Origin of the sequence: Kineococcus deserti (assembly GCF_050871945.1) — a bacterium.
Lineage (GTDB): Bacteria > Actinomycetota > Actinomycetes > Actinomycetales > Kineococcaceae > Kineococcus.
The window spans coordinates 1-57,671 of sequence record NZ_JBJLSI010000024.1 but is presented as its reverse complement, the minus strand read 5'-3'; the positions used below and the strand labels follow the sequence as shown (position 1 = coordinate 57,671).

Annotated in this window: 49 protein-coding genes and 1 tRNA gene (1 of these 50 running past the window's edge); 13 read left to right on the top strand and 37 right to left on the bottom strand. The window is 74.0% G+C overall.

Annotation, left to right across the window (positions count from 1 at the left end):
* The 3 genes from ACRYR2_RS17340 to ACRYR2_RS17330 form a co-directional block, all read right to left on the bottom strand.
* Positions 1-1,374 carry the 5' portion of a hypothetical protein gene (locus ACRYR2_RS17340; protein ID WP_432564145.1) on the bottom strand. Its footprint begins 201 nt before the window's first position, so 1,374 of the gene's 1,575 nt are visible here — the first part of the coding sequence; its start codon is at positions 1,372-1,374; the stop codon falls past the left edge of the window.
* Positions 1,375-1,377: 3 nt separating this feature from the next.
* Positions 1,378-2,376 (bottom strand): hypothetical protein, encoded by a 999-nt coding sequence (locus tag ACRYR2_RS17335; RefSeq protein WP_432564144.1) that lies wholly within the window; start codon positions 2,374-2,376, stop codon positions 1,378-1,380.
* A 187-nt stretch (positions 2,377-2,563) separates the two neighbouring features.
* Complete coding sequence (locus ACRYR2_RS17330; protein ID WP_432564143.1) at positions 2,564-3,688, bottom strand: M15 family metallopeptidase; 1,125 nt, start codon at positions 3,686-3,688, stop codon at positions 2,564-2,566.
* 168 nt (positions 3,689-3,856) lie between these two features.
* Here ACRYR2_RS17330 and mprF point away from each other — a divergent pair, with 168 nt between their 5' ends.
* The 3 genes from mprF (at position 3,857) to ACRYR2_RS17315 (ending at position 9,421) form a co-directional block, all read left to right on the top strand.
* The gene (gene mprF, locus ACRYR2_RS17325; RefSeq protein WP_432564142.1) at positions 3,857-6,361 is read left to right on the top strand and encodes a bifunctional lysylphosphatidylglycerol flippase/synthetase MprF; all 2,505 of its coding nucleotides are present in this window, start codon (positions 3,857-3,859) and stop codon (positions 6,359-6,361) included.
* A gap of 316 nt (positions 6,362-6,677) precedes the next feature.
* Positions 6,678-7,775, top strand: coding sequence for a glycosyltransferase family 2 protein (locus ACRYR2_RS17320; protein ID WP_432564141.1), 1,098 nt, complete (start codon positions 6,678-6,680; stop codon positions 7,773-7,775).
* Positions 7,772-9,421, top strand: coding sequence for a GMC oxidoreductase (locus ACRYR2_RS17315; RefSeq protein WP_432564140.1), 1,650 nt, complete (start codon positions 7,772-7,774; stop codon positions 9,419-9,421). Before ACRYR2_RS17320 ends, ACRYR2_RS17315 begins: the two co-directional genes overlap by 4 nt.
* 289 nt (positions 9,422-9,710) lie before the next feature.
* Here ACRYR2_RS17315 and ACRYR2_RS17310 read toward each other — a convergent pair whose 3' ends face one another.
* Both ACRYR2_RS17310 and ACRYR2_RS17305 read right to left on the bottom strand, forming a co-directional pair.
* A complete protein-coding gene (locus ACRYR2_RS17310; RefSeq protein WP_432564139.1) occupies positions 9,711-10,172 on the bottom strand; it encodes a hypothetical protein in 462 nt (153 codons plus the stop codon).
* A 465-nt stretch (positions 10,173-10,637) separates the two neighbouring features.
* Positions 10,638-10,722: transfer RNA gene (locus ACRYR2_RS17305), tRNA-Leu, on the bottom strand.
* 184 nt (positions 10,723-10,906) lie between these two features.
* Here ACRYR2_RS17305 and ACRYR2_RS17300 point away from each other — a divergent pair.
* The 7 genes from ACRYR2_RS17300 to ACRYR2_RS17270 all read left to right on the top strand — a co-directional run bounded on the left by ACRYR2_RS17300 (position 10,907) and on the right by ACRYR2_RS17270 (position 21,075).
* A complete protein-coding gene (locus tag ACRYR2_RS17300; protein ID WP_432564138.1) occupies positions 10,907-11,887 on the top strand; it encodes an AAA family ATPase in 981 nt (326 codons plus the stop codon).
* Entirely contained in the window at positions 11,884-12,888 is a 1,005-nt protein-coding gene (locus tag ACRYR2_RS17295; RefSeq protein WP_432564137.1) for a DUF58 domain-containing protein, read from the top strand. The genes ACRYR2_RS17300 and ACRYR2_RS17295 overlap by 4 nt, the downstream gene beginning before the upstream one ends.
* Positions 12,885-14,966, top strand: a complete 2,082-nt coding sequence (locus ACRYR2_RS17290) for a transglutaminase family protein (RefSeq protein WP_432564136.1) — start codon at positions 12,885-12,887, stop codon at positions 14,964-14,966. Before ACRYR2_RS17295 ends, ACRYR2_RS17290 begins: the two co-directional genes overlap by 4 nt.
* A gap of 105 nt (positions 14,967-15,071) precedes the next feature.
* Positions 15,072-16,157, top strand: coding sequence for a 3-oxoacyl-ACP synthase III (locus ACRYR2_RS17285; protein WP_432564135.1), 1,086 nt, complete (start codon positions 15,072-15,074; stop codon positions 16,155-16,157).
* Positions 16,154-18,847 (top strand): alpha/beta fold hydrolase, encoded by a 2,694-nt coding sequence (locus tag ACRYR2_RS17280; RefSeq protein WP_432564134.1) that lies wholly within the window; start codon positions 16,154-16,156, stop codon positions 18,845-18,847. The genes ACRYR2_RS17285 and ACRYR2_RS17280 overlap by 4 nt, the downstream gene beginning before the upstream one ends.
* A gap of 10 nt (positions 18,848-18,857) precedes the next feature.
* A complete protein-coding gene (locus ACRYR2_RS17275; protein ID WP_432564133.1) occupies positions 18,858-19,835 on the top strand; it encodes an NAD-dependent epimerase/dehydratase family protein in 978 nt (325 codons plus the stop codon).
* Between the two features lie 130 nt (positions 19,836-19,965).
* Entirely contained in the window at positions 19,966-21,075 is a 1,110-nt protein-coding gene (locus ACRYR2_RS17270; protein WP_432564171.1) for an App1 family protein, read from the top strand.
* A 330-nt stretch (positions 21,076-21,405) separates the two neighbouring features.
* On the opposite strand, the gene ACRYR2_RS17265 is transcribed toward ACRYR2_RS17270, so the two are convergent.
* The 16 genes from ACRYR2_RS17265 to ACRYR2_RS17190 all read right to left on the bottom strand — a co-directional run bounded on the left by ACRYR2_RS17265 (position 21,406) and on the right by ACRYR2_RS17190 (position 39,342).
* Positions 21,406-23,199: a diguanylate cyclase domain-containing protein gene (locus ACRYR2_RS17265; protein WP_432564132.1), complete on the bottom strand. Its 1,794-nt coding sequence runs from the start codon at positions 23,197-23,199 to the stop codon at positions 21,406-21,408.
* 174 nt (positions 23,200-23,373) lie between these two features.
* Positions 23,374-23,610, bottom strand: a complete 237-nt coding sequence (gene csrA, locus ACRYR2_RS17260) for a carbon storage regulator CsrA (RefSeq protein ID WP_432564131.1) — start codon at positions 23,608-23,610, stop codon at positions 23,374-23,376.
* Between the two features lie 135 nt (positions 23,611-23,745).
* Positions 23,746-23,991 carry a hypothetical protein gene (locus ACRYR2_RS17255; protein ID WP_432564130.1) on the bottom strand — a complete coding sequence of 82 codons (246 nt, stop codon included), beginning with the start codon at positions 23,989-23,991 and terminating at the stop codon, positions 23,746-23,748.
* Positions 23,988-24,716 (bottom strand): PilZ domain-containing protein, encoded by a 729-nt coding sequence (locus tag ACRYR2_RS17250; protein WP_432564129.1) that lies wholly within the window; start codon positions 24,714-24,716, stop codon positions 23,988-23,990. The genes ACRYR2_RS17255 and ACRYR2_RS17250 overlap by 4 nt, the downstream gene beginning before the upstream one ends.
* 44 nt (positions 24,717-24,760) lie before the next feature.
* On the bottom strand, positions 24,761-27,199 hold the full coding sequence (locus ACRYR2_RS17245) for a hypothetical protein (RefSeq protein ID WP_432564128.1): 2,439 nt from the start codon (positions 27,197-27,199) through the stop codon (positions 24,761-24,763).
* Positions 27,183-29,237 carry a flagellar biosynthesis protein FlhA gene (flhA, locus tag ACRYR2_RS17240; RefSeq protein WP_432564127.1) on the bottom strand — a complete coding sequence of 685 codons (2,055 nt, stop codon included), beginning with the start codon at positions 29,235-29,237 and terminating at the stop codon, positions 27,183-27,185. The genes ACRYR2_RS17245 and flhA overlap by 17 nt, the downstream gene beginning before the upstream one ends.
* Before the next feature lie 200 nt (positions 29,238-29,437).
* Entirely contained in the window at positions 29,438-29,827 is a 390-nt protein-coding gene (locus ACRYR2_RS17235) for a response regulator (protein WP_432564126.1), read from the bottom strand.
* Between the two features lie 121 nt (positions 29,828-29,948).
* Positions 29,949-31,727 (bottom strand): sensor histidine kinase, encoded by a 1,779-nt coding sequence (locus tag ACRYR2_RS17230; protein ID WP_432564125.1) that lies wholly within the window; start codon positions 31,725-31,727, stop codon positions 29,949-29,951.
* The gene (locus tag ACRYR2_RS17225) at positions 31,724-33,820 is read right to left on the bottom strand and encodes an ATP-binding protein (RefSeq protein ID WP_432564124.1); all 2,097 of its coding nucleotides are present in this window, start codon (positions 33,818-33,820) and stop codon (positions 31,724-31,726) included. Before ACRYR2_RS17225 ends, ACRYR2_RS17230 begins: the two co-directional genes overlap by 4 nt.
* Positions 33,821-34,008: 188 nt before the next feature.
* The gene (locus ACRYR2_RS17220) at positions 34,009-35,091 is read right to left on the bottom strand and encodes an EscU/YscU/HrcU family type III secretion system export apparatus switch protein (RefSeq protein WP_432564123.1); all 1,083 of its coding nucleotides are present in this window, start codon (positions 35,089-35,091) and stop codon (positions 34,009-34,011) included.
* Positions 35,088-35,873, bottom strand: coding sequence for a flagellar biosynthetic protein FliR (locus tag ACRYR2_RS17215; protein ID WP_432564122.1), 786 nt, complete (start codon positions 35,871-35,873; stop codon positions 35,088-35,090). The genes ACRYR2_RS17220 and ACRYR2_RS17215 overlap by 4 nt, the downstream gene beginning before the upstream one ends.
* 11 nt (positions 35,874-35,884) lie before the next feature.
* Positions 35,885-36,163 carry a flagellar biosynthetic protein FliQ gene (locus tag ACRYR2_RS17210; RefSeq protein ID WP_432564121.1) on the bottom strand — a complete coding sequence of 93 codons (279 nt, stop codon included), beginning with the start codon at positions 36,161-36,163 and terminating at the stop codon, positions 35,885-35,887.
* A gap of 167 nt (positions 36,164-36,330) precedes the next feature.
* Complete coding sequence (gene fliP, locus ACRYR2_RS17205) at positions 36,331-37,185, bottom strand: flagellar type III secretion system pore protein FliP (protein WP_432564120.1); 855 nt, start codon at positions 37,183-37,185, stop codon at positions 36,331-36,333.
* Complete coding sequence (locus ACRYR2_RS17200; RefSeq protein WP_432564119.1) at positions 37,182-37,712, bottom strand: FliO/MopB family protein; 531 nt, start codon at positions 37,710-37,712, stop codon at positions 37,182-37,184. Before ACRYR2_RS17200 ends, fliP begins: the two co-directional genes overlap by 4 nt.
* Entirely contained in the window at positions 37,712-38,464 is a 753-nt protein-coding gene (gene fliN, locus ACRYR2_RS17195) for a flagellar motor switch protein FliN (RefSeq protein ID WP_432564118.1), read from the bottom strand. The genes ACRYR2_RS17200 and fliN overlap by 1 nt, the downstream gene beginning before the upstream one ends.
* Positions 38,461-39,342, bottom strand: a complete 882-nt coding sequence (locus tag ACRYR2_RS17190; protein ID WP_432564117.1) for a flagellar motor switch protein FliM — start codon at positions 39,340-39,342, stop codon at positions 38,461-38,463. The genes fliN and ACRYR2_RS17190 overlap by 4 nt, the downstream gene beginning before the upstream one ends.
* Before the next feature lie 179 nt (positions 39,343-39,521).
* Between ACRYR2_RS17190 and ACRYR2_RS17185 the strand changes: the two genes are divergently transcribed.
* Complete coding sequence (locus ACRYR2_RS17185; RefSeq protein ID WP_432564116.1) at positions 39,522-40,190, top strand: PDDEXK family nuclease; 669 nt, start codon at positions 39,522-39,524, stop codon at positions 40,188-40,190.
* On the opposite strand, the gene ACRYR2_RS17180 is transcribed toward ACRYR2_RS17185, so the two are convergent.
* From ACRYR2_RS17180 to flgB, 16 genes are all read right to left on the bottom strand, one after another.
* Entirely contained in the window at positions 40,163-40,660 is a 498-nt protein-coding gene (locus ACRYR2_RS17180; protein ID WP_432564115.1) for a flagellar basal body-associated FliL family protein, read from the bottom strand. The genes ACRYR2_RS17185 and ACRYR2_RS17180 overlap by 28 nt on opposite strands.
* Positions 40,661-40,707: 47 nt before the next feature.
* Positions 40,708-41,709, bottom strand: a complete 1,002-nt coding sequence (locus ACRYR2_RS17175) for an OmpA/MotB family protein (protein ID WP_432564114.1) — start codon at positions 41,707-41,709, stop codon at positions 40,708-40,710.
* Positions 41,709-42,482: a motility protein A gene (locus ACRYR2_RS17170; protein WP_432564113.1), complete on the bottom strand. Its 774-nt coding sequence runs from the start codon at positions 42,480-42,482 to the stop codon at positions 41,709-41,711. Before ACRYR2_RS17170 ends, ACRYR2_RS17175 begins: the two co-directional genes overlap by 1 nt.
* Before the next feature lie 3 nt (positions 42,483-42,485).
* Positions 42,486-42,800 (bottom strand): flagellar FlbD family protein, encoded by a 315-nt coding sequence (locus ACRYR2_RS17165; protein WP_432564112.1) that lies wholly within the window; start codon positions 42,798-42,800, stop codon positions 42,486-42,488.
* Between the two features lie 251 nt (positions 42,801-43,051).
* Positions 43,052-44,281 carry a flagellar basal-body rod protein FlgF gene (gene flgF, locus ACRYR2_RS17160; RefSeq protein WP_432564111.1) on the bottom strand — a complete coding sequence of 410 codons (1,230 nt, stop codon included), beginning with the start codon at positions 44,279-44,281 and terminating at the stop codon, positions 43,052-43,054.
* A gap of 53 nt (positions 44,282-44,334) precedes the next feature.
* Positions 44,335-44,871: a flagellar hook capping FlgD N-terminal domain-containing protein gene (locus ACRYR2_RS17155; RefSeq protein WP_432564110.1), complete on the bottom strand. Its 537-nt coding sequence runs from the start codon at positions 44,869-44,871 to the stop codon at positions 44,335-44,337.
* A gap of 89 nt (positions 44,872-44,960) precedes the next feature.
* On the bottom strand, positions 44,961-46,895 hold the full coding sequence (gene fliK, locus ACRYR2_RS17150) for a flagellar hook-length control protein FliK (protein ID WP_432564109.1): 1,935 nt from the start codon (positions 46,893-46,895) through the stop codon (positions 44,961-44,963).
* Positions 46,892-47,965 carry a transglycosylase SLT domain-containing protein gene (locus tag ACRYR2_RS17145; RefSeq protein ID WP_432564108.1) on the bottom strand — a complete coding sequence of 358 codons (1,074 nt, stop codon included), beginning with the start codon at positions 47,963-47,965 and terminating at the stop codon, positions 46,892-46,894. Before ACRYR2_RS17145 ends, fliK begins: the two co-directional genes overlap by 4 nt.
* The gene (locus ACRYR2_RS17140; RefSeq protein WP_432564107.1) at positions 47,962-48,414 is read right to left on the bottom strand and encodes a hypothetical protein; all 453 of its coding nucleotides are present in this window, start codon (positions 48,412-48,414) and stop codon (positions 47,962-47,964) included. Before ACRYR2_RS17140 ends, ACRYR2_RS17145 begins: the two co-directional genes overlap by 4 nt.
* On the bottom strand, positions 48,411-49,769 hold the full coding sequence (locus ACRYR2_RS17135; protein WP_432564106.1) for a FliI/YscN family ATPase: 1,359 nt from the start codon (positions 49,767-49,769) through the stop codon (positions 48,411-48,413). Before ACRYR2_RS17135 ends, ACRYR2_RS17140 begins: the two co-directional genes overlap by 4 nt.
* Positions 49,766-50,602 (bottom strand): FliH/SctL family protein, encoded by an 837-nt coding sequence (locus ACRYR2_RS17130; protein WP_432564105.1) that lies wholly within the window; start codon positions 50,600-50,602, stop codon positions 49,766-49,768. Before ACRYR2_RS17130 ends, ACRYR2_RS17135 begins: the two co-directional genes overlap by 4 nt.
* The gene (gene fliG / locus ACRYR2_RS17125; protein ID WP_432564104.1) at positions 50,586-51,611 is read right to left on the bottom strand and encodes a flagellar motor switch protein FliG; all 1,026 of its coding nucleotides are present in this window, start codon (positions 51,609-51,611) and stop codon (positions 50,586-50,588) included. The genes ACRYR2_RS17130 and fliG overlap by 17 nt, the downstream gene beginning before the upstream one ends.
* 3 nt (positions 51,612-51,614) lie before the next feature.
* Positions 51,615-53,231 carry a flagellar basal-body MS-ring/collar protein FliF gene (fliF, locus tag ACRYR2_RS17120; RefSeq protein WP_432564103.1) on the bottom strand — a complete coding sequence of 539 codons (1,617 nt, stop codon included), beginning with the start codon at positions 53,229-53,231 and terminating at the stop codon, positions 51,615-51,617.
* A complete protein-coding gene (gene fliE / locus ACRYR2_RS17115) occupies positions 53,231-53,653 on the bottom strand; it encodes a flagellar hook-basal body complex protein FliE (protein ID WP_432564102.1) in 423 nt (140 codons plus the stop codon). Before fliE ends, fliF begins: the two co-directional genes overlap by 1 nt.
* A gap of 5 nt (positions 53,654-53,658) precedes the next feature.
* A complete protein-coding gene (flgC, locus tag ACRYR2_RS17110; protein ID WP_432564101.1) occupies positions 53,659-54,054 on the bottom strand; it encodes a flagellar basal body rod protein FlgC in 396 nt (131 codons plus the stop codon).
* 54 nt (positions 54,055-54,108) lie between these two features.
* Entirely contained in the window at positions 54,109-54,459 is a 351-nt protein-coding gene (flgB, locus tag ACRYR2_RS17105; protein ID WP_432564100.1) for a flagellar basal body rod protein FlgB, read from the bottom strand.
* Between the two features lie 415 nt (positions 54,460-54,874).
* Here flgB and ACRYR2_RS17100 point away from each other — a divergent pair, with 415 nt between their 5' ends.
* Together ACRYR2_RS17100 and ACRYR2_RS17095 are read left to right on the top strand one after the other, a co-directional pair.
* On the top strand, positions 54,875-56,953 hold the full coding sequence (locus ACRYR2_RS17100) for a methyl-accepting chemotaxis protein (RefSeq protein WP_432564099.1): 2,079 nt from the start codon (positions 54,875-54,877) through the stop codon (positions 56,951-56,953).
* Entirely contained in the window at positions 56,950-57,534 is a 585-nt protein-coding gene (locus ACRYR2_RS17095) for a hypothetical protein (protein ID WP_432564098.1), read from the top strand. The genes ACRYR2_RS17100 and ACRYR2_RS17095 overlap by 4 nt, the downstream gene beginning before the upstream one ends.
* Positions 57,535-57,671: the final 137 nt, after the last annotated feature.

Here is a 57,671-nt window from a genome sequence, read left to right as displayed (position 1 = left end):
CAGCACCGGTCCCTGCGTGGCACCCACCGGGATGGACACCCGCAGGTTCGAGCCCTGCAGCCCGGTCACCTGCTCGGGCGAGAGCGGGTCGGGGGTCAGGCTCACCGTCCACCGGCTGGCGCCGGCCTCCCCGGGGGCCAGCGTGCTGATCACCGCCCGGTGCTGCGTGCCGTCGGGCAGGTCGAAGAACGCCTCGCCGCCCACGGCCAGCAGCCGCGCGTCGGCCTCGGCCGCCGACCCCGAGACGGCCAGCGCCGCACCGGAGACCGTCATCGCGGGACCGTCCAGCACGCTGCCGCGGGTGGCGGTCACGGCGTCCACCCGCCGCGGCAGGTCGGCGAGGTAGAGCACCTCCCCGGCCGGCAGGCTCGGCAGCGCCCGGTCGCGGGCGGCGGCGAGGGCGTCCCGGGCGTCGCGCAGCGCCTGCTGGGCCGCCGTGACGGCCGCGGACTGCGCGGTGGTGTCGGCCGGCCGGTCCAGCTGGGTGCGGCGCAGCTGCGCCAGGCCGAGGGCATCGGTCAGGTCGGCGACCAGGTTGGCGTCGACCGGGTCCTGCGCCTGCGCGCTCTCCAGTTCGCGGCGGGCGCTGTTCACGGCGTTGTCGGCCTCGCGCACCGCGACGGCGTCGGGGCCGCCCCGGGCCAGGCCGAGGTCGGTGCGGGCCGCCGAGAGCGTCGCCTCGGCGGCGCGGACGCCGTCCTGGGCGGCGCGGACCGCCTCGTCGGCCCCCTCCTGCGCCGCCGGCGCCGGGTAGCCGGCCTGCTGGTACAGCGCGGTGACGGCGCCGGCGGCGCGCGTGTCGAAGACGTCCCCGCCGGCGCCGTCGGGGTTCCCGCCGTCCAGGCCGACGGCCCGCAGCGCCTGCTTGAACTGCACGACGTCGGGGCCGGAGACGCCGACCTGCAGCGTGCGGTAGGCCGGCAGTTCCCCGGGCAGCACGAGGACGGGCCGGCCCGCGACCTCCAGCGCCGTCGACAACCCGGTGAGCTCGTCCCCCACGGCCGGGACGCGGCCGGTGACCACGGCCGGTCCGGAGATGGCCGCGGTGTCGATGCGGACCTCGACGGAGTCGGAGTAGGCGACCTCGCCGCGGATGGTGACGTCGTTGCTCAGCTCGCCGAACTCCACCGGGACGGTGACCAGTCCCGCCTCGGGGACCGCCGCGGCCTCGGGAGCGCCGAAGGCGAACCGTCCCAGCAGCAGTCCACCCACCAGGCCCACGACGGCGACGGCGGCGACGAGCAGCAGGACGCGGTTGCGCCGCAGCACGGTGGAGAACCGGTTCGGGCCGGTGGTGCGGCGTCCCCTGCGGTCGGCCGCGGGTGGCAGGTCCTCCTGCGCCGCGGCGGCCGGCGACGACGTGTCGGAGGCCACCGGTCAGCGTCCCTGTTCCGCGGCGGCCTTCACGGCCTCCAGCTCGGCCCGGTGGTCGTCGACGAACCGCTGTTCCTGCGCGAAGGTGACGTCCTCGTACTTCCGGCGGTAGTCCGTCTGCTCGCGGCAGTCCAGGTCGGCCAGGGCGAGTTCGACCTCCTTCTGCGCCAGCGCGTCCTGCGCCGCCTCGTCGACCTCACCGGTCTCGGGGTCGGCGGCCTCGTAGATCGCGTTCTGCTCCTCGTTGAGGGAGTTCTGCGCGTCGAACTGGACGGCGAAGCCGGGGTACCCGGCCTGCGACATGCAGTCCGACCAGGCCGCGTCGACCTCGGCCAGCCCCGGCCACGACGGCTGGTCCTCGTAGAACGCGTTGATCTCGTCCTGCAGGCCCTTGAACTGCTCCGACTGCAGGGGGTCCTCGCCCTGGACCTCGTGCTGGGCCTGGCCGTAGCAGCCGCCCTTGGTCCAGTCCCACTCCCAGGTGCCGTCCTCCATGGCGGCCAGCTCCTCCTCGGTGGGCTGCGGACCGGAGAGGGCTTCGGAGTAGGCGACCTGCTCGGACTCGGTCAGGCTCGCGACGTAGTCGGAGTTCGGGTCGACGTACTCCTCCTCCACCGGCGCCTCCTCGGCCTGTTCCCGCCCGGGCCAGTTCACGAGGCCGTAGCCGTACCGGCTCACCCACTCCCGGTCGTCGGGGTTCCACTCCTCGCTGCTGCCGAAGGAGACCGAACTGCTGCTCGTGTTCGGCGTGTACTCGAAACCCTGCTCGCTCATGCACTGCGCGACCAGTTCCTCGGTCTTCCGGTTCTCCTCCTCGAACCGGGCCTGCTGCTCGGCCTCGCTGAGGTCGCCGCCGTAGAAGGCCTCGAAGTACGCCGTCAGCGGTGACGTGCGTTCCTCCTCCTCGGGCACCTCCCCCTGCGCCGGGGAGGCCGAGCAGGCGCCCAGCAGGCAGGCCGCGGCCAGGGACAGGGCCGACAAGGTGTGGCGGGGTCCGCGCATGTTCGTCTCCTCCGGGTTCCTGCCCGCACCGTAGCGGTCGGACGACTGTCCGGAGGCGTTTCCTGAGGATCACCTGGGTGACGTTCCGGTGGCGGTCCGGGGTCGCCGACTTCCGGCTTCCCGCAACCACTTCCGCCCCGGACCCCGTTGAGTGCTCAACGAGGCCGCGCCGACCCTCGAACGAGGGTCAGAGCGCGACGTACTCCCAGTGCCAGGGTTCGAAGGGGCCGGGGGAACCCTGCGCCCAGGCCGGGTTGATGAACCCGAACAGCGCCGCGTTGCGGTCCAGCCACGCGTGCTGCACGGAGTTCGCGTCCTGGACGCCACCGCCGAGGTCCACCGCGAGCCCCCACCCGTGCCGGGACGTGCCCGGCGTCGCGGCCAGACCGGGTTTGCGCGCCTTGACGTCGATCTGCCCGGCCAGCGACCGGTAGGCGTCGGTGACCGCGAGCGGAGTTCCGAACTCGGCCTGGAACGCCTGCGAGAGCGCCTCGAAGGCGTGGGCGGCGTCGGCTCGCAGGACCTTGTCGGGCGCCGCGTACAGCGGGCACAGTGCCTCCACCGGGAGCTGGCCGTTGGCGAACCCCGTCAGGGCACCGCCCGCGCAGACCGGCGCGGTGGTCAGGAAGGTGCGGGCCCGCTCCACGGCGGCGGCGTCCGGGACCAGGGGATCCAGCCCGGCCGCACCCCGCTGCTCGGCCGAGTAGGCGAGGAGTTGCTGCTGGACGAGCGCCTCGGCGGCGGTCTTGGCGGCCAGGGCGGCGGCGGTCGCCTCCTCGGCCTGCCGCACGGTGGCCTCGACCTCGGCGTACGCCGCGGCCTGCGCCTCCTGCGCCCGCTCGTGCGTCTCCACGGCGCGGTCCAGGTCGCCGCCGACGTGCTCGACGGTGGCCAGCGCGGAGGTCGCCTTCTGCCCCGCCTGCGGGTCCAGGACGGCCATGACGCCGGACAGCTGCTCCAGACCGCCGGTGCTGCGGTAGGCCTGGGAGGCCCAGCTGCCCATCTCACGGCGGCTGGCCTCCAGCGCGGCCTGCGCGGCCTCGAGCTCGACCCGGGCGGCCGCGGCGGCGGCCTCGGCGCCCGCCTGCGCGTCCTGGGCCTGCTGGTAGGTCTCCAGGGCGGCGGCCGCCTGGGCGGCCAGGGCGGTCAGCTGGTCGCGGGTGCTCTGCGGCCCGGCGGTCACGGTGGCCGTGGCCGCCGGGGTGGCGGCCAGGGCGTGGGGCGCCGCGAACGTCAGCAGCAGCGCGGCCAGGCCGAGAGTGGTGGTGGTGGTGGTGCGTCGGCGGGACGGGGACGGCAGGAGCGGGCGCACGGGCTGCGTGGAGTCTTTCGTCGGCGACGGGAGCCCGGGCAGGCTAGTTGACCGTGCACGGATCCGGGAAACCGGTGATCGTCCGCCTGTGGACGACCGTGGCCCCGGCGCCTCGCCCGCGCGGGCCGTCGCGTCAAGCGATCGGGGTCGGATGCCGATCCGTGATCCGTGACCTCCACGTCGAAGCGTCCGGCCTCCTCGGTGCGTCAGCTGCTGGCTCCTGCGCTGGTGGTGGGGGTGCTCGCCGTGGCCGGGGTGCTGCTGCACCGGACGTTCCGGCACCTGTCGTGGGCGCAGCTGGGTGGTGATCTGCTGGCGTTGGGGCCGGGGGTCGCGGTGGCTGCGGTCGTGGCGACGGTGGCGTCGTACGTGGCGATGACGGGGTACGACGCGCTGGCGTTGCGGTACGTGGGGCACCCGCTGCCGTACCGGCGTTTCGGTCTGGCCTCCTTCGTGGCCACGGCGTTCGGCAACAACCTGGGTGCCTCGGCGGTGGTGGGGGCGGCGTTGCGGGCGCGGGTGTACTCGGGCTGGCGGGTGCCCGGTCCGGCGATCACGCGGATCATCGGTTTCAACCTGGTGACGCTGGGGCTGGGGGTCGCGGTGCTGGCCGGGGGCGGGATGGTGCAGGACCCGGCCGGGGTCGGGCAGGCGCTGCGTGCCCCGGCGTGGGCCGTGGCGACGGTCGGGTCGGTGCTGCTGGCCTCGGTGCTGGGGTACGTGGGGTGGGCCGTCGTGGGCCGGGGGCCGATCGGCCGGCGCGGGTGGCGCGTCGAGCGGCCCTCCCCCGCGCTGGCGCTGGCCCAGGTGGCGCTGTCGACGGTCGAGTGGCTGACGATGGCCGCGGTGCTGTACGTGCTGCTGCCCGCCGAGGGCCGGTTGCCGTTCCTGGCGTTCGCGGTGGCCTTCGCGGTCGCGACGGTGGCGGGGCTGGTGAGCAACGTGCCGGGCGGGCTGGGGGTCTTCGAGTCGACGCTGGTGGTGCTGCTCGGGTCGACGACGTCGTCGGAGGGGCTGGCGGTGGCGCTGGTGGCCTACCGGTTGTGCTACTTCGTGCTCCCGCTGCTGCTGGCCGCGGTGCTGCTGGTGGTGCACGAGGCGCGCCGGGGCGGCGCCTCGCGGTCCTCGCTGCGGGTCCCGTCGGTGCTGACGCCGTCGGTGCTGGCGCTGGGGGTCGCCGGTGCGGGGGTGTTCATGCTGGTGGTGGGTGACCTGCCCGGTCGCCCGACGCTGGACCTGTCGGCGGTCACCATCAGCCTGGCGGGTCTGGCCGCGCTGCTGACCGCTCGCGGACTGCACCGTCGGCTGCGCAGTGCGTGGACGGCGACGCTGGCGTTGCTGTCGGGGGTGACGGTGGTCGCGGCGGTGCACGGGGACGTGGTGCTGTCCGTGGCGACCGGTGTGCTGTCCCTGCTGCTGGTGCCGGCCCGGCCGGCGTTCCACCGCGGGGCCGTGTGCGTCCGTCCGCGCAGCCTGGTCGCGGTCGCGGTGGCGAGCGTGCTGGTGGGGGTCTCGGTGTGGTGGCACGAGTGCAGCCGCGGGCTGGACGCCCCGCTGCTGGCCGCCTCGTTCTCCGGGGGCACGTCGTGGATGGACCGGCTGGTGCTGGCCGCCGGGACGGTCGGGGTCGTGGTGGGTGTGCGCTGGGTCGTGCGGCCGCGGACCCTGGGGCCGCGGACGGTGGACGAGGACGAGATGGCGCAGGTGAGCGACATCGTCGCCCGCACGGGGCGGTGCCTGTCCCAGCTGGCGTTCACCGGGGACAAGCGCTTCCACTTCTCCCCCGGCGGGGGCGCCTTCCTGATGTACGAGGTCGAGGGCCGCAGCTGGGTGGTGATGGGCGACCCGGTGGGTGATCCGGGCGACTTCCGCGAACTGGTGGGCAGCTTCGTGGCGGAGGTCGACCGGCACGCCGGCCGGCCGGTGTTCTACAACGTGCGCGCCGACCACGCCGAGCTGTACCGCGAGTGCGGGCTGAGCCTGGCCAAGCTCGGGGAGGAGGCGGTGGTCCCGCTGGCGGACTTCTCCCTCAGCGGCAAGGCCCGGACGAACCTGCGGACCTGCCGCAACAAGTCCCGCCGGCTGGGGATGTCGGTGGAGTTCGTGGCCCCGGCGGACGTCGAGCCGCTGCTGCCGGCCCTGCGCGAGGTGTCGCAGGCGTGGCTGGAGGAGCGCAACGGCAAGGAGAAGCGGTTCTCCCTGGGTGCCTTCGACGAGGAGTACGTGCGGCGCTTCCCGCTGGTGGTCGTGCGGCAGGAGGGGCGGATCACCGCGTTCGCGACGTTGTGGATCAGCGCGGACGACGCCGAGGTGCAGGTGGACCTGATGCGCCGCCTGCCCGACGGGCCCAACGGCGTGATGACGTTCCTGTTCGTCGAGTGCCTCCTGTGGGCGCAGGAGAACGGCTTCGCGTCGTTCAACCTGGGCATGGCTCCCCTGGCGGGCCTGAGCACCGGTGCGACGGCGTCGTTCTGGGACCGGGCGGGGCACCTGCTGTGGACCCACGGCGAGCAGTTCTACAACTTCCGGGGACTGCGGGACTTCAAGCAGGGGTTCGGGCCGCAGTGGCGCACCTGCTACGTGGCGGCACCGGGTGGGCCGGCCCTGCCGAACGCGATGGTGAACGTGGCGACGTTGGTGGGCGGCGGGATCCGCGGGGTGGTGCGGGGCTGAGCAGCCGGCGTTGCCCGCGCCGCCCCTGCGGGCGTGCGTTCGTGCTGGTCAGGCCGTCGTCGCTGCCGCGTGCGCCCCTGCGAACCGCGTGCGGCGGGGTTCCGGCACGTGCTGCGGCCGGAGCCGTCGCGGGGGCGCGGGGCATTCCGGTGACCGGTCGTCACCGTGTGCGGCAACCCCGACGAACTGCCCGGAGGTGGTTGACGGCGGCAGCACCGGACACCATCCTCCCGCTCAGGTGAGCCCCAGAGGCGGTTCCGAAAGTCGGCCCTGCGGCCTCACCCCGACCGTCGACCTCGAGAAGCTGGGGTGTGCCATGGAACCCGTCACGTCCACCACCGCCACCGCGCAGGACCGCACCGCGGCGGCTCCGGGGACGAGGATCCCCCCGCCGCGGTCGTTCCCGCCCGGTGGGCAGGAGCCGTCGGCCAGCGTGGTGATCTGCACCTACACGCAGGCCCGGTGGTCGTTGCTGCGTCGCGCGGTCGACTCGGTGCAGGCCCAGACGCACCCTCCGCGGCAGGTGCTGGTGTGCGTGGACCACAACCCCGCCCTGGCCGACCGCTGCCGGGCGTTGTGGCCGGGAACCGGGGACGGCGACACGGGCGGCGACACGGGCGGCGTGGCGGTGCAGGTCCTGGAGAACCGCTACCCCGGGCGGCTGGGTTCGGCGCGCAACACGGCGCTGGAGGCCGTCACCGCCGACGTCGTCGCCTTCCTGGACGACGACGCGGCCGCCGAGCCGACGTGGCTGGCCACCCTGCTGCGGGTGTACCGGGAGGACGGGGCTGCGGTGGCCGTCGGCGGGGCTCCGCTGCCGGTGTTCCAGACGCGGTTGCCGGTGTGGTTCCCCGAGCAGTTCCACTGGGTGTTCGGCTGCCACTGGCGCGGCATGCCCGAACGGCTCGGACCGGCCCGCCACCTCATCGGGGCCAGCATGTCCGCGCGCGCCGAGGCGCTGCGCGGCGTCGGGGGTTTCCACGCCGACGACCACGACGACATGGACCTGTCGCACCGGCTCGCCGCGGCGCACGGGGCGGGTGCGGTGCTGTACGAGCCGGAGGCGCGGGTGCACCACTTCGTGCCGGCCGAGCGGTTGACGTGGCGGTACTTCCGGCGTCGCTGCTACGGGGTGAACCGGGAGAAGGTGCGGGCGCTGCGCGACCTGGGTGAGGCCGGCAACCTCACCGCGGAGCTGCAGTTCGCGGCGGCGGCGGTGCGCACCTCGGTGGGCGCGGTGGGCGCGGCCGTGCGGGGCCGGCCGGTGGAGCTGCTGCGGGCGGGGGCGCTGCTGGCCGGGCTGGGGCTGGCGGGGCTGGGTCACCTGCACGGCCGGGCGGCCATGCTGGCCGGGCGCACCCCGCCGGCGCGGACCCGGGGTCTGCGCGCCTCGACCGGCGCGGGCGCCGCGTGACGACGAACCTGGTCCTGGGGTCCGGTCCCGCCGCCGCCGGGGTGGCGTTGCGGCTGGCCGCGGCCGGGGACCAGGAGGTGACGCTGCTGGACCTGGGGGGCAGGCTGGAGGCGCAGCACGCCGCGGCGGTGTCGCGGCTGGGGGCGGGGCCGGACTGGGATCCGGCGGACCTGGACCTGGTCAGCACCCAGCCGGTGGCCACCGACCGTGGGCGGTTGCCGCAGAAGCGCAGCTACGGTTCGGACTACCCGTTCCGGGACCTGGGGCAGCTGGAGGGCATCCGCGCGCTGGCGGGGGGCAACCGTTCGGTCGTGTCCTCGGCGTACGGGGGTTTCTCCACCGTGTGGGGTGCGCAGGTCATGCCGTTCTCGAAGGCCACGTTCGCGCGCTGGCCGATCGGCTGGGCCGACGTCGAGGCGCACTACCGGGCGGTGCTGCGGGAGGTGCCGCTGGCCGCCGAGCACGACGACCTCGCCGAGCACTTCCCGTTGCTGGCCGAGGCCGCTCCCCTGCCGCCGCTGGCCCCGCGCAGCCTGCAGGTGCTGGCGCGCGCCGAGCGGCACCGGGCGGGGTTGCGCCGCCGGGGTGTGACCGTGGGCCGGGCCCGGCTGGCGTTGCGCCCGCGTGGGTGCACCTCGTGCGGGCTGTGCCTGACGGGGTGCCCGTACGGACTGGTCTACTCGGCCGCGCAGACGATCGACCGGCTGGCGGCGGCGGGTGCGCTGAGGCACCACCGCGGGCTGCTGGTGCACCGGGTCGGGCAGGACGGGGCGACGGCGACGGTGGTGGCCCGGCACCTGGGCAGTGGGCGGGACGTGGTGTTCCGCGCCGACCGCGTGTTCGTGGCCTGCGGTGGGCTGGGCACGACCCGGCTGGTGCTGGGGTCGATGGCGCGGCCGCCGCGGCAGCTGGACCTGGCCGAGTCGGTGCAGTTCGCGGTGCCGTTCCTGTCGCGGGTGCCGGTGCCGGACCCGCGGCGGGCGCCGGTGCCGGGGTTCTCGCTGAACCAGTTCAACGTGCTCGTCGACCTGGACGGCACGGGGTACGACACCTCGCAGATCCACTGCTACCCCTACAACCCGGCCGTCCTGGCCGCGTTGCCCCGGCCGTTGCGGCACCGGCTGGCCGATCCGCTGACGGGGCAGCTGCTGCGTCGGCTGACCGTGGGGCTGGGGTACCTGCCGTCGTGGGCGTCGCCGACCGTGCGGGTGAGCCGGGGTGGGCGCTCGGAGCAGGGACTGCCGGAGATCACCCTGGCCGCGGGTCCGGCACAGGTCGAGGGGATGTTCGCGCAGGTGGCGCGCCGGCTGGTGACGGCGGCTCCGGCGCTGGACCTGTGGCCGGTGCTGGCGGCCACGGAGCAGGCGGCCGCGGGCAAGAGCTACCACTTCGGAAGCGCCTTCCCGCACGCCGCGGACGCGTCCCCGACGACGACGGACAGGCTGGGGCGGTTGCCGGAGTGGGACCGCGTGCACCTGGTCGACGGGTCGGTGCTGCCGTCGGTGCCCTCGACGACGTTCACGCTGACGGTGATGGCGAACGCGCACCGGATCGCCGAGGAGGTGCTGCGTCGGGAGCGGGTCCCGGCGCCCCGGGTGAGCCGCGGCGCCAGCTCGGCGGGCGCCGCCGCGGAGGTGGTGGGCTAGGCCGGGAACGGGAGAACCCCTGACCGCCGCTGTGCAGGTCAGGGGGTTCTCCCGCTGTGTGTTCCAGGGGGACGCAGAGGGGAGTTCCCGGGTCGGGACCCGCAGGAGGCTGGGTCGACACGGCGGCGGTGAGGCCCCCGGTTCGTGCTCTCGGCACGTGTGGTCCGCCCGGACCAGCGTGCGCACCGGAGGGCGGCGTGCCCGCGGACGTCGGCTACGCCACCGCGCGGGCCTTCGGACGGGGGTCCACCTGCGCAGGGTCGACGTCGACCTCGCACCTGCCGGACGATCAGGTCCGGAAGTCGATGGTGGCCCGGCCGCCGTGCTCCTCGAGGTAGCGGCGGGCACGGTCGTACTGCCGCGGGCTCAGCAGCGGCTGCAACGTCCCCGCCTCGTCCTGGACGTCGAAACCCGCCAGGAGCCGTACGTAGGCGATGTCGATCGGGCACCCCTGGGGGAGCAGGCCGCTGTCCCGGTCGGCTGCGACCTGAGCGGCGAGCGCTGAGGCCCCGATCTCCTCCAGTGAGGCACCGTCGGCCAACTCGAGCCCTGGCCCCAGCACGACGCCGAGGAACGAGCGGTCGCTGACGGTCAAGGACGCCAGGATGCGCGCCTGACGGGCTCGGACCTCGCGGGCGAGCGCCGAACCTGCGGCGGCCACGGTCTGGGTGGTGGCCGGACCGTTGAGGTCGCGGGGCGCGGAGGCCAGGCCCAGCTCACCGGTGGTGGCCGGCGAGGCGACGTTCAACACGTTGGTGTTCCTCCTGGTTCGGCTCGGTGGCGGTCACGCGCGGACCAGTACTTCTCGGCACCTCACGGTGCGTACTGGAGGGTGCTCGGGAACTGGCCCGTGCGCGTTCCTGGCGCGGGTGGGACGTCACCGTTCGTGAAGGAGGGGCGGAGTCCGGGCGCATGCCGAGTGGACGGGCGGGACGCGACGACCTCGAGAGGTGCTCGCCGGTGGCCGAGGAGTCGCCCCGCACGGCGCCCGGGGGTTCCTCTGCCGGCCCGGGAGCCGTCCCGGCCGCTCCGTCAGAACCCTGGTCGGCCCGAGCACCGGTGCCGTCCTGCTGAGCGGGCTGGGCCCGGTGGGTGTCGCCTCCGCGACGTTCCACCAGCAGCAGCGCTGACGTCGGGAGGCTCGGGACCAGGAACGAAGAAGACCCTGACCTGCACGGATGCTGGTCAGGGTCTGCCTCGTCGCTGTCTCAACGAGTGTCCGAGGGGGGACTTGAACCCCCACCCACTATACGTGGACTAGCACCTCAAGCTAGCGCGTCTGCCTATTCCGCCACCCGGACAGGTGGTCCGTTCCGGCCCAACCGGGCCGGTGCGAACGAGGAAAACCGTAGCACGATCGCCGCCCCCTTCCCGACCACACCCCGTCCGCGGCAGGGCAGATGCGCAGGTGAGAGGGCTGGGCCGGTCGGGGGACGCACGTGCCGGACGCTGCGGTCGCGGGGACCGGGTGCCGATCTGGAGCGGGTGAGCCACGTCCTGCCCGAAGTGTCCGCCCCGCCTGCCCCCGGCGACCCCGCGGCGGCGGCCCGGGCCCTGGTCGAGGGCGTCGAACGCGTCGTGCGCGGCCGGCGGGCCGCGGTGGAGCTGCTGGTGACGGCGGTGCTGGCGCGTGGGCACGTCCTCGTCGAGGACGTGCCGGGCAGCGGCAAGACGACGCTGGCGACGGCGTTCGCGGCCTCGGTGGGGGCCGAGACCTCCCGCGTCCAGGCCACCGCGGACCTGCTGCCGGCCGACGTGACCGGCTCGGGCGTCTGGGACCCGGCCACGGGCGGCTTCCGGTTCGTGCCCGGGCCGGTGTTCGCGCCCGTGGTGCTGGTGGACGAGCTGAACCGCACCTCGCCGCGGACGCAGTCGGCCTTCCTGGAGGCCATGGAGGAACGGGCCGTCACCGTCGACGGGGTCCGGCACCGGTTGCCCGACCCGTTCGTCGTGGTGGCCACCCAGAACCCGGTCGAGCAGCACGGGACGTACCCGCTGCCGGAGGGGCAGCTGGACCGGTTCGCCGTCCGGCTGGTGCTGGGGCCGCTGACCGAGGACGTGGAGCGGCAGGTGCTGCGTGAGCAGCTGGCCGGGAACCGTCCCGAACGGCTGCGGCCGGTCCTGGGGCTGGCCGGTCTGCTGGACCTGCAGGACGCCGTGGGGGCGGTGCACGTCGCCGACGCGGCCCTGGACCTGGCGGTGCGCCTGTGCCGGGCCTCGCGCACCGATCCGCGGATCGTCCTGGGCGCGGGCACGCGGGCGGCGCTGACCCTGGTCCGGTGTGCGCAGGCCCGCGCGCTGCTGGCCGGGCGCGACCACGTCCTGCCCGAGGACGTGCAGGCCCTGGCCGTGCCCGTCCTGGCGCACCGCCTGCTGCCCGCCGCGGACGGCGAGGACCGCACGCCGACCCAGGAACGTCTGGCGGCCGGGCTGGTGGCGGCCGTCCCGGTCGACCTGCGCCGGTGACCTCCCCCGTGACCGCCCAGGGGCAGGCCCGGTTCGTCGCCGACCCCGTGCCGGGCCGCCGGCTGGGCCTGCGGTCGGTGCTGCCGGCCACGGCCGGCCCGGCGCTGCTGGTGCTGTCCTTCGGCGTCGGCAACCGCTGGCTGACCCTGGTGGCCTGCCTGCTGACGGCCGCCCTCGGTGTCGCGCTGGCCACCGGCCCGCGGATCGCCGCGCTCGCGGTGAGCGTGCGGGTGCCGGCGCGGTGCCGGGTCGGCGACGTCGTCGAGCACGTCGTGCAGGTCGGCAACACCGCTGCTCGCGCCACGCCGCCGATGGTCCTGCGGCTGCGCGGTGACGCCTTCGAGGAGGTGCACCTCGGGCTGCCCGCGATCGCGGCCGGGGACGTGGTCGAGCTGCGGGTGCCGCGCACGGCGCGGGTGCGCTCGGCGAGCGCCGGGCCGGCGGTGGTGGTCGAGGGCGCGGACGCGCTGGGTCTGCGGGTGCGGCGACGGGGGACGTCGGTGCCGGCGGCGACGTTCGTGCACCCGGCGCCCTCGGCGGTGCCGGTGGCGCCGGCTCCCCCGGCGCGGGCTGGGGCGGAGGAGGTGGCGGGCGTGCGGCCGTTCCGGGCCGGGGACCCGGCCTCGGCGGTGCACTGGCGCGCCTCGGCCCGCCGGGGCCTGCCGGCCGGCCCGCACGGTGGGTCCCTGGTCGTGGTGGAGCGGCAGGCCGCACCGACCGGGCTGCTGGTCCTGGTGCCGGTGGCCGGGCGGGCCGGGGAGGCGTTCGAGGAGCTGGTGTCCCAGGCGGCGGCGCTGGTGGCCGCCGAGCGGGCCGCGGGCCGCCCGGTGGCCGTCGTGGACGCGCAGGGTCGTGCCCGGGAGGGGGTGCAGGCGCTGGACGCGCTGGCGGGCGCGGAGCCGGCGCCCCTGGGGTCGCGGGGGGCGGTGGCGGCGCGGGTGGCCGGCCGGAACGGGCGGGTCCTGGTCGGCGACGGCGGCGCCTGGCGGGTGCAGCGGTGAGCCTGCAGCTGCGTCGGCCGGTGACCTCGGACGACCTGCCCGCCACGCACGCGCCGGGGACGGCCGCGGTCGTGTGGGCGGCCGTGGCGGTCGTGGCCGGGGTGCTGGGACTCGTGGTGACCGGCGGGGTGCCGGCACCGGCGGCGGTGACGACGGCGGTGGCCGTCGCGGTCGGTGCACTGGTGCGGAGCCGGGCCGTGCCGGGTCAGCTGGCCGGGCTCGGCGGGGCGCTGTCGGTGGTGGTGTGGCTGCCCGCGGTGGTCTCGGGGCAGGGCGTGCTGGCGGTGTGGCCCGTCGTGGCCGCAGCGTTGGCGGTGCGGCAGGTGGCGACCGTGCGCACGGTGCGCGAGCTGCGGGTGGTGCTGGCGCTGGCGGTGCTGATGACGCTGGCGGCGGCGGGGATCGCGCCGTCGAACGCGCTGGTGGGGCCGCTGGCGCTGGCCTGGGTGGCGGTGCTGGCCGGGTCGGCGTGCTCGGTGCCGCACCGGCCGGTGGACGCGGCGGTGCGGCGGCGGGCCGGGGCCGCGCTGCTGGCGGCCGGCACCGCGGGGGTGCTGGCGTTCCTGCTGGTGCCGGCGCCGTCGGGGGCCGCGTTCGGTTCCGGTGCGTGGGCGCGGGCGGCGGCCCAGGCCACGGGTGCGGCGAACGGGTCGGTGGGCCGCAGCGCGGCCGCGTACGCCGGGGGGACGCTGGACCTGTCGGCGCGCGGGGCGCTGCCGCAGACCGAGCTGCTCCAGGTGCCGGTGCAGTCGCCGGCGCTGTGGCGGGCCGCGGTCCTGGACGTGTACGACGGCCGGACGTGGACCTCGAGCGCGCCGGTGACGTCGTGGACGTCCCGCACGGGCCCGGACGGGTCGGCGCAGTGGGTCGCCGACGCCGAGGACGGCGCCTCGCAGGTGCAGCGGACCGACGAGGTGCGGCCGCTGGGCGACTACCCGGCCCTGGTGGCGGCGGGTTCCCCCGTCGGTGCGCGGACCGCGGCGCGGCTGGTCGGGACCGGGTCGGGCACGTTCCTGGCCCCGGCGGACGCCCCGTACGCGGTGACGTCGCGCGAGGTGCCCACGGTCGAGGACCCCACCGCGGGTGGCGGCGCCGCGCAGTCCCCGGCGGATCCGGAGCGGTGGTTGCAGCTGCCGGCCTCGGTGCCGGCGCGGGTGCACGCGCTGGCGGCCCAGCTGACGGCGTCGGCGGCCGGGGATCCGGTGGTCGCGGCGCAGGCCGTCTCGCGGCACCTGCGGTCGGTGGCGCGCTACTCCCTGGACGCGCCGGTGCCGGGCCGGGGGGTCGACGCGGTGGACGCGTTCCTGTTCACCGACCGGATCGGCTTCTGCGAGCAGTTCGCCAGCGCGCAGGTGGTGCTGCTGCGGTCGGCGGGGTTCCCGGCGCGGCTGGCGACCGGGTTCGCCGGCGGGGAGCCCTCGGGTGGGCAGCGGGTGCTGCGCTCGGCCGACGCGCACGCCTGGGTCGAGGTGTGGGTGCCGGGGCAGGGCTGGACCTCCTCGGACCCCACCGCCGGTGCGCAGCTGGTGGCCGGCTCGGGGTCGGCGTGGTGGCAGCGGGTGTGGTCGTGGCTGCAGCTGCAGGTGGCGGCGCTGCTGGCGGACCCGGCGGCGCGGACGGCGGCGGCGGGGGTGCTGGCGGTGGTGCTGGCGGTCGGCGCGGTGCTGGTGCGCCGTGCCCGGGTCCGTGGCGGGGTCCGCGCCGGGGTCCGTGGCGGGGTCGTGCAGGTGCTCCCCGGGCGCGGCGGCGACCCGTCGGTGCGGGCGCTGCTGGTGGCGTTGGAGCGCTTCGACGCCGCGGTGCCGCCGGCCTGGCGGCGCGGACCCAGCGAGGGCCTGTCGGACTGGCGCGGCCGTCTGCTCTCCGCCGGGGCCCCGGGAACGTCGGTGCAGGCGCGGCAGCGGCTGGAGGTGGCGCTGAGGGTGACCGAGCGGGCGTGCTTCGCGCGGGCGGTGCCCTCGCGCCAGGAACTCCAGGAGGCGCGCGGGGCGTTGGAGTCGGCGTCGTCCACGCTGCTGGCGGCAGGTCGCAGCCCGTCGGGGGGATCCTCGGCGAGCGCTGCGTTCGTCGGCGGTTAACCTGAGTTCCCGCCGCGCGGGTGGGCCTGCTGCCAGCTGGTGGACGGTGGACCCGGCACGGCGAGCCACCGCCGCGCGGCCGACGACCATGGATCGGGGAAGCCCTTGTTCGACCCTTCTGCCCCTGACGCGGCCTCCGGCGCCGCCGCCCACGTGGCGGGGTCTCCGTTCCACGGGAACGCGACCTTCGCGCCGCGGAACGCCGCACTGCTGTCCATCTCCCACGTGGAGGCGCCGCGGGTGGTGCCCTCGTCGTACTTCGACGAGGTGCTGGCCCCGACGCTGGAGCGGCTGCGGCTGCGTCCGGGGCTGCTGGAGAAGGTGGCGGGCGTGCGTGAGCGACGCTGGTGGGCCGAGGGCCAGAAGGCCTCGGACGTGGCCGCCGAGTGCGGCGCCAAGGCGCTGTCGGAGGCCGGGGTCGACGCCTCCGAGGTCGGGGTGGTCATCTCCACCACGGTGACGCGGCCGCACCTGGAGCCGGCGGTGGCCACGTCGGTGCACCACGGCATGGACCTGCCGACGTCGGCGATGAACTTCGACATCGCCAACGCGTGCCTGGCGTGGGTCAACGGCGTGCAGGTCGCCTCGGCGATGATCGACGCCGGGATGATCCGCTACGCGGTGGTGCTGGGCGCCGAGGACGTGCGCAGCATGCACGAGGGGACGATCGCGCGGTTGCAGCGCGAGGGCATCACCCGCAAGGACTTCCTGAACGAGTTCGCGACGATGACGCTGGGCTGCGGCGCCGCGGCCGCCGTCATCGGCCGGGCCGACGAGCACCCCGAGGCGCACCGCATCCTGGGCGGGGTGACGCGTGCGGGCACGGCCCACCACGAGCTGTGCATCGGCGACATGAACCACATGAAGACCGACGCCAAGCTCATGCTCACCGAGGGCATCGAGATCGTGGCCGACGCCTTCAACGCCGGCGACGAGCTGTGGGGCTGGCGCGGGGCGGACAAGTTCGTCATCCACCAGATCTCCAAGGTGCACACCCAGACGCTCATCGAGCGGGTGGGGCTGGACGCGGCCAAGGTGCCGATGTCGTTCCCCACCTGGGGCAACGTCGGGCCGATCTCGCTGCCCATGACGCTGGCCGCCACGGCGCCGGAACTGTCCCCCGGGGACCGGGTGCTGGCGCTGGGCGTGGGGTCGGGCCTGAACACGGCGATGCTCGAGCTCGCCTGGTGAGCACGGCGCTGTCCTCCGTCGACGCCCCGGCGGCCGGTCCCGCGCAGGACCTGCCCGGCTGGGACCCGCGCTGGTCGCGGTCGGTGCAGGCCCTGGACCACACCGGTGCGACGCGCACCTGGCACGTCCTGGACACCGCGCCGGACGCCGGGCCGGACGAAGTGGTCGGGACGCTGCTGTGCGTGCACGGCAACCCGACGTGGTCCTACCTGTGGCGAGGGCTGGCCGCGGCGGCCGCCGGCGTGCAGCTGGGCTGGCGCGTCGTGGCCGTCGACCAGCTGGAGATGGGCTTCTCCGAGCGCTCGGGCACCACCCGCACGCTGGCCGACCGCATCGAGGACCTGGCCGGCCTGGTCACCGCGCTGGAGCTGTCCGGTCCCGTGGTCGCGGTCGGTCACGACTGGGGCGGCGTCGTCGTCACGGGCTGGGCCGCCGCCGAGGTGGCCCGGCCGGCCTCCCGCCACGGCGGCGGGTCCGGGATCGACGTGGTGGGCCTGGTCGTGGCCAACACCGCCGCCAGCTGGCCGGCGGACGCCGGCGCCCCCGGTGTGCTGAAGGGCGTGCTGGCCCCCGGTGTGCGCACGGCCGTGACGTCGCGCTCGGACGCCTTCCTGCGGGTCACCCTGGCCCTGCCGCAGCCGCCGCTGCCGGCGGCGGTCAAGGCGGCCTACCGCTCCCCGTACCGCACCGCCGAGCGCCGCGCCGGCATCGACGCGTTCGTGGCCGACGTGCCCGTGGGCGCCGCCCACCCCAGCCGGCCGGCGCTGGACGCCGTCAGCGAGGGCGTCGGCCGGCTGGCGGCGGCCGGGGTCCCGACCCTGGTGGCCTGGGGCCCGCGGGACCCGGTGTTCGGCGAGTGGTTCCTGCGCGACTGGCGCGCGCGAGTGCCGCACGCCGACGTGCACCGCTTCGCCGGGGCCTCGCACCTGGTGCCGGAGGACCCCGCGTTCGCCTCGGTGGTGCTGCGCTGGCTGGACGCGCGGGTGCTGCACCCGGGCGCCGAGGAGGCGCCGCAGGAGCAGCCCCCGGCCCTGGACGCGCCGCGGATGTGGGCGGCCCTGGAGCAGCGTGCCGCCGACCCGGACCTGTCCGGCACACCGGCCGTGGTCGAGATGCGCGCCGACGCCTCCTCGCGGGCGGTCTCCTGGCAGCTGCTGGAGCGGCGCACCCGCGAGCTGGCCGCCGGGTTCACCGCCCGCGGGGTGCGGCCGGGGCACCGCGTCTCGCTGCTGGTGCCGCCGGGCGCGGACCTGACCGCGACGCTGTACGCGGTGCTGCGCGTCGGCGCGGTCGCCGTGGTCGCCGACGCCGGCCTGGGGGTGCGGGGGCTGTCGCGCGCGGTCACCGGCGCCGGGGTGGACTGGGTGGTCGGGGTGCCCAAGGCGCTGCTGGCGGCGCGGGCGCTGCGCTGGCCCGGCCGGCGCATCGCGGTGGCCGAGCTGGTCGACGTGGCCGAGGCCGGCGCGCACCGGCTGGCCGCCGGGTTCGAGCTGCCGCCCGAACCGGACCCGCAGGCCCAGGCGGCGGTCCTGTTCACCTCCGGGTCCACCGGCCCGGCCAAGGGGGTCGTCTACACGCACCGTCAGCTGGTGCAGCTGGCCCAGGCCATGGGCCGGGTCATCCGCATCGGCCCGGGCCAGCCGCTGGTCTCGGCGTTCGCGCCGTTCGCCCTGTTCGGTCCCGCGCTCGGCGCCACCTGCGTGGTGCCGGCGATGGACGTGACCAGGCCCGCCACGCTGACCGCGGCCGCGCTGGCCGACGCGGTCGCCGCGGCCGGGGCCACCTCGGCGTTCCTGTCCCCCGCGGCGGTCGTCAACGTGCTGGCCACGGCCGGGACGCTGAGCGGGGACCAGCGCCGGGCGCTGGCCGGGGTCACGACGCTGCTGTCGGCCGGGGCGCCGGTGCCGACCCCGCTGCTGCAGCGGGTGCGCGACCTGATGCCGCTGGCCGACCCCCGCACCCCCTACGGGGCGACCGAGGTGCTGCCGGCCACCGACGTGGGCCTGTCGGACATCCTCGAGGCCGGTGCCGGCGAAGGCATCTGCGTGGGCCGGCCGGTCGAGGGCATCACGGTGGCCGTCGCGCCGCTGGACGCCGACGGCGTGGCCGGGGTGGACCTGGTGACCACGCCCGGGGTGGTCGGGGAGGTCGTCGTCGGCGGTGAGCACGTCAAGGACCACTACGACCAGTTGTGGGCCACCCAGGCCGCCAGCGTCGACGTGCGCCCCTCGCCGACCCTGCTGGGTGCGGTGCGGCCCGGCCGCTGGCACCGCACCGGCGACGTCGGGCACCTGGACGAGCAGGGCCGGGTCTGGATCGAGGGCCGCCTCGCGCACGTCGTGGTGACCGCCGACGAGGTGGTCACCCCCGTGGGGGTGGAACAGCGCGCCGAGTCGGTGCCGGGCATCGCCCGGGCCGCGTTCGTCGGCGTCGGCCCCCGCCGGGCGCGGCAGTTCGTCGTCGTGGCCGAGGCCGACGCGGCGCTCGTGCCGGGCATCAGGCGCACGACGGTGGCCGACCCGGTGCTGTCGCAGACCGTCCGGGAGGCCACGGGCCGCAACCTGGCCGCGGTGCTGCTGGTGCCGGCGCTGCCCACGGACGTGCGGCACAACTCCAAGATCGACCGGGCCCGCGTGAGCGAGTGGGCCGGGCGGGTGCTGGCGGGCGAGCGAGCGGGGAAACTGGCGTGAGGACGGCGTCGTGAAGGTTCTGGTGACCGGCGCGAGCGGGATGCTCGGCCGGGGGACCGCGCGGGCGATCGCCGCGCGCGGGGACGTCGTGCGGGTGCTGCAGCGCCGCCCGTCCGGGCTGGAGGGGTTCGAGGAGGTCCTGGGATCGGTCACCGACCCCGACGCCTGCGCGCGGGCCGTGGCCGGGGTCGACGCCGTCGTGCACCTGGCCGCGAAGGTCTCGGTGACCGGCCCGCACCCGGAGTACGTCGCGACCAACGTCGAGGGCACCGCAAACCTGCTGCAGGCCGCGCAGGCCGCCGGGGTGAGCCGGTTCGTCAACGTCTCCTCCCCCTCGGTCGCGCACGCCGGGACGTCGCTGGTCGGGGTAGGCACGACCCCGGCCGATCCCGAGCACGCCCACGGCTCCTACGCGATCACCAAGGGTCAGGCCGAGCTGCTGGCCCTGGGCGCCGACGCGCCCGGTTTCGCCGTCTGCGCGGTCCGCCCGCACATCGTCCTGGGCCCGGGCGACACGCAGCTGGTGCAGCGCATCGCCGACCGCGCCCGCGCCGGCCGGTTGCCGCTGCTGGACGACGGCACCGCCCTGATCGACGTCACCTACGTCGACAACGCCGTCGACGCGCTGGTCGCGGCGCTGGACCGGTGCGCCGAGCCCGGCGTGCACGGGCAGCCGTTCGTCGTCACCAACGGTGAACCGCGCACCGTGGCCGAGGTCTTCGGCCGCATCTGCGCCGCGGCCGGGGTGCCGGCCCCGACGCGGCGGGTGCCGGCGGCGGCGGCCAAGGTGGCCGGCAGCCTCGTGGAGCGGGTGTGGACGCGGTTCGCGCTGCCCGACGAGCCGCCGATGACGCGGTTCCTGGCCGAGCAGCTGTCCACGGCGCACTGGTTCGACATCTCCCGCACGAAGGAGCTGCTGGGCTGGTCGCCGCGGGTGCCGCTGGACGAGGGGTTCAGCCGCCTCGCCGGAGGCTTCCCGGCCCGTTAGGGTCGATCGGGTGATCAACGGTCCGGCCCTGACCCCGGCGCAGCGACGGTCACGGCGGGTCGAGGAGGCCCGCCGGGACCTGCAGGAACTGCGCGGCGACTTCTCCACCCCCCGCCCCGGCGAGCACGGTCTGCACCGCGCGGCCCGGCTGGAGGACGCCGTCAAGGGGCTGGCCGGGCGCCGGTTGCGCCGCCGCGGCTACCACGCGCGGGCGCTGGCATACCCCGGCTACGGCGGCCCGGGCTGGGTGCGGGTCTTCGGCCGGGTGCTGCTGGGCCGCGAGGACACCCTGGAGCAGACCGAACGCGACGAGGTCCGCACCGTGCGCGGGTGGCGCAACTTCCTCACCGTGCCCATCGCCGATGCGGCCGTCACGGTGCGCATCGGCGGGCAGGAGCGGACCGTGCGCACCAACCGCGAGGGCTACCTCGACGAGCGCGTCGAGATCGACCTGCCCCCCGGCGAGCACGAGGTCGTCCTGACCGTCGGCCCGGACTCCTTCGACGCCGAGGCGGTGGCCCAGACCGTCGAGCTCGTCGGCGACGACACCGAGGGCGGGGCCGAGCTGCTGCCCGGCAGCGCTATGCGGCACAGCGGCCGGGCGCGGGTGGTCGTCGTCGGGCCGGACCCGGTGGTCGGGCTGCTGTCCGACATCGACGACACCGTCGTGGTCACCCGCCTGCCGCGGCCGCTGGTGGCGGCGTGGAACTCCTTCGTGCTGGACGAGCGGGCCCGGGTCCCGGTCAACGGGATGGCCGAGCTGTACCGGCAGGTCGTGGCCGAGAACCCCGGCGCGCCGGTGCTGTACCTGTCCACCGGGGCCTGGAACGTGGCACCGACGCTGACCCGGTTCCTGGACCGGTACGGCTACCCCTCCGGGGCGCTGCTGCTGACCGACTGGGGGCCGACGAACACCGGCTGGTTCCGCGACGGCAGCGCGCACAAGCGCGAGTCGCTGGCGCGGCTGGCGCGCGAGCTGCCGCAGGTGACGTGGCTGCTCGTGGGCGACGACGGCCAGCACGACCCGACGCTGTACGCCGAGTTCCTGTCCGCCGCGCCCGAACGGGTCGCGGGGGTGGGCATCCGGCGGCTGACCCCGGCCGAGCAGCTGCTGGCCGGTGGGCACCCGCTGGCCTCGGCCGCGACCCCGGCCGACTCCCCCGTGCCGTGGGTCAGCGGGGACAACGGCTACGAGATCCTGCACCACTGGTACCGGGCGGGGATCCTCCAGGCCCCCTGACCCCGGGCAGTGAGAAGGCCGGCCCCGCGGGTGCGGGACCGGCCTGGGACCGGGCTCGTCAGAGCTGGGTGCGGCGCGGGTTCGCGACCGTCGTCAGCTCCACGGGCTCGCGGACGTCGACGACGTCGGCGGTGGCCTCCAGCACGGTGTTCTCGTCCATCACAACCTCCTGGTCGGAGCGGGTGTCTGTCGTGCGAACCGCAGACAACGCTGTCGTCTCACCATTCGGTGGCGGGTCGTCAGCCAGACTAACGATCAGCCCCGACGGCGCCGCCCCTGGCCACCGCCGAACGGGGGTGACCTTGGTCACCTGCCGGTGGGGGCGCGACCTCAGTCCGCGCGCCAGCAGGCCCGTCCGGCCGCCTTGGCCCGGTACATGGCCCGGTCGGCCGCGCGCAGCAGCTCCTCGGGCGTCAGCTCACCGTCGGTGCGGGCCGCACCGACGCTGGCGCTGACGACGACGGTGCGGCTGCCCAGGTCGACCGGGATGGTGATCCGGTGGCACACGCGCTCGGCGATGGCGGCCAGCGCCTTGGCGTCGGCGACGTCCTCGCAGACGAGGACGAACTCGTCGCCGCCGATGCGGGCGGCCAGGTCACCGGCGCGCAGCAGACCGCGCAGCCGGTCGGCCACGTCGCGCAGCAGCGCGTCGCCGGCGGCGTGCCCGAGGGTGTCGTTGACGTCCTTGAAGTGGTCCAGGTCGACGAACAGCACCGCGCAGCCACCGCCGCGACGCTGGGTGCGGGCCAGCGCGGTGCGCAGCTGGTCCTCGGCCTTGGCGCGGTTGGGCAGGCCGGTCAGCGGGTCGTGCAACGCGGCGTGCTCGAGCTGCTCGGCCTCGCGCTTGCGGGCCGTGACGTCCTCGACGAAGGCCAGGAAGGCCGGCTCCCCGGTGCTGGAGGAGGTCAGCGACAGGGAGATCTGCGCCCAGACCGTCCGGCCGCTGGGCAGCTCGTAGCGCCGCTCGCGGTGCACGACCTCCTCGGTGCCGGCCAGCAGCGCCTCCAGCTGCGTGTGCGCCCGGGCCAGGTCGTCGCGTTCGCCGGCGCTGCTGCGGTCCCCGGGGGCGGGCGGGTCGACGACCTCGGCGGCGGGGGCGCCGACGAGGTCGGCGGTGTCGCGTTCCAGGAGGGTGCACAGCGCGTCGTTGACCTCGCTGATCCAGCCCTCCAGGCCGAACAGCACCATGCCCACCGGGCCGCGGGCGAAGATCTCGTGGAACCGTCGCTCGGAGCCGGCCAGGGCGTCCATGGTGGTGATCGTCTCGGTGAGGTCCTGGGCGATGCCCACCACGCGCAGCACCTGGCCGGTGGCCGAGCGGTCGGAGACGGTGGAGCGGGTGTGCACCCAGCGCTCGTGTCCGTACCCGTCCACGACGCGGTAGGTGCACTCGACGATCTCGCCGGCCGCCGCGGTGCGCAGCGACTCCAGCGCCCGCTCGACGCCGGCGGCGTCGTCGGGGTGGACGGGGGCCGTGGGGACCGTCCGGTCCACGGAGGCCAGACCGAGCAGGGAGGCGCCGCCGGTGTTGGTCCACTCCACGACCTCCTGCAGGAGGTGGACGCGGTAGATGGTGTCCGGGCTGGCGGAGATGACCGCGTCCTGGCGGGCCAGCAGGGTCCGCAGCTGCTGCAGCGCGGAGCGCTCGGCGGTGATGTCGCGCGCGACCAGCACCGCTCCCCCGCCCGGCAGGCCGGTCAGGCTCACCCGGGCGACCAGCAGCTGGCCGTCGGACCGGCCGAGGTCGACGTCGGCCTCGACACCGCTGCGGGAGCCGGTGGTGACGGCGCCGTCCACCGCGGGACGCAGCACCGAGAGCAGGTCCGCGCCGGTGGGCATGCTGGCGCCGAGCACGGCGGCCGGAACCGGGGGCAGTTCCTCCGGGCCCGCACCCTCGACCCGCTCGTGGCTGTCGACGGTCAGTCCCAGCCACCAGGTGAGCCGGCGGGCGCCGACCAGGTCCTGGGGCAGTTCACCGACCAGGCGGGCGAAGCCGCTGGTCACCTGGGCCACGGTCCCCTCGGCGTCGAGCACCAGCACCGCGGCACCCGAGTGCTCCACGGCCTCCAGCAACGGTGCGCCGGCGAGCAGCCCGGACGAGTTCGCGGACGGCACAGCCGCCATGAGTCCACCTCCACCGTTGCCGGTTCCCGGATCGTGGCGCGCGAGGGTGCACCACTGCGTCTGGTGGTGGTTTCGGACCCCGGTCGGCCGTCCTTGAGCGCTGCGACCCGTCGAGGTGAAACGTTCAGGTGCAGGGGCGCCCGGGCCTCGCGAGGTCCGGGCCCGTCGGAGTCGTCAGGCGCCGGCGCGGCGCACGATCCCCTGCAGCGCGCTGATGGCCTCCTCCGAGGCGCCGGCCGAGGCGATGTTCGCCTCCCGGACGGCCTCGTAGACCTCCTGCCGGTGCACCTGCACGTCGCGCGGCGCGTCGATGCCGACCCGCACCACGTCACCGCGGACCTCGAGGACACGCACGACGACCTCGTCGCCGATGACGACGGATTCCCCGGCCTTGCGGGTCAGGACCAGCATGGACACAGCATAGGTGACGAACCGTGATCAGCCATGTCGTTCGGGTGACAGCTTGTCGGGGCGAGTCGCGACCGGCACGACGAACGCCCGTCCCCGGCCGGGGACGGGCGCCACGAACCCGGGTCGCGGGTCGGCTCAGAAGTCGGTGCGGCGCCGTCCGTGCAGCGGCTCGCCCTCGCCGGCCTCGGCGACCTCGGCCTCGGCGGCCTGAGCCTGGTAGCCGCGCACGAGGATGCGCAGGACGTGGCCGGCGACGGTGCTCGCGACGAGCGCCAGCACCAGGTGCAGCAGCGCGGTGTCCACGCTGCCGGTCCCCCGGGCGACGGCCAGGACGGCGGGCCCGGCCAGCAGCAGGCTGACGGCCAGCACGAGCGCGGTCATCGGTCTCCTCGTCGGGTTCGGATCTGGGTCTGCATGACGTAGCGGCGCAACCGGTCCGCGGCGGGAACCGGCTCGGTGAAGGCGACCACGGCCTCGACGAGGTCGGGGTCGAGGGAGTCCAGCGCGCGGACGACCTGCCCGACCTGGTCCACCGGGTACCCCTCGAGGTCGAAGGAGACCCGGGCCAGCCGTCCCAGCCGCAGCCAGGACCCCGAGCGCACGCTGACCGCCGAACCGCCCTCGCTGAGGTCGATCAGCCGGGCGGTCAGCACGGGCTCGGGTACTGCATCGGCCGAATCCGCCTCGAGCTGGAGGGGATCGCCGGCCACCGGGCTGATGCGGGCCTCGCCCACGGCCGGGACGCGTGCGTAGCGGCGGCGCTGTTCGACCACGACGTCGCTGCACGGGGCCAGGTCCCAGGACGGGACGCGGCGCCGGACGACCTCGGCGATCAGGAAGTCCTGCCGGCTCTGCCCGCGCGGCCCGGCCCAGGCGACCGTGACCGCCAGGCCGGGGGCCACGACGTGCAGGTCCCCGCGGAAGCTCGGCGCGGCGACCGACAGGGTGCCGCCGACGGCGTCCTCCACGCGCGTGGGCAGGCGCACCGCCTCGCCGCCGAGCGTGTCGGGTAGCTGCACCTCGACCCAGACCCGGTCGTTGAGACCGGGCCAGTGCGCGGGAGCGGAGCGCGTCAGTTCCGCTCCCGCGGGGGCACGTCTGGCCATGGAGTCTGCTCTCCGGTTCGCTGCGCGTGCGCGGGTGGCGCGGCTCAGCGCACGCCGTGGTCGCCGGCAGCGTCCAGCAGCAGTCCGGCCCAGGCCCCGGAGGTGGCCGGACGGCCGTCGAGGAAGCCGACGGGGACGTCGAGGGACAGGACGTCCAGCGGGTCCGGGCTCTCGGCGGCGCGGTGCACGGCCAGCCGGCGGGCCGGCAGGCCGACACCCTCGAGGGCGCGCAGCAGGCTGGCGACGGCGTGGCTGCGACGGGTCGCGTCGACGCACACGACGACGGAGGCGGCGCCGACCTCGGCGGCCATGCGCGCGGCGCGCTCGGCGTCGGCACCGGTCGGGCGGGCCGGGATGGCGACGGTCAGCGGGGCGCTCCAGCGGCGGGCCTGCTCCTGGCGGGCGGGCAGCTCGTCGGCGGTGACGGTGTTCTGCACGTCGGCGCGGCCCAGGACCAGCGGCGCCTCCGAGCCGACCTCGTCGGCGACCAGCAGGGCGGCGGAGACGACGGCGTCGGCTTCGCCGATGACCACGACGAGCTCACCGGCGCCGACCCGCAGCGGGGCGGGGACGTCGATGTCACGGGCCAGGCGCAGGACGTCACCGGTGTCCTGCGGTTCACGGTAGGACACGCGCGACGGGACCGAGCGCTCACTGTAGGTGGTCACGGGTTCACGGTAAGTCAGATCCATGCTCATCGCCTCGTTGTCGTCCCCATCACGGTTCATGCGCTCGTTGCCGGCGCGGGTGGCCTGGAAGGTGCGGCCCGCTCGCTCGTCCTGACGCGGCGCGCGCTCCTCCTCCACCGGGTGGTCCTGCGTGAAACCGCCCTCGTAGGCGCCCTCGTAGCCACGCTCGAAGGACTGCTCGTAGGGCTGCTCGAAGGGCTGTTCGTAGGCCTGCTCGAAGGGCTGTTCCAGCGCCTGGTAGTCGTGCGCCCAGTCCCCGCGGCGCGCGCTCTCGAACCGGTCGCCGAACTGGTCGCCGAACTGGTCCTCGACGGCGGCCGGGCGCCGCAGCTCAGGACGACGGGCCGGACCCTGCTCGGGACGACGGGTCCCGGCGGCACCGTTGGCGGTGCCGTTGGCGGTACCGAACTGTTCGGACACGCGATCCTCCGAGGTGCGGACGGTGCGGCCGGACCCCTGCGGGCGGCCGGACGGCCGGTCGGCCGCCCAACGCTGCGCCTGGTCGCGACCCGGACGGGGACGAGCGGGCTGCGCCTGCGGCGTCGTCACCGAGCGTACATCAGCCGTTACTCCAGGCGCAGGAGTGCGCGAGGCGCCCCGGACGGTCGTCGAGGCCGAGGAGCGCACGGCCTCCACGGTGCGGGCGAAGGAGTCGCTCTCGGTCGAGATCGGCCGGTGCGGGCGGGCCTGCGGAGCGCTGTGCAGGGAGTTCTGAGAGCGCTGGGGCGCCTGGGGGGCGCGTGCGCCGAGCATCGCCTCGAGGCGGTTGGTGCCCTCGGCGGCGTCGGCCGCCGCGAGGACCTCGCCCAGCGACCGGGCCGGAGGCGCGGTCTGCGACGCCGGGGCCTGCGGGGCGCGCAGGCGCTCGGCCTGGCGACGGCGGACGTCGGCGCGGGCCTCCTCGCGGCGCAGCTCCTGCGCCCGCGCGGCCTCGCGACGGGCCTGTTCCTGACGCTCGATCTGCAGCTGCTGCATCCGCTCCTCTTCCAGAACTCGTTCGGCCTCGGCCCGCTCGGCGGCCACCCGCTCGGCTTCCGCACGCTCGGCTTCCGCACGCTCGGCGGCCACCCGCTCGGCCTCGGCCCGCTCGGCGTCCGCACGCTCGGCGGCCGCACGCTCGGCGGCCACCCGCTCGGCCTCGGCCCGCTCGGCGTCAGCGCGCTGGGCGTCGGCCCGCTCGGCCTCGAGGCGGGCCTGCTCGGCCAGCTCCTGCTCGTAGGCGGCGGCGAAGTCCTCGGCGCCGTCGGCGACCTGCTGGTCGGCCGCCGGCTCGAACTCACCCGTGTGGGTGTCACCCGTTTGCGCGATCACGAGGTGGTCCTCGGCATCGACGTCGGAAACCTTGAGCGCCTCCTCGTCCGGCTGCTCGCCGGAAGGCGTACCGGAGGCGCGCAGCACCTCCAGCAGCCCGGCGCGGGCGGACTCGAAGTCCTCACCCTGCGCCTGCTCGAGCGGAGCAGCGGCCGGGACGGCAGCCGGGGTGGTGGCGGCGGAGGACTCGGCCGCGTCGGCGGCCGCCAGCAGCGCCTCGAAGTCGAGGGCCTCCCGCTCCTCGCCCGGCTCGGCGGGGTCCCCCGCCGAGGCCGGGGCCGGGGTCGGGGCCGCGGTGGGCTCCTCGGTGCCGCTCTCGCCGTCCAGTTCCACGGTCACCTCGTAGCGCTCCTTGGAGAAGAACCCGGCCACCCCGCCGGAGCGGATGCGCTCGGCGCGCACGACACGGGCCGCCGGCCCGTGCTGCTCGCGCGCCTGGGTCAGCAGTTCCTGCAGGTCAGAACCCTCAAGAAGCAAGTGCATGGACTCCGCTCACCGATCCAACCGTCTCGATCCGGGGGTGGTTGCTCACGTCGTCGTAGGACAGGACGTGCAGGCGGCCCACCGCCACCTTCAGCAGGCGACGCAGCGGCGCTCGCAGCGGAGGCGCACACACGAGGACTGCACTGATGCCCTGCCCTTCGGCACGTTCGAGGCAGGAACTTGAGCCGGTCACCAGGTGCTCGGCCGTCATGGCGTCCAGGGCCAGGCTGGCGCCGTGCTCACCGGGTCGCAGCGACTCGGCCAGCTGCTGCTCCAGGACGGGGTCCAGGGTGATGACGTGCAGCGTGCCGTCCTGCTCGTGGACCGCGGCCACGGCCGGGCCCAGCGAGCGGCGGGCGGCCTCCACGAGGCCGTCGAGGTCGGAGCCGGCCTTGGCCTTGAGCGAGAGCGCCTCGAAGATGCGGGCCAGGTCGCGGATCGGCACGGCCTCGTCGAGCATCGCCTGCAGGACGCGCTGGACCTCGCCGAGGGTCAGCACGGCCGGGGTGAGCTCGTCGACGACGGCCGGGTGGGTGCGCTTGAGGGCCTCGACCAGCGAGCGGACGTCCTCGCGCGACAGCAGGCGCGGGGCGTGCGTGCGGACCAGTTCGCCCAGGTGCGTGATGAGGACGCTGGCGCGGTCGACGACCGTGGCGCCCATGAGCTGGGCCTGGTGGCGCAGTTCGGCCGGGATCCACTTGCCGGCCAGGCCGAAGACCGGTTCGACGGTGGCGCGACCGGGCAGGCCGTCGAGGTTGTCGCCCAGGGCCAGGACCTGCCCGGGCGGGGCCGTGCCGCGGGCCACCTCGACGCCGGAGATGCGCACGGCGTAGGTGGACATCGGCAGGTCGAGGGAGTCGCGGGTGCGCACCGGCGGGACGACCAGGCCCAGCTCCAGGGCGATCTTGCGGCGCAGGGCGCGCACGCGTTCGAGCAGGTCGCCGCCGCCGGAGGTGTCGACCAGGTCGACCAGGTCGGGGGCCAGGACGACCTCGAGCGGGTCGACGCGCATCTCCTCGAGCAGGTTCTCGGCCGCCTCGTTCGGGTTGACCGGCGCCGGGGTCAGCTCGGCCAGGGCGGCCTCGCGGGCGGTGGCCTTGTCGCGCTTGGCGATGCGGGTGGAGGCGAAGATGGCCGCGCCGCCGATGAGCAGGAACGGCACCTTGGGCATGGAGGGGATGAGCGCCAGGACGACCATCGCGCCGCCGGCGATCTGGAAGGCCAGCTTCTGCTGCGACAGCTGCCGGATGGCCTCCGAGCCCATGTCGCCGTTGGAGGTGGCGCGGGTGACGATGAGGCCGGTCGCGACGGACAGCAGCAGGGCGGGGACCTGGGAGACCAGGCCGTCACCGATGCTCAGCAGGGCGTACTTGTTGATCGACTCCGCCGGGCCCAGGCCGTGCTGGACCATGCCGATGGCGAAGCCACCGATGAGGTTGATCATGACGATGACGATGCCGGCGATGGCGTCGCCCTTGACGAACTTCGAGCCACCGTCCATGGCGCCGTAGAAGTCGGCCTCGGCGGTGACGTCGGCGCGGCGGCGGCGGGCCTCGCCCTCGTCGATCAGGCCGGCGTTGAGGTCGGCGTCGATGGCCATCTGCTTGCCCGGCATGGCGTCCAGGGTGAAGCGGGCGCCGACCTCGGCGACGCGCTCAGCACCCTTGGTGATGACCACGAACTGGATGACGACCAGGATCAGGAAGATCACCATGCCGATGACCAGCGAGCCGGAGATCACGAAGTGACCGAAGGCCTCGATGACCTTGCCGGCGAAGCCGTCGGAGAGCACCAGGCGCGTGGAGGCCACGTTCAGGCCCAGCCGGAACAGGGTGAGCACGAGGATGAGCGAGGGGAAGACCGAGAAGTCCAGGGCCCGCCTGACGAACATCGTCACCAGCAGCGCCAGCAGCGACAGGGTGATGTTGAACGCGATCAGGAAGTCCAGCAGAGCCGCCGGCAGGGGCACGACGAGCAGCAGGACGATGCCGACGACCCCCATGGGGACCGCCAGCTGCGAGAAGTTCGGGAGTCGCACCGCACCGCCTGTTGATCTCGGGAACCCGAACGGGTGTCCCTCGTCCAGCGGCCCATCCGTGGCCTTGCTTCAGCCTTCCTGGCTAGTGCCTCCTTCGGCACCGGGGAGCACGTCCTTTAGCCACCCGTCCGGGTGCACCCGCCCGGCGAGCACGAAGGCCCCGGTCGGGAGTCGACCGGGGCCCTGCGGGACGTGCCCGGTCACCAGCCGCCGGCGCCCTGCGCGACAGCGGCCAGCGCCTTGTCGATGGCGCCCGCCAGCGCGCTGACGACGAACGGCTTGGTGAGGTAGATCGCGCCGAGCTGCTCGCCGGCGGCGATGTCCTCCGGGCGCACCCGGGCGGACAGGAAGACGGCGGGCAGGTCGGCGTGCTCGGGCTGGGCGCGCAGGGTCCGCAGCACCTCCAGGCCGGTCATGCCGGGCATGGCCACGTCCAGGACGACGACCTCCGGGGCGCCGCGTTCGGCGATGACGGCGAGCGCCTCGGCGCCGGAGGGGGCGGAGACGACGCGGTGGCCCAGGCCACGCAGGCGCAGCTCGACGAGCTGGCGGATGTCCGGGTCGTCCTCGACGACCAGCACTCGTGCCACGGGGCCCTCCTCGACGGCTGGTCGGCCGGTCGGCCGACTGCACGGTTGACTGCACGGTTGACTGCACGGTTGACGCAGTTCGGCGGTCCCATCGACCGTCATCACCTGAAGTTGAATGTCTTCACTCAGTGTGACCGACGGGGAAGGTGGCCCGCAGCGTCGCCCCGCCGCCGGGGGTCTGCTCGACGACGATGCGCCCGCCGTGGCGCTCGACGATGCGCTGGCAGGTCGCCAGGCCGATGCCGTAGCCGGGGCGGCGCACTCCCCCGGCGCCCTCGGGCGCCCCGTCGGGCGTCGGGGCCACGGCGAACATCGCGAAGACCTGTTCGCGCTGGTCGGCGGGGATGCCGCGGCCGTTGTCGACGACGGCCAGCTCCCACCCCCGCCCGGCGGCGCTCACCCGCACCTGCACCCGGCAGGGCCGGTCGGGACTGCGGTAGCGCACCGAGTTGCCGACGAGGTTCTGCAGCAGCTGGCGCAGCAGGACGGGGTCGGCGTGGGTCGCCACGCCGGGCGCGCCGTCGAAGGTGATCTCGGCCTCGGCGCACGCGGCGCCGAGGTCCTCCACCACGTGGGTCAGCACGTCGCGCACGTCCACGGGGCGCGCGGCGAAGCCGGTGGAGTCGGCGCGGGCGTGCTCCAGGACGGCCTCGATGAGCCCCTGCATGCGCTGCGCCGCCCGCAGGGCGGTGCCGATCCAGCCGCTGCCCTCGGCGCCCAGGGCCTGCCCGTGCACGTCCAGGACGAGTTCGAGGTAGCCGACGACGACGGTCAGCGGGGCGGCCAGGTCGTGGCTGGCGACGGCGGCCAGGTTGCCGAGCTCGTCGTTGGAGCGGCGCAGGTCGGCCACGGCGGCGGCCAGGTCGGCGCCCTGGGAGCGCAGCTGCTCGCCGGCCTCCTCCAGGGCCAGGATCCGGGCGCGGTCGGCGGTGATGTCCTGCATGGCCACGACGGCGCCGATGACGGCGCCGTCCTCGTCGTGCAGGGCGCGGCCGGTGCACGCCATGCGCACGGGGTCGCGGCCGGTGGGGGCGATGACCATCTCGACCCCGCGCACGCTCTGCCCGTGCAGGGCGCGGTGCAGCGGCACGTCGCCGGCCGCCAGCGGCGTGGTGCCGTCGGCGGCGAAGAGCCCGTAGGTGCCGGCGTGCTCGGTCGAGGGCAGGCCGGGGTCGGCGTCCATGCCGTGCACCGCGCGGGCGGTGGGGTTGAACACCGTCAGGCGGCCCTGGGCGTCGCAGGCCACGACGGCCACGTCGACGGTGTCGAGCAGGGCGCGGGTGAACTCCTCGCGGGTCTGCAGCTCGGTCAGGGTCAGCACGGCGAGCTCTCGCTGCTCCTCGACCTCGGCGACCAGCTGCTGCTGCTCGCGGTGGCGCTTGCGTCGTTCCAGCAGGGCCATGACGATCCCGGCCAGGTCGCGCAGCCGGTCGACCTGGCCGGCGCTGAGCTCGTGGCTGACCTCGTCGAAGACGCACAGGCTGCCCAGGTGGTGCCCGTCGGGGGTGACGAGCGGGGCCGAGGCGTAGAAGACGACGTCGCCGAGGCGGCCGTCGACCCAGGCGCTGCCGGCGTAGCGGGCGTCCAGGCGGGCGTCGGGCACGTGCACGACGTCGGGGTCGGCGAGGTTGCGGGCGCACATCGACTCGGCGCGGGCGCTGTCGCGGCCGGTGAAGCCGACGGCCGACAGCTGGCACTGGCGGTGGGCGTCGATGAGGTTGACCGTGGCGGTGGGCACCCCGGCGATCGCGGCGGCGATGCGCACGATCGCGTCGAGCTCGGGGTCGGCGGGGGCGTCGAGCAGGGCGTACCCGTGCAGGGCCGCCAGCCGCGCCGTCTCCGGCCGCTGCGACAGGTGCGGCGCGCGGTCGGCCGCGCGGGGGTGGACGTGCGCGCTCACCGGACACCACCGAGCGTGAGCTCTTCCAGGGCGTCGTGCAGGGGCAGGCTGACCACGGCGGTGGTGCCCTGCCCCTCGGTGGAGTCCAGGGCGACGGTGCCGCCGTGCAGGCGGACCAGGTCGCGGGCGATGGTCAGCCCCAGGCCGGTGCCGGGAACCTGCTGGACCCCGGCGTTGGACCCGCGGGCGAAGCGGTCGAAGACGGCCTGGACCTCGCCGGCCGGAATGCCCATCCCGTTGTCCTGCACCACGAAACGGACGGTGCGCGGGTGCCGTTCGACGCGCAGGCGCACCAGGGACCCGGGCGGGGAGAACTTCACGGCGTTGTCGACGACGGCCAGCAGCGCGCGGTGCAGGTGCTCGGCGTCGCCGTCGATGCGCAGCCCGGCCAGGTCCGCCTCGGGGGTGGTGCAGCGCACGGTGCCGCCGCGGGTGGCCGAGGCGGCCACGGCCGCCAGCACGCCGGTGACCAGGTCGGCCACGGCCGCGCTGCCGCGCACGTCGGCGGTGGGCGCGGACTCCACGCGCGAGAGCAGCAGCAGGTCCTCGATGAGCGCGCGCAGGCGCTCGGTGTTGCGCTCGACGATGCCCAGCACGGCCGCGACGTCCTCGGAGACCTGCCCGACGGCGCCGTCGCGCAGCAGTTCCAGGTAGCCGGAGATGCTGGTCAGCGGGGTGCGCAGCTCGTGCGAGACGGTGGCCAGCAGGTCGGACTTGACCGACTCGACCTCGCGCAGCTCCCCCAGCAGCCGTTCCTGGGCGCGGTACAGCCCGGCCAGGACGAGGGCGCGGGCCAGGTCGACGGCCACGGAGCGGGCCAGGTCGACCTCCTGCACGCTCCAGTCGCGCGGTCCGGTGCCGCACACCACCGTCAGCAGGCCGTGGGGCCTGTCCCCGACGCCGATGGGCACCAGCAGCAGGGCCCGCGCCTGGCAGTCGCGCAGGAAGTCGTCCAGGGCCGCCGAGCGCCCGCGCAGGGTGCGGGTGTCGGGCACGGCCTGCACTTCGCCGCTGGTGTGCAGCTCGTGCAGCCAGCTGCGGGTGTCGGCGGAGGAGGCCACGGCGTCGCCGGGGGTGGCCGGCAGCGGGGCCAGCGGCGCCTGCGCCCACTGCCGGGCGACGGGTCCCAGGCCCGCGTCGGTCAGCATGCGCACCCAGACGCGGGCCACGCCGAGCTCCTCGCCCAGCCGGGTGACGGCGACCTGCAGGGCGTCCTCGGCCACGAGCTGGTCGCGCACCTGCCGGCCGATGTCGCCGGCGAGGCGGTGCAGGTGGGCGGACTGCTCGGCCGCCTGCAGCAGCCGGGCGTTCTCGCGGGCCAGGTCGTTGACGGCCAGCGCCACCGAGCGGACCTCGGCGGGGCCGTCGGTGGGGTCGGCCTGGGTGCGGCGGTCGCCGCGGCCCCCGCCCTCGTGCAGGGCGTCCAGGACGTCGACGAGGGCGCGCAGGGGGTCGACGAGGGCGCGTCGGGTGCGGGTGCCGGTGGACACGACGACGGCCAGGGCGGCGGCCAGGGCCACCCCGGTGCCGGCCAGGGCGCCGTAGCGGACCCAGTTCTCGGTCGCGGTGGCCTCGCGGCGCTGGTGGCGCACGAGGACGTCGAGGCGGCTGTTGGCCTCGCGCAGGTCGGCGAAGGCGTCGGCCTGGGCGGCGGCGCCGGTGGTGTCGGCGGCGCCGCGGTCGGGGTCGGTGGCCTGCAGCCAGCTGTCGATGAGACGGCTCTGCTCGGCGAACAGGCTGCGCTGCAACGGGTCGGTGGTGAGGGACTGGACGTGGGAGCGCAGCGCCGGCAGCGCGGCGACGGAACGGTCGAAGGTGTCGAGCATCCGCTGCTGGCCGGTGTCGTGGTAGTCGCGGACGGCGGCGTCGGCGTCGGCGAGGGTGAGCTCCAGGGCGGCGTTGGCCGCCTCCAGACCGCGCAGCTGGGTCTCGCGGGTGCGGGAGGAGCCGGTGGCCAGCAGTCCCCCGGCGCCGGTGACGCCGACGAGCAGCAGCAGGGCGACGACGACGCCGAGGGCGCGGGTGAGGCGGACCCCGACGGAGGTGCCGCCGACGTCGGCGCGGTCGCCGGAGCGGCGGGCGCGCCCGGTCACGCTGTCCCCGTTCGGCGCAGTCCGCGCCTCACCCCCTCGGCTCACCCCGTTGCCATCGGTCGCCCCGTCCCCGACCTTGAACACCACCGTCGCCCCCGCGCCCCCGCGCCCCCGCGGAAACAACAGTCTCCGTCACCGGAACCGGGGTCCGGACGACGGAGACTGTTGTTTCCGCGGGGGCGCGGGGCTCAGGCCGGGACGGTGTGCGCCTCGCCGAAGGCGGTCAGCGAACCGCGGGTGCGCAGGCTCATGACGAACGCCAGCACCTTGGCCACGGCCGCGAAGAACTCGGGCGAGATCTCCTGGCCGATCTTGACCTCCTTGTACATCGCGCGGGCCAGCTGGACGTCCTTGACCAGCGGGACGTCGTTCTCCTTGGCCTTCTCGCGGATCTTCGTCGCGATGGCGCCGGCGCCCTTGGCGACGACCTTGGGCGCTCCGGTGCCCGGTTCGTAGCGCAGGGCGACGGCGATGTGGGTGGGGTTGACCAGCACGACGTCGGCGTCGGCGACCGCGGCCATCATCCGGTTGCGGGACATGGACATCTGCTTGGAGCGGATGGCGCCCTTGAGCAGCGGGTCACCCTCGGCGTTCTTGTGCTCCTGCTTGATGTCCTCCTTGGACATGCGCAGCTTCTTCATGATGCGGCGCCGGCTCATGGCGTAGTCGGCCGCGGCGATGACCAGCCCGATGAGGATGGTGACCATCAGCATCTTCACGATCGCGGCCTTGGTCAGGGTCAGGATCGAGGCGGTGGGCATCAGACCCTGGCCGATGAGCTGCGGGGCCAGGTCCTTGGCGACCATCCACATGACGCCGCCGATGACGAGCGTCTTCAGCAGCGACTTGGTGCCCTCCCAGATGGCCTGCGGTCCCCAGTGCTGCTTCAGGCCGTTCCAGGGGTTGAGGTTGCTGAACTTGGGTTTGAGCTTTTTCGGCGCCGGCCGCAGCGTGCCCTGGATCGCGCCGGAGACGACGACGGCCAGGACGGTGGCGATGGCCAGCGGCCCCAGCACGGTGGGGATGCCGGAGAAGGCGTCGGTCAGCGCCGCCAGGGCGCGCGCAGGTTCGGGGTGCGCGGCGACGCTGTCGATGTTGCCCAGGACCCGCCGCAGCAGGGTCTCCCCCGAGGTCATGGTGTGCGGGATCGTCACGGCGCCGGCCCCGGTCGACAGCCACGCCGCGACGTCGCGGGAGAAGGGGATGTTGCCCTCGTCGCGCGCTTCCTTGAGCTTCTTCGGAGTCGGCTTCTCGGTCTTCTCCCCGCTCACCCGCCCTCACCTCCCGTGAGCACGGGGGTGACCATCCGCACGATGGCCTCGCGGGCGGTGTCGGCCAGGTCGCCGACGACACCGGGCAGCATCGAGAAGGTGAACCCGGCCAGGGTCAGGGTGATGAGGATCTTGACCGGGAAGCTCATGGCGAAGACGTTCAGGGCCGGGGCCACGCGCGAGAGCAGGCCCAGGCCGATGTCGGTGATGAACAGCACCGCGATGAGCGGGGCGGCGATCTGCAGCGCCGACAGCATGAGCTGGGCGATGCCCTCGGTGAACACCCGGGCGATGGTCCCGGTGTCCAGGCCGGCGTTCAGCGGCAGCACGTCGTAGGAGCGGAAGAACCCCTGCAGGATCAGCAGGTGCCCGCCGGTGACGACGAGCAGCGCGGTGGTGGTCCAGCTGTAGAGCTTGCCGAAGATGGCCGTCTGCGCCTGCATCAGCGGGTCGTAGGCGCTGGCCATCTGGAACCCGCCGAACAGGTCCAGCAGATCACCGGCGGCCTGCACCGCGGCGAAGACCATCGCGACGAAGGCGCCCATGACCACGCCGACGAGGGCCTGCTGGACGACGGCGGTGATGATGGCGGCCGGCTCCACGGCCGGGACGGTCTCGCGCAGGCGCACCGCGACCGGCAGGGCCAGCGCGACGGCCAGCATCGCCTTGACGCGGCCGTTGACGGCCTTGTTGGCGAACGGCGGGGCGATCATGAGGAACGCCGCGGCCCGGACGCTGGCCAGCAGCATCGCCATGAGGAGGTCGAGCGGGACGCTCGGCATTCCCTGCACGCTCAGCCCCCGTGGGTCAGCAGCGAGGGGATCTGCTCGTACAGCGCGGCGGTGAAACTGGTCGCCTCGTGCAGCATCCACTTGCCGCACACGACGATCGCGACACCGACGGCGACGGCCTTGGGGACGAAGGCGATGGTCTGCTCCTGCAGCTGGGTGACGCTCTGGAACAGGGAGATGCCGAAGCCGACGGCCAGGGCGGTCAACAGCAGGGGGGCGGAGAGCTTGGCGGCGAGGACGAGAGCGGTCATCCCGATGTGGATGACGGTCACGTCGGTCATCTGTTCGCCTTCCGGTCGCTGGGGTGTGCACTGACTGTCTCGGCCGATCGGGTGAACTCCTTGAGCCCGACCGGGTGGGGGCGGCGCGCGGGAACGACGACGCCCCGCACCGCCGGGGCGGTGCGGGGCGTTCGAAACGCGCCTGGGAGGCGTTGCGGCGCAGCAGGTCAACCGGTGTAGGAGGAGACCAGCGACTTGATGATGAGTCCCCAGCCGTCGACCATCACGAACAGCAGGAGCTTGAAGGGCAGGGCGACCGTGACCGGCGGCAGCATCATCATGCCCAGGCTCATCAGGGCCCCGGAGACGACGATGTCGATCACCAGGAAGGGGATGAAGATGACGAACCCGATGATGAAGGCGCTGCGCAGTTCCGAGAGCGCGAAGGCCGGCACCAGGGTGGTCAGCGGCGTCTCCTCGCGGGTGGCGGGCAGTTCGCGGTCGGCGGCCTTGGTCATCAGGGCCAGTTCCTCGGGCCGCGTCTGCTTGAGCATGAACTCCTTGAGCGGCACCGAGCCCGCCTCGAAGGCCTGCGTCGCCGTCATCCCCTGGTTCAGGTAGGGCTGGATCGCCACGTCGTTGATCTGGCTGAACGTGGGTGCCATGACGAACATCGTCAGGAACAGCGCCAGCCCGGCCAGCACCTGGTTGGGCGGGGTGCCGGTCAGGCCCAGCGCGTTGCGGGTCAGGCCCAGGACGATGAGGATCTTGGTGAACGCCGTCGTGAGCAGCAGCAGCGCGGGGGCCACCGACAGGATCGTCAGCGCGATGATGATGGTGATCGACTGGCTGGGCTTGCCGTCGACGCCGTTGATGTCGAGGGAGACCGAGCCCGCGTCGGCCGGGGCCTGGGGGGCCACCGGGGCGGTGGGGGCCTGCACGCCGGCGCTCACGGAGGTCGTGAACGCGGCGGCGGTGATGCTCGTCGGGGCGGCGGCCGTGGCGCTGGAGGCGCCCGCGGCGATCAGACCGCCGGACAGCAGCAGCGCAGCCGCCAGGGTGCGGACTCGGGACTTCGTCACCTGCGGGTCGTCCTCTCACGAAGAACGTCGACTGCCTTGGACCAGGTGGCCGGGTTGAGCGCCGAGCCCTGCACTCCCGTCGGGGCGTGTCGTGCAGGGTTCTTCACCGCGATCGTCTCGCCGGCCTTGCGGACGTAGCGCTCCCCCACCTGGGGCTGCGTCTCGTCCTGCGTGTCAACGGCATCCGTGCCGGTCGTGCCCTCCGCCGAGTCCTTGGCGGTCACCGGGGTGGTGATGTCAACCTCTTCGACACGTTCGGCGCAATCCTTGAAGACGGCCGCCACGTCGGTCTCCCCCAGCAGGTTCACGCCGGCGTCGGACACGCCGACGACCAGCGCGCGGTCGCCGACCTTGACCAGCGCGACGGCGGCCTTGGCGCCCAGGCTCTGCTTGGCCAGGACGGAGAAGTCCGCCCCCGCGGCCACGCCGCCCTGACGGCGGCGCAGCCAGCGGGAGATCAGGTAGAGCAGGCCGAGCACCGCCACCAGGGAGATGCTCGTGCGAGCGATCGCGGCGACCGCATCCATCAGGCGCCGGCCTCCGGGGTGACGATCTCGGTGATGCGGATGGCGTAGTCCTCGTCGACCACGACGACCTCACCGCGGGCGATGAGCTGGCCGTTGACGAGGATGTCGGCCGGGGAACCGGCGGCGCGGTCCAGCTCGACGACCGAGCCGGGGGTCAGGGCCAGCAGGTCCTGGACGGTCATGCTGGTGCGGCCCAGCTCGACGGTGACGTCCATCTGCACGTCGCGCAGCAGGTCCATCGTGCGGGGGCGACCCGCCGAAGCCGTTGCCGCCGAAGCGGTCGCGGTGGCGGCGGGGGCGGGGGCCGCCTCGGTCGCCTGGGCCGACAGGGTCAGGCCGATGAGGGCCAGCGGCTGGCCGTCGGCCTCGACCACGGCGACCAGGCCGCCGTCGAGCTGGGACAGCGCCTGCGCCGGGTCGCCCTCGACGCCGGCCTCCAGGACCGACTGTCCCAGGGAGTGCACGACGGTCTCCAGCGCCGGGCGCAGCGCGTCGACCGGGTCGAGCGCGCCCTCGGGGCTCATGAGCAGCGTGTTGAGGGTCTCCTCGCCGACGATCACGCTGACGCGGCCGTTGGACGCACCGGCGAAGTTGGCCGACACCGCGGTGCCCTCGTCGCCGAAGTCGGGGGCCTGCGAGGCCGGGACGAGCTCGGTGACGGTGCCGGGGGCCGACAGCGGGAGGACGGCGAGCGCAGCCTGGGCGGCCTCACGCAGGATCGCGGTCAGGTCGGTGGTGGTCATGGCGCTCATCGGGCGTTCTCCTCGGGGGTCGGGACGATCAGGCAGGCGAGTTTGGCTCCGCGGCTACCGGCCACGGCGGAGGCGACGTGGGCACCCTGGGCGACCACCTCGAGGGGCTCCTCGGCCCGGTGCGGCAGTCGCAGCACGTCGCCGGGGACGAGCGAGAGGATCTCGTCGGGACGCATCTGCGCGGCCTTCATCCGCACCGAGACGTCCACCGGGATGTGCTCGAGGTGGTCGTCGAGGCGGTCGCGCATCAGGCGCCGGATCCGCAGCTCCTCGGGGCTGGCCACGCGCAGCTCGGCCGCGGTCAGCGCCGCCGACAGCGGGTCCAGCGGCATCGCGAGCGTCGCGGTACCGGTCACCCCGTCCACCTGCAGGTGGAAGGAGGACACGATCATCACGTCGGTGGCCGCGGCGGCCTGGGCGAACTGCGGGTTCTGGTCGATCGCGGTCAGCTTCGGCTTCAGGTCGGTCACCGAGACCAGCGAGGAGGCCAGCTCGGTGAGCGTGCGCTCGACCATCCCACGGGCCAGGACGGCCTCGATGTCGGTCAGCTGCCGCTGCGGCTGGGCGTTGGTGCCGGTCCCGCCGAGCATCCGCTCGATGCAGGAGAGCACGAACTCCATGTCCAGGTGCAGCACCGCCGCACCGGCCAGCGGCTCGGGGTCGAAGACCGCCATGACCGTCGGCATCGGCAGCGACGCGGCGTACTCGTCGTAGCTGTACTGCTGGATGCCGTCCAGCTCGACCTGCACGGTGGTGCGCAGGGTCGAGGAGAGCAGGGTCGCCCACTGCCGGCAGAAGCCCTCGTAGGTGATCTCGAGCACGCGGGCGTGCTGACGCGACAGCTTGGTCGGCCGTCGGAAGTCGTACGGGACAGGCACACCACGTCGCCGGGAGCGACGGGTTCCTGTCCGCTCTGCGGTGCTGGGGGTCTCGGCTGCCACGAGCTGTCTATCGGCACGAACGGGCGTCACCCTTTAGCGCGAGTCCGAACGGGTGGTCCCGCACCGGACCAGCTCAAGGGCCGGGTCCCGTGCCCCGCTGTCCACACCCCCCGTCGGTGGAGGGCCGCAGCTGCGGGCCGCGTGGCATCCTGAACGCGACGCCCGGCGGTTCCCTCGAGGAGGCGCGCACGAGCACCACCACCTACGTCGTGCAGGGCGGTGCCCTCGACTCCTGGCTGGCTGAGCGCCGACGCCTGGGCCAGGACGGTCGCGACGAGGTCTGGGACGGGGTCTACCACGTGGTACCGCACGCGCACAGCAGTCACGGCGCTCTGGCCCACCGGCTGTCGCTCGCCCTCGCCGGCCACGCGAGCGCGGCGGGGTTGACGACGCTGGGCGAGTTCAACCTCGGCACCGACGAGCACGACTTCCGCGTGCCCGGCATGGGCTGGACCAGCACGCCGATCGAGGACCTGACCCTGTACCTGCCCACCGTCGAGGTCGTCGAGTTCGAGTCCCCCGGCGACGAGACGTGGGAGAAGGTGCCGTTCCACTTCGCGCGCGGCGCCGGGGAGGTCTGGGTGATCACCCGCACCGCAGGAGTGTCACGCTGCTCACGGGTCCCGGCCGCACCACCGGTCACAGCACGCTGCTGGACGTCACCGTCGACGGGATCGCGCAGGCGCTGGGCTGGGCGTGACGACGACGCAGGGCCCCGAGCGTGTCCGCTCGGGGCCCTGCGTGGGTCGGGGACGACTCACTGCATGACGAACTGCGTGAGGTAGATGCCCATGACCTGCTTGGTCTCGACCTCTTCGACCTCGTGGGTGTAGGCCTCGATGATCTTCTCCTGCAGCTCGTCCTTGTAGTGGTTGCGCTGCTCGGCGTTCTGCAGGTCGGTCATCGACAGGTTGGAGAACTCGGCGATGACCAGGTCCAGCGCCTTGCTGCCGTCGAGGGTGGTGCTGGATCCGTGGCCGCCGGCCTCGGAGGCCACGGCCTGCAGGGCGACGCCGATCTTGAGGTAGTGCCCGTCGGCGAGGTTGACGCTGATCGGGTCCAGCGCGGTGACGTCACCGGGCTCGAGGTGCTCCTCCTCGGTCGTGGCGGCCGCGGCGGTGTCGCCCTTGGTGAGCATGAACACGCCGGCGCCGGTGCCGCCGGCCAGCAGCACGGCCGCGGCCGCGCCGATGACGATGAGCTTCTTCATGCCGCCGGGCTTGGACTCGCCGTCGCCCTTGTCCTTCTTGGCCATGGTCTCTCCCCTGTTCGCTGGGATGGTCGGGTGGTCGGTGGGCTCTGTCAGTGGGCGACGTTGGTCGCGATGTCCGGCGTGATGCCGGCCGCCGCGTCGACGTCCGCGGTGGTGGTGCCGGACTCGCCGGTGGTGCCGGAGGTGTCGGTGGTGCCGGTGAGTTCGGTCGGCGCGCCCTCGGTGGAGGTCTGCGCGGCCACCTCGGGCAGCAGCGCCTTGACGGCGTCCGAGCTCGGCGAGGCGACCACCAGGTCGACGCGACGGTTGCCGGTCAGCGCCTTGGGGTCCTCGGCCGGGTACAGCGGACGGGAGTCGGCGTAGCCGGTGCTGGACAGCCGCACCGGGGCGATCCCGGCGGCCAGGAAGCGCTGGACGACGGTGGTCGCCCGGGCTGCGGACAGGTCCCAGTTGTCGCGGTACCGGGAGTTCCCGGTCAGCGGCAGGTTGTTGGTGTGACCCTGCACGGCGATGTCGTTGTCCAGCTGCGCCAGGATCGGCGCGATGGTGTCCAGGACCTCGCGGCCCGTGGTCTCCACCTCGGCCGAGGCGTTGGCGAAGAACACGTTGTCGGCCACCAGACCCACGACCAGGCCGTCGGAGGTGATCCGGTAGGTCACCTGGTCCTGCTGGTCCTTGGCGGTGAGGGCGTCGTTGATCTGCTTCTCGATCTCGCGGTAGTCCTCGACCTCCTCACGGGCGTCCTGCAGGTCCGAGGCCGTCTGCGCGTTCTGCGCGGCCTGCAGCACCTGCTGCGCCTGCATCGGCTGGCCCTGGGCCAGCGGCGTGAGGTCGATGGGGTCCTGACCGTTCGTGACGTCGTTGACGCCCTGCTGCCCCGACAGCGCCAGGTTGGTGCTGCTGGTGCCCTCGGTCAGGCCCTCCTTGAACTGCGCGAACTTCAGCTGGTCGATCTGGCTGAGCGCGAAGAGGACGATGAACAGCGCCATGAGCACCGTCAGCATGTCGGCGTAGGAGACCAGCCACCGTTCGTGGTTGACGTGCTCCTCGTGCTCCTCGTGCTTGTGACGCCGCTTGTGCGCCGCCGACATCAGGCCGCCTTCTTGTCCGGAACCGCGGTGCCCGGGGGCAGCAGGCTCTCGAGCTTCTTGGCCACCGAGCGCGGGTTGGAGCCGGCCTGGATGGCCAGGATGCCCTCCACGACCAGTTCCATCTGCGCGGTCTCCAGACCGGACAGACGCATCAGGCGGGTCTGCACGGGCAGGAAGAAGATGTTGGCGCTGGCCACACCCCACAGGGTGGCGACGAACGCCGCGGCGATCATCGGGCCGAGCGAGCCGGCGTCGGAGAGGTTCTGCAGGACGACGGTGAGGGAGATGACCGTGCCGACGATGCCGACGGAGGGGGCGTAACCACCCAGGTCACCCCAGAACTTCGCGACCTGCTTGTCCGCGGCCTTCTTGGCCTGAATCTGCGCCGAGAGGATCTCGTACAGCTCGTCCGGGTCGGTGCCGTCGATGGCGGTCTGCAGGCCGTCGCGCAGGAACTCGTCGTCGACCTCTTTGATGGCGTCCTCCAGGGCCAGCAGGCCCTCACGGCGTGCGCGCTCGGCCATCTTGACGATGACGCCGACGGTCTCGCCGGAGTTCTTCGGCTTGCCCAGGAACGCCTTCTGCAGCGCCTTCAGCGAGGCCAGACCGTCCTTGAGGGTGCCGCCCATGAGGCCGACGCCCAGGGAGCCGATGAACACCAGGACCAGCGGACCGGGCAGCAGGATGTCCGTGGGGCTGCCGCCCTCGTGGTTCTGCGTCCACAGGATGGCGGCCGCGGCGATGATGAGCCCGCCGATAGTTGCGAAGTCCATGGCTCACGGCCTCCTGCGGTGCAGCGGGGTCGGGGCCGGCAGCTCGCCGTCCGTCGCGCTGGTGGTCGGGTTGGTGGTGGGGTGCGTGGGCAGCTCGAGGACGTCGGCGGTCCCCGTCTCCTCCAGCGCGTGCGCGGTGGCGACGACCCGGGCGCGGAACGCCATCACGCGCTCGACGATCTCGGCCAGCGGCTCGGTGACGACGAACTTGGCTCCGTCCACGAGCGTGATGACGGTGTCAGGGGTCGAGTCGACGCGCTGGATCAGGTCGGGGTTCACGGCGAACACCGACCCGTTGAGGCGAGTCACGAGAATCACGAGGGATCCGTCCTTGGCGGTGGAGAGCGGGGCGCCCGTCCGTGGGCTGGGTGTTTCCACCCTTTCCATCGGCGTGCGACCTGTGGACCTGAGAGGGGGTTGCAGCGTGCACCCGTTCGTGCTAATGGGCCACGTTTCGTCACGCTGAGCGACGGACCGGGAAACGAGAACACCCTCCCGGAACTGTGCTCCGAGAGGGTGTTCGGCAGGTGCCGCTGGCTCCTTGAACCAGGCCGGCACCAGCGTCAGCGTCAGCGCTTGAGGTTGACCAGGTCCTGCAGCAGCTCGTCCGAGGACGTGATGACCTTGGAGTTGGCCTGGAAACCGCGCTGGGCGAGGATCAGGTTGGTGAACTCGGCGGACAGGTCGACGTTCGACATCTCGAGGGAGCCGGCGAGGATGGCGCCACGGCCGGCGGAGCCGGCGATGCCGAAGACGGGCTGGCCCGAGTTCGTCGACACGCTGTAGAGGGAGTTGCCCTCCTTGCGCAGACCCGCAACGTTGTTGAACGACGCGATGGCGATCTGACCCAGCGTCTGCTTGTAGCCGTTGGAGTAGTTGCCCGTGATGACACCGTCGGTGCCGAACGAGAAGCCCGTCAGGGTGCCGATGGGGGCGCCGTCGGCGACGGGGTTGAGGGAGCTGGTCCCGGTGGTGCCGACGTAGCCGGTCAGCTGGCTCAGGTCGACCGTGATGTCGTCACCCGTCGGGCCGCCCGTGATCGTCAGCGAGGTGGGGGCAGCGGTGGCCCCGCTGGTGGCCCCGAAGTCGATGCCGGTGCCCAGCGCGGTCGGGGTTCCATCGGCGGTCGGCGACCAGCCGACCGACCACTTGTCGTCGGTACCGGAGTTGGTGAAGGTCAGGTAGATCTTGCTGGCGACGCCCTGGTCGTCGTAGGCGGTGAAGGACGACTGGACCGAACGCGCCGAGCCGTCCGCGTTGGCCGTCTTGTCCAGGTTGCCCTTGATGGTGACCTCGTCGGTGGCGACCGCAGGCATCACCGTGTCGGACGGGATGACCAGCTTGCCGATCTGCGAGTTGGTGTTGACGTTTCCGGCCTCGTCGGCCTTCCAACCCATGACGTACCCACCGTCGTTGGTCACGACGGAGCCGTTGGCGTCCAGGGTGAAGGAACCGTTGCGGGAGTAGAACGTCCCGTCGCCCTGCTGGATGGCGAACATGCCGTCGCCCTGCAGCATCAGGTCGGTCGACTTGCCCGTCGACTGCGCCGAACCCTGCGTCATGTTCGTGGCGATCGCCTGGACGCGGACGCCGAGGCCGACCTGCGCCGGGTTGGTGCCGGCTGCGGCGTCGGTCGGTGCGCCGGCGGCCTTCGTCAGCTGCGACAGCGTGTCGGCGAAGACGACGCTGGAGCTCTTGAAGCCCGCGGTGTTGACGTTGGCGATGTTGTTGCCGACGACGTCCATCATCGTCTGGTGCGACCGGAGACCACTGACACCGGAGAACATGGAGCGGAGCATGCTTCAGACCTTTCGAGGGACTGACGGGGAACTGGAGGGGCGAGCTGGGAGGCTCAGGCGGACTGCGAGGAGCCCGTTGCCGTGGTGGTGCCGACCGCACCCACCCCGGAGACCTTGGACAGGACGACGCTGACGCCGTCCACGTTGAGGACCGGCTCGCCGGCGGTGCCGCCGACCGAGCCCTGGGTGAAGGACGCCGACTTCACGACACCGCTCTTGGTGGTGCCGTCCTCGCCGGTGTAGGAGACCGTCTGGCCGATCATCGTGCTGGCCTGCAGCTTGTTCTGCGCCGCGACCATCGAGCCGCTGGTCGTCGCGACGTCCTGCATGGCTTCCAGCGCGGAGAACTGCGCCGTCTGGGCCATGAAGGCGGTCGTGTCGGCCGGCTTGGAGGGGTCCTGGTACTTCAGCTGGGCGACCAGGAGTTTGAGGAACATGTCCTTGTCCTCCTTGGTCTTGGCCGTACCCGTCGCCGCGGCGGACGTGTCCGTCTTGTTGGCGTTCTTCGCCGCGTTGGTCTGCGTGAGCAGGTCCGAGTTGGCGATGAGCCCCGCGTACGGGTTCGAGCCGCTGGCCGCGTCGATGGTCATGCCTACTCCTTCGGTCGAACGGGTGAGGTTCTTTAACCCGGCCGGGGGAACCACAGCCTCCTGACAGGTGGCTCCCCCGCTGAAAGGGTTCAGACGCTCAGGTCGATGCGACCGTCGGCCGCGGCAGCCGCGGTGCGGGCGGCCACCCGGCGCTCGTCGGCGGCGAAACGCGCCGATCCGGCGGTGAAACCGGAGCCCGGGGACTGCTGCTGGGGACGCTGGCCACCGCCCTGCTGGCCGCCGGACTGCGCGTCGGCGGACTGGCGCTGCTGCGCCGTGCCGGAGTCGGCGCGGACGTCGACGGTGGTCTGGGTGAAGCTGGTGGTGGCCAGTTCCCGCTGCAGGTCGCCGACGGCGGCCTTCAGCGCGTGCCGGGCCGCCTCGGAGGCACCGGCCAGCGAGACGTGCAGGGCCCCGTCGGTCACCTCGGCCGTCACCTTGACCGGCCCCAGCCCCACCGGGTTGACCTCGACGGACATCCGGTGCACGTCGTCGGCCACCGGCAGGTCGCCGAGGCGGCCGGCCAGGCCGTGCGCGAACGCGGCCGGGTTGGTCAGCGGCAGCGGAGCCGGCGGGGTGGAGGTCACCGGACCGGCCGCGGCGGTGGTCGCACCGGTGGTCGGGACGGTCGGCGTGGGCGTCGGCACCAGGCCGGCGGCCGGGTCCACGTCGGCGGCCTGCGGCTGCGCGGCCGCGGCGGTCACCGGAGCGGCGATCGGCTGCGCGACGACCGGGCTGGCGGCCAGCACGACCGGCTGGGCCGGCGCCGGAACCTCACCCGCGGCGGCGCGCGGCGCGGCCGGGGCGACGGTCTGCGGCTGCTGCCCCGGGGTCTGCTGCCCGGACTGCTGCCCGGACTGCTGTCCGGCCTGACCGGAGGTCTCCCCCGCCGTCGGCGCCGTCGGCGCGGTCGCCGTCGGCACGGTGGCGTCGGGCTGCGCGGCCGAGGGGCCGGCAGGCTGCGTGGTGGGCTGCGCGGCGGCCTGGGTGACCACCGGCTGCGCGACGGTGGCCGCCACCTGGGCCGGAACACCCTGCGGGGCAACCGGAACCGTCGACCCGGCCACCGAGGCCTGCGTCACGTGCTGGGGCAGCCCGGTGACCGCGGTCTGCACGGCCACGGGAGCGGCCGGGGCGGTGGGCGCGGAGGAGCTGGTGACGGTGGCACCCGCGAGCGCGACGTCGACCGGGGTGGCGGGGGCCTGGACCTGGGCCGCGGCCGGGGCCTGCGCCACCGGGACGCCGACGGCCGGCACGGGCGCGGTCTGGACCGGGGCGGCCGAGGTGGCCGGGACCGGCTGGCCCGTGGCGGGCTGCGACGTCACGGGCACGAGCGGCTGGCCGGGCACCGTGGGAGCGGCGGCGGGAACGGTTGCCGCAGCGGCCTGCGGCGAAGCCTGCGTCGGCATCTGAGCCGGGGCGGCGAGGGGCGCCTCGGCCTGCGCCGGAGCGAGCGCCGCAGCCGCGGTCGGCGCGGCGGTCACCGCAGCGGCGGTCGCGGCGGCGCCTTCGGCCGCAACGGCCGGGGCAGGCGTCTGCGCCGGGGTCAGCACCGCGCGCAGGGCCGCGGGCAGGCCGAGCAGCGAGGGGTCGACGGGAACGGCCGGCGTCGCGGTCTGCTCGGGAGCCTCCCGGGCGTCCGTCGTGCCCGTCGTGTCCGCGGCCTCGACGTCGGCCGCGTCCTTCTTCGGGCGGACGCCCTCCGGGGACTTCCGCGGCGTGTCGGGACGTTCGGGGCGCGTGCTGCGCCCGTCGGCGAACCGCTCGGGACGGCTGGTGGCGTCCGGGCGCACGTCCTCGGCCCGCGAGGAGCGGACGTCCTCGAGGTCCCGCGAGTCACGGGAGTCCCGCACGTCACGGCTGTCCCGCGGGGAACGCTCCTCACGTGCCGAGGTGCGCAGGTCCTGCACGGCCTGCCCGAAGGAGTTCGCGAAGTCGTCCCCCGCGGAGGACGAGGACGGGCGAGCGGAGTCGCGCGAGGTGGTCGTGAACGGCAGCGACGTCACGGACAGGTTGGTGCTCACGCGGCACTCCCGAGGTCGGCGGTGATCTTCTTGACGTAGTTCTGGGTCTCGCTGAACGGCGGGATGCCGCCGTACTTGCGGACGTTGCCGGCACCGGCGTTGTAGGCGGCCAGCGCCAGCGACACCGAACCGAAGCTGTCCAGGTGCTGCTTGAGGTACTTGCCGGCGGCGTCGATCGAGGCGAACGGGTCGGTCGGGTCGATGCCCAGGCTCCTGGCCGTGGCGGGCATGAACTGCATGAGACCCGTTGCGCCGGCGTGGCTCTTGGCGTTCGGGTTGAACCCGGACTCCTGCTTGGCCACGGCCCGCAGCAGCCCGGTGGGCAGGTCGTACTTCTGCTCGGCGGCGCTGAACGCGGCCTCGTACGGAGCGGACTTCGACGTGCCCGCGGCAGAACTTGAGGTCAGCGAGGCCGGTCGCACGTAGGAGGAGGTGTCCGCCGAGGCGACACCGGCCAGCAGCGAGGCCGCGACCCCGACGCCCGCGGCCGTCGTGGCGGCGGTGGTGCCCAGGCGGCGGATGGTCATGGGCGTCTCCCAGACCTTGGAGATCTTCACGACGTCCCCCGTCTTCGGTGCGTGCAGCATCTGGCCGTTGCCGACGTAGATGCCGATGTGGTGCCCGCCCGACAGCACGACCAGGTCGCCGGGCTTGGCCTGGTCCAGCGAGGGCACCTCGGTGCCGACCTTGGCCTGCTGGGCGGCCGTGCGGGGCAGCGTGAGGCCGATCTGCTTGCCGGCGTACTGGATCAGGCCCGAGCAGTCGAAACCGTCGGGGGTCGTGCCGCCCCACTTGTAGGGCGTGCCGGTGAACTGCTTGGCCACGGCCAGCAGCTTCTGCCCCGTGGAGGTGTCGGCGACCGAGCGCGTGCCGCGGGTCACGACGGCGCCCGAGGAGGACGTCGACAGCGCGTCCGCGAAGGCGGTGGAGGAGGAGGACGACGCGGAGGAGGTGGCGGACAGCTTCGTGGCCGTCTGCGAGATCGTCTGTCCCGCAGTGACTCCGGTGAACTCGGCGATGCGGGCCTGGATGTCGGAGATCCGGGCCTGGACCTCGGCGATGCCGCTCACAGGTCGTTCCCCTCGAGCTGGGCGCGGCGGCGGGCGCGGGCGGCGAACTCGGCGACCGTGCGGTCGTCCAGGGCCGCCTGGTCGGCGCGCAGCGCGGCCGCCTCCTGGGCCTGCTCGTGACGTTCCACGAGGCGCTCCAGACCGCGTTCGGCGCGGCGGGCGCGGGCCCACGTCGCCTGCTTGGTCCCCAGGTCGATCTCGGCGCGCGCGACGAGGGCGCGGGTGCTGTCGAGGTCGGAGACCAGGGCCGCGCGACGGGCGACGGCCGCGGTCCAGGCGGCCATCGTCTCGTCGGTCAGGTGGGCCTCGCCGAGTTCGTGGCGCACCCGGGCGGCGCGCCGCTGCTCGTTGCGCAGCACGGCGTTCGCAGCCGCCACGTCGACCTTGGCCTGTTCCTGCTGCACCTTGCGCAACTTCAGCAACGCCATGATCGCCTTGGTGGCGCTCACCGCAGACCTCCGAACGTCGAGACGAGCTGCTGCAACTGCGCCCAGGCCTGCGGGCCTGGCGTGATGTCGTGGATGTCCTGCCGCAGGAAGGCGTTGATCGCCGGCAGGTGCGCGACGGCGGCGTCCACCTCGGGGTTGGCCCCGGGCTGGTAGGCGCCGACGTCGATGAGCTCCTTGGCGTCGCGGTGCGCGGCCATGACCCGGCGCAGCGCCGTGGCGGCGGCCTTCTGCTCGGGGGTGGTGACGCGGCCGGCGACGCGGGAGACCGACTCCAGCACGTCGATGGTCGGGAAGTGCCCGGCGGTGGCCAGCCGGCGGTCCAGGACGACGTGGCCGTCCAGGATGGAGCGGGCCGCGTCGGCGATGGGCTCGTTGTGGTCGTCACCGTCGACCAGGACGGTGTAGATGCCGGTGATGGAGCCGGTGACCCCGGGCCCGGCGCGCTCGAGCAGACGCGGCATGAGGGCGAAGACGCTCGGCGGGTACCCGCGGGTGGCGGGCGGCTCACCGACCGACAGGCCGATCTCGCGCTGGGCCATGGACACGCGCGTGAGGGAGTCCATCATCAGCACCGCGTCGGCGCCCATGTCGCGGAACGACTCGGCGATGGCGGTGGCGGTCAGCGAGGCGCGCAGGCGCAGCACCGGCGCCTCGTCGGAGGTGGCGACGACGACGACGGAGCGGGCCAGGCCCTCGGCGCCCAGGTCGTCCTCGATGAACTCGCGGACCTCTCGGCCACGTTCACCGATCAGCGCCAGCACCGAGACGTCGGCGGAGGTGCCGCGGGCGATCATGGACAGCAGCGAGGACTTGCCGACGCCGGAACCGGCGAAGATGCCGAAGCGCTGGCCGCGGCCGGCGGGCACGAGGGTGTCCAGCGCACGCACGCCCAGGCCCAGCGGGGTGTCGACCCGGCCGCGGGTCAGCGCCGGCGGCGGGGTGGCGTGCAGGGCGGCGCGGGGGGCGGCGCTCAGCGGTTCGCCACCGTCGAGGGGGTTGCCCATCGCGTCGACGACGCGGCCCAGCAGGCAGGGGCCCACGGGGACGTCGGAGGGGCGGCGGGTGGCCACGGCGGGGGCGCCGGCGGCCAGGCCGGTCAAGTGCCCCAACGGCAGGCAGCGCAGCTTGGAGCCTTCTGCGGCAACGACTTCGGCGGGGATGCTGTGCCGGGCGTCACCCAGCAGGATGGTCTCGCCCACGGCGGCCTCCAGGCCGGAGACCTCCACGGACAGCCCGACGATGCCGCTGACCCGCCCGCGGACCAGCGGGCGGGCGGCCACGGCGGCGCGGGCGACCTGCGGAGCCAGCAGCTCACGCACGTCGGCGGCCAGGCGGTTCGACACCAGGGAGGTCATGCCTGACCTCCGTCGGCGTCCTCTCCGACGAGGGCACCCAGGGCCCGGGCGACGCTGGCCCGCAGGCCGGCGTCCACCTCGGTGTCACCCTGGCGGGCGAACGCGTCACCCGGTTGCACGGTGGGGTCGGGGAGGTAAGTCACGAGTTCTGCATCGGTCGACGCGTGCCGACCCTTGAGGCGGTCACCCGTCAGGGCGCTCAAGTCGGCCGGGTTGACGCGCACGGTGACCGGTTTCTCGCCGTCCAGCGGGCGCAGCGCGCGGCGCACGGCCTCGCCGACGGGCGAGTCCATGAGCTGCACCTCGCGGTCCAGGACGGCACCGGCGAGCTCCAGGGCCAGCTCCAGGACCGTGTCGGCCAGGGCCCCGACGGTGGGCTCGCGTTCGCCCTGCAGGGCCTGGGCGGCCAGCAGGAGGGCCTCCTCGGCGCGGTTGCGGGCGCCGCGGCGTTCCTCGCGGTCCAGGCGGGCCGCGACGTGGGCGGCCTCGCGCTGGGCCTCCAGCTCGGCGGTGGCCTTCTCCGCCGCCTGCCGCATGCCGGCGGCCCAGCCGGCCGCGTAGCCCTGCGTACGGGCCTGCTCGCGAAGACGGGCCACGGCCTCGGTGTCCTCGCGCGCGCTCAGGTCCACCCCGACGAAGTCGCGCGGGGTGGCCCCGCCGGCCGTCGAGGGGGCCGCGACGAACGTCCGCGGTGCGCGGGCGCTCGCCGGCCGGGTGTCGGCGACCTGGAAGGTGACGGGCTGGGCGCGGAACTCCCGCGCCTGCCGCGTCACCCCCGCCGTGCCGGGCGTGCCGGACGTGAGCCCCGTGGCGAACTCACGAGACGAAGTCATCGTCACCGCCACGCGTCAGCACGATCTGGCCGGACTCCTCCAGCTGGCGGATGATCGCCACGACCTTCTGCTGCGACTCCTCGACCGCGGACATGCGGACCGGGCCCATGAGCTCGATCTCGTCGATCAGGTTCTCGCGGGCGCGCTCGGAGACGTTCTTGAGGATCTTGTCCCGGACCGTGTCGTTGACGCCCTTCAGGGCGGTGGCCAGGTCGGCGGTCTCGACACCGCGCAGCACCAGCTGGATCGCGCGGTCGTCCAGGGTCGTGATGTCCTCGAAGACGAACATGAGGCCGCGGATCTCCTCAGCCAGGGCGGCGTTCTTGGTCGCCAGGCCTTCCAGGATCGAGCGCTCGGTGCCGCGGTCGGCGCGGTTGATGATGTCGACCAGGGGCTGCACGCCGCCGACGGCGGTGTTCGTCTTGGCCTGCAGCACCGTGGAGGTGCGGCGCTGGACGACGTCCTCGACGAGGCGGACGTACTCGCTGCTGGTCGCCTCCATCGTGGCGATGCGCAGCGCGATGTCCGCCTGCACGTCGGCGGCCAGGCCGCCCAGGATCATCGAGGCCTGGTCCGGGCGCAGGTGCGCCACCACCAGGGCGATGGTCTGCGGGTGCTCACCGGTCAGGAAGGTGAGGATCTGCTGCGGGTCGGCCTGGTGCAGGAACTGGAAGGGCTGCACCACGGCCGCCTCGGCGACGCGGCCCAGGACCTCGGCGGCGCCCTCGGCGCCCAGCGCCCCCTCCAGGAGGGACTGGGCGTAGTCCAGGCCACCGAGCCCGCCGCGCAGCGGCGAGGCGATCATCCCGTGGAACTCCTCCAGGACGACGCCGGCCACTTCGGGGCTGACCGTGCGCAGCCGCAGGATCTCGGCGGTCAGCTCCTCGATCTCCGCCGGGCGCAGGTGCCCCAGCACCTTCGCGGCGTTCTCCTGACCGACCTGCAGCAGCAGGACGGCGGCCTTCTGGGCCCCACTCAGGGGTGCGACCTCGAGCTCGGTGGACGACAAGGCTCAGGACCTCCGATCGGCGAGCCAGCCGCGGAGCAGTTCCGCGACTTCCTCGGGCTGGCGGGAGACGAGTTCGACGACCTCGGTGCGGCGGGCGGCCGCGGCCTCCAGGGCCGGGTCCACCGGTGCTGCTTCGAGCGCCACTGGCTTCTCGGCAACCGGGGCGATTTCCTTGAAGTCCTCCACCGGGGCGGTGATGTCGCCCAGCTGGAGCGGGTCGACGTCCAGGACGTCCACCGTCTCCACCTTGCGGCGGCGGAAGGCGATCAGGATGACGATCAGCATGATCAGGACCAGCAGGGCCAGCGCGGCGGTCTTGGCGTAGCCGATGAGGGTCTGCTGCTCCTCGGCCGCTTCGGCCTCGGCCAGCGCGGCGGCGGCGTCGGCGGCGGCGGTGTCGTCGAAGGCGGTCTTGACGACCGAGACCGTGTCGTTGCGGGCCGGGTCGATGCCCGCGGCCTGGTTGACGATCTGGGTGACCTGGTTGACGTCCGCGGCGGCCGCGGCGCCCTCGGCGCCGGCGTTCAGCACGACCGAGACGGTCTGCTTGGTGACCTTGCCGGGGGCCTGCTTGATGACCGTGTTGGTCTCGTTGATCGCGTTGTTGTTGGTCTCGGAGTTCTTGGCGTAGCCGCCGTCGCCGTCGGTGCCCTCACCGGCGGGGACCGCGATGTTGTCCGGGCCCAGGACGCCGGTCGCGGCGGTGCCGCCGGTGCCGTTGTAGGTCTCCGACGTCGTCGACTCCGCGAGCGGGTCGATCTGCTGCGGCTGGGTGTACTCCTTGGACTGGACGGTCTTGTCGTCGAAGTCCAGGGTCGCCTTGACGGTCGCCTTGACGTTGCCCTTGCCGTAGATGCTCTCGAGGTAGTTCTGCAGGTCCGAGGACGCGGCGGCGTTGTAGTCGCTGGTCTTCTCGTTCTGCGCGGTCGAGCCCGACCCGTCCGAGGACAGGGTGTTCCCCTTGTCGTCGACCACGGAGACGTTCTTGGGGTCCATGCCCTCGACACCGCCGGCGACGAGGTTCACCACCGAGGTGACCTGGTCGTTGGACAGCTCCTTGCCCGCGGCGAGCTTGACCAGGACCGAGGCGGTGGTCGGGTCCTGCTCGTCGAGGAAGACGTCCTTGGCCGGGATGGCCAGGTTCACCACGGCGGAGTCGACGCCGTCGATCGACTTGATCGTCGAGGCCAGCTCCTGCGAGAGCGCACGCTGGTAGTTCTTCTGCTGCATGAACTCCGAGGTGGTCACGCCCTGCTGGTCCAGCAGGGTGTAGCCGGACTCGGTGTCGGCGGGCAGGCCCGCACCGGCCATGGCCAGGCGCTCGGCGTCGACCTTGTCGGCCGGCACCAGGATGGACTTGCCACCGTCGGCGATCTCGTAGTCCACACCGTCGGCGGTGAGCTTCTCGGTGATGGCGTTCGCGTCGGTTCCCGACAGGTTCGAGAACAGCGGCGCGTACGAGGGCTTGGACGCCCACTGGGAGAAGAGGACCGCGCCGCCCAGGAGGGCGACGACGACCGCGATGACGACCGCCTTCTGGCCGGCCGAGAAGGTCCGGAATCCGGAGACGAAGTTCTTGGCGTTCTCGACGATCGCCGCTGTTCCCTTGGCCTTGGCCATCAGACCTGCATCCTCATGATCTCGTTGAAGGCGTCGACGGCCTTGTTGCGGACTGCGACGGTGAGCTGAGTGGCCAGCTGGGCTTCGTTGCTGGCGATCATGTAGTCGTGCACGTTGGTCAGGTCGCCGGTGGCGGCCTTCACAGCCAGGTCATCGGAGTTCGACTGCAATCCCTGGAGCTTGTCCAGGCCGCCCGACAACAGCTCGGCGAAGTCGGTGCCCGAGGAGGTCTGGGAGGTGCCCTGGATGCCGAAGGCGTTGACGGTGCCGACGGTTCCGGTGGCGGTGGTGCCGGTGGCGGCCCCGATCCCCCGGGTCATCTGGGCGTTGTCCATGTCCTCGATGCCCTGGCCGTAGCCGGTGGCCAGCGTTCCGAGCGTGCTGGCGACGTCGCCGACGCCGCCGATCGATTCGATGCTCACCGCGCTCACGCCTTCCCGAGCTGCAGGGCGGCCGTGTAGGCCTCCCGGGCGCTGGTGATGGTCTGCAGGTTCGCCTGGTAGGCGCGCTGGGCCATCATCAGCGAGGTCATCTGCGTGCTCATGTCGATGTCGGGGTACTTGACGTACCCCTGCTCGTCGGCCAGCGGGTTGTCGGGCTCGTAGACCATGCGGCCCTCGGCGCTGCCCTCGACGATGCCGGCCACCTGGGTGCCCTTGCCGTCGGCGGCCTCGGTGGCGACGACGTACTTCGCGGCGAAGGCGTCCTCGTCGGTGCGGGTCGCGGTGTTGATGTTCGCCAGGTTGTCGCTGACGGCGTCCATCCACTTGCGGTTCACGGTGACGCCGGTGCCGGCGATGCCGATCGCGTCGAAGATGCTCATGGGTTCGCTCCGGATGTCAGGTCAGGGGGACGGGGGTCAGGGGGACACCGCCGCCTATTGGCTGCTCATCGCGGTGCGCAGCAACGAGTACTTGGAGTTCAACGCGTTCAGCACCGTCTGGTAGCTGAGGTTCGTCGAGGTCTGGGAGATCACTTCCTCGTCGAGGTTGACGTTGTTGCCGTCCTCGCGGGTGGGCTCCAGCGACTTCTTCGTGGAGATGCCGGCGGTCGCGGCCGCCGACGCGTCGCCGGTGGCGATCGCGTTCTTCAGCGCACTCTCGAACTGCACCTTGTTGGCCAGGTAGCCCTTGGTGTTGATGTTCGAGACGTTGTCGGCGATGGCCCGCTGGCGCGCCTGCAGACCGTTCAGTGCGGTGTGCAGCGCGACGCTGGTGAGATCGGACACGGGGCCATCCTCCGGTGGTGTGGGGCTGTGGTTCTCGAGGCTCAGACACTCCTTCGGCCCCCCGGCCGCCGGTCTTGAGCCCGGATCGGTGTGCAGGAGCAGGGATTCGCTGTGGATCGGCCGCCCGAGGTCACAGCCGTCACTCGAACGGCGGTACCCCCGGGCGCCCCACCACTCCCGGTGTCCACGTCGACCCGTGCGGGCGCCGCGGCGTTCTAGAGCCGTTCACTCCCCCGGCGTACCACCGGACCCCCACGACCACCCCGGAGCCGCTCACCGTGGGTGCCGGCGCTGCTCCGGACGGATGACGCACGTCCGGAGCATCCAGCCGCTCAAGCTTCCGGCCGCAACGGCCGAGGTAGTTGGCGAGCCTCACCCCGTCCCGACCGTTCGACGACAGGACACCGCGGCAGCCATGCACACCGACGCCCTCCCGGCCGAGCAGGTCGAACGTTCCAGCGGCCCCGCCACCGGCCCCGCCCCCGACCCCACCTCCGGACCCGCCTCCGAACTCGCCGCCCTGGCCGACGAGGCCGCCGGGCTGGCCGCGGCCGAGCCCTCGCCGCACCGCGCGGAGGTGCTGCGGGAGCTGACCACCGCCGTGCGCACCGAGGCCGACGGCGGCGACGGCCGGCTGGGCCGCTGGGCCGACGCGGACCTGTTCGACCTGCTGGACGTGGACGCCGCGATCGCGCCGCTGGAACAGCGTCGCAGCGTGCTGCGCTCGGGTTCGCTGCGCACCGTCCTGGTCTTCGCGCCGATCATGGTGACGTGGATCGGCCTGCTGTTCGCCGGCCGCGCCTACAACGCCATGAGCGCCGCCGGTGAGGCGGGCGGCGGTGAGTCGTTCCTGCAGCTGTGGCTGGACGGTTTCGGCGGCCGCACGTTCTTCACCCTCGACCGCGTCGCCGAGCTGGCCGTCGTGCTCATCACCGCCGCGATCACCGCGGCGGTGGCCACCGACCGGCGCCACAAGCTGGACGACCAGGCGGCCGCCGCGGCCGACGAGTCCCACCGGCAACTGCTGCGCGGTTTCGCCGCACGCGCCACGCTGGTGCTCGCCCCGCACCGCAGCAACGCCGCCGAGCAGCTCGGCGCGCACTTCGAGCGCGGCCTGACGGAGCTGGGCCGTCTGGTCGCCGAGACGATCCGGCTGCACGCCGACACCTCCGACCTCGTCGCCACCGTGCGCGCTTCCTCCGAAACCGCGATCACCGCCGCCGAGGCCGCCAACACCGGCGGCGCCGACGTCGCCCGCGCCGCCACGCAGCTGCAGAGCGCCGTCACCGAGGCCGTCACCCGGCACGGCGAGCTCATCGCCGCCGACCGCGACCAGCACACCCGCACCCTGGCCGAGTCGACCGCGACGCTGACCGAGCACCTGGCCCAGGTCCGCGCCGGCACCGCCGAGGCGCTGCGCGAGGGTCTGCAGGGCCGCGACCGCGTGCTGTCCGCCGTCGAGGGCGTCTCGGCCGCCGTGGAGGCGCTGAGCACCCAGACCCGCGAGTCGATCACCGAGCTGTCCGCGTCGGCGCAGACGATGAGCCGGCACAGCGCCGACTTCGGCGAGAAGGTCACCGGCCACGTCGCCGCCCTGTCGACCACGGCCCGCGAGTCGGTCGAGACCATGCACGCCACCGTCGCCGAGAGCGTCCAGAAGGTCACGCAGATGACCGGTGAGGCCTTCAGCGAGCACGTCGCCGCTTCCACCGAGCACGCCGCCGCGACGATGGAGACCCTGCGCCGCGACGTCGAGCGCACCTCCGAGGCCGCCGAGGCCGCCCTGGGCACCGCCAGCCGGGTCCTGACGACGGCGGCCGAGGCCGCCGACCGCCGGGTGCGCCACGAGGACCGCCTGCTGGACCTGCTCGCCACCCAGAACGAGGTCATGGACGCCTGGCGGGGCATCGAGGACCGCCTCGTCGAGGCCGCCCACGACATGCGCTCGGTGCCGCGCTGGCTGGAGAAGGTGCAGCACGAGCACGCCGACGCCACCGGCCGCGCGCTGCGCAGCATCGGCGCCACCCTGCGCGAGGACGTCTCCGGGGCCGTGTCCCAGACGCTGGCCATGGCCGGTGAGGACCACGTCCGGCAGGTCAACCGGGCCTACCGCGACGCCAGCCGCACGCTGACCCAGGACCTCACGCACACCCTGAACGCCGAACTCGGCGGTGTCGTCGACCAGGTGCTGGACGGGCTGTCCGACCGCGTGGAGTCCCTGCCGGAGCGGATCGCCGCCGCGACCGCCCGTCAGCAGCGCCCCGCTCCCCGCGCCGTCCAGCAGCCGGCCCCGCCGGTGACCGCACCGCGCCGCCCCGAACCTCGCCCCGAACCTCGCCTCGAGCGTTCGCCGCAGGCTCCGGTCCAGCCCGAGCGTCGTGTCGTCCGTCCCGCCGAGCCGGCCGTGGACCAGCAGGAGGAGCAGTTCGTGGCCGTCGCCCCGCGCACGCTGCAGGACCTGGCCGCCCGTCGCTACGCGCGGGTCGGCCAGTGAGGCGCCCGGCCGGCGCCCGCGGCGCCCTGCGCACCACCCGCCGGGAGAACACGACCGTCGGCCTGGCCGGCTGGGTGTTCGCCGACGCCCTGCTCGCCCTGACGATCATCGGTCTGGCCGCCGGCGGTGCCGTGGCCGTCGGCGGTGCGGACGCGGCGAAGACCGAGACGGTCGCCGCGACGCTCGCGCCGGTCCCGACTCCCACGCCCGTGCCCACCGTGACCGTCACCGCCCCGGCGCCCGAGCCGGTCGTGTCGATGCCGGCCGGGGTGGCGCAGGCCCCGGTCGTGCTCGAGGTGAGCGTCGACGGGACGAACGACGAGGCGATCCGCTCCTCGGTGGCCGCCGCCGTCGGTGAGCTGGCTGCGCAGGGCCGCCGGGCGGCGTTCGTGCTGACCTTCGGCACCGCCTCCACCCCCGGCGCCGGCACCGCGCTGGCCCGCCGCGTCAACGACCAGCTCGACGTCGCCGCCCCGGGCGTCTTCGCCGGCTCGGCCAAGCGCGACTTCTGGCGCGCGGTCAACGCCCAGTCCCCCCGCGCCGGGGTCGTGCAGCTGGAGCTCTACCTGATCCAGCAGTAGTCACCCACTCACGTCCAGCGGCCCCGGGGGGGGGGGGGGGGGGGGGGGGGGGGGGGGGGGGGGGGGGGGGGGGGGGGGGGGGGGGGGGGGGGGCGGGGGGCGCCCTCGCTGGCTCTCATTGCAGCGCTCCGCGTCGC

Bases quoted from the DNA above. Each gene is read 5' to 3' on its own strand.
- ACRYR2_RS17210 (WP_432564121.1), bottom strand. From the start codon at position 36,163: ATGACCGACGTGACCGTCATCCACATCGGGATGACCGCTCTCGTCCTC.
- ACRYR2_RS17265 (WP_432564132.1), bottom strand. From the start codon at position 23,199: ATGGCGGCTGTGCCGTCCGCGAACTCGTCCGGGCTGCTCGCCGGCGCA.
- ACRYR2_RS17200 (WP_432564119.1), bottom strand. From the start codon at position 37,712: ATGGATGCGGTCGCCGCGATCGCTCGCACGAGCATCTCCCTGGTGGCG.
- flgF (WP_432564111.1), bottom strand. From the start codon at position 44,281: ATGCTCCGCTCCATGTTCTCCGGTGTCAGTGGTCTCCGGTCGCACCAG.
- ACRYR2_RS17335 (WP_432564144.1), bottom strand. From the start codon at position 2,376: ATGCGCGGACCCCGCCACACCTTGTCGGCCCTGTCCCTGGCCGCGGCC.
- ACRYR2_RS17180 (WP_432564115.1), bottom strand. From the start codon at position 40,660: ATGGCCAAGAAGGACAAGGGCGACGGCGAGTCCAAGCCCGGCGGCATG.
- ACRYR2_RS17155 (WP_432564110.1), bottom strand. From the start codon at position 44,871: ATGACCATCGACGCGGCCAGCGGCTCGAACCCGTACGCGGGGCTCATC.
- ACRYR2_RS17130 (WP_432564105.1), bottom strand. From the start codon at position 50,602: ATGACTTCGTCTCGTGAGTTCGCCACGGGGCTCACGTCCGGCACGCCC.
- ACRYR2_RS17100 (WP_432564099.1), top strand. From the start codon at position 54,875: ATGCACACCGACGCCCTCCCGGCCGAGCAGGTCGAACGTTCCAGCGGC.
- ACRYR2_RS17250 (WP_432564129.1), bottom strand. From the start codon at position 24,716: ATGGCCAGACGTGCCCCCGCGGGAGCGGAACTGACGCGCTCCGCTCCC.
- flgC (WP_432564101.1), bottom strand. From the start codon at position 54,054: ATGAGCATCTTCGACGCGATCGGCATCGCCGGCACCGGCGTCACCGTG.
- ACRYR2_RS17175 (WP_432564114.1), bottom strand. From the start codon at position 41,709: ATGTCGGCGGCGCACAAGCGGCGTCACAAGCACGAGGAGCACGAGGAG.
- ACRYR2_RS17245 (WP_432564128.1), bottom strand. From the start codon at position 27,199: ATGCACTTGCTTCTTGAGGGTTCTGACCTGCAGGAACTGCTGACCCAG.
- ACRYR2_RS17135 (WP_432564106.1), bottom strand. From the start codon at position 49,769: ATGACCTCCCTGGTGTCGAACCGCCTGGCCGCCGACGTGCGTGAGCTG.
- ACRYR2_RS17320 (WP_432564141.1), top strand. From the start codon at position 6,678: ATGGAACCCGTCACGTCCACCACCGCCACCGCGCAGGACCGCACCGCG.
- ACRYR2_RS17215 (WP_432564122.1), bottom strand. From the start codon at position 35,873: ATGCCGAGCGTCCCGCTCGACCTCCTCATGGCGATGCTGCTGGCCAGC.
- fliF (WP_432564103.1), bottom strand. From the start codon at position 53,231: ATGGCCAAGGCCAAGGGAACAGCGGCGATCGTCGAGAACGCCAAGAAC.
- ACRYR2_RS17170 (WP_432564113.1), bottom strand. From the start codon at position 42,482: ATGGACTTCGCAACTATCGGCGGGCTCATCATCGCCGCGGCCGCCATC.
- fliN (WP_432564118.1), bottom strand. From the start codon at position 38,464: ATGAGCGCCATGACCACCACCGACCTGACCGCGATCCTGCGTGAGGCC.
- ACRYR2_RS17255 (WP_432564130.1), bottom strand. From the start codon at position 23,991: ATGACCGCGCTCGTGCTGGCCGTCAGCCTGCTGCTGGCCGGGCCCGCC.
- csrA (WP_432564131.1), bottom strand. From the start codon at position 23,610: ATGCTGGTCCTGACCCGCAAGGCCGGGGAATCCGTCGTCATCGGCGAC.